This window comes from Rhizobium anhuiense bv. trifolii (genome assembly GCF_024346605.1).
Lineage (GTDB): Bacteria > Pseudomonadota > Alphaproteobacteria > Rhizobiales > Rhizobiaceae > Rhizobium > Rhizobium anhuiense.
Map to the genome: position 1 here is coordinate 3,522,119 of NZ_CP098803.1, position 56,596 is coordinate 3,578,714.

Consider the following 56,596-nt stretch of genomic DNA (forward strand, 5'->3'; position numbering starts at 1 on the left):
ATATGGTGAAAAGAGGGTTATTCCTCTGCCGACTCGTCTTTTTCGAAGGTCAGGCTGTGGGGCAAAGAGATCATTCGAGTTACGACGGGACGCCCATGCGCCGGCTTTTGTTTTGCGTTTTGCCCCTGGCTATCATGCTGGCCGGCTGCACCTCTTCCGGTTACGACTATCTCGAAACGGCTTCGATCAAGCCGAAGACGCGTTTCAAGGACACCGATCCGCAGGATTTCGGCCCGAAGCATCCGCAGCAGAACCAGATCCACGGCATCGACATCTCCAAATGGCAGGGCGATATCGATTGGGGCACGGTCAAGAATTCCGGCGTCGCCTTCGCCTTCATCAAGGCGACCGAAGGCAAGGACAGGGTCGATCCGCGCTTCGACGAATATTGGCGTGAGGCCCGCGCCGCCGGCATCCCGCACGCTCCCTATCATTTCTATTATTTCTGCTCTTCGGCCGATCAGCAGGCAGACTGGTTCATCCGCAACGTGCCGAAGGAGGCCATGCGCCTGCCGCCGGTGCTCGACGTCGAATGGAACGCCGAATCGAAGACCTGCCGCTACCGTCCCGATCCGGAAACCGTACGCGCCGAAATGCAGCGTTTCATGGACCGGCTGGAGGCCTATTACGGCAAACGCCCGATCATCTACACCTCGGTCGATTTCCACCGCGACAATCTCGCCGGCTACTTCCAGGATTATCATTTCTGGGTCCGTTCGGTGGCAAAACACCCTGAGGTGACCTATACAGACCGCCGCTGGGCCTTCTGGCAATATACCTCTACCGGCGTTATCCCCGGCATCAGCGGTCCCACAGATATCAATGTCTTTGCCGGCAGCGCAAAGAACTGGAACAACTGGGTCGCGGCCGTTTCCAAGGATAGAAATTCTTAGTAACGTCCTGCGATGTTTCTTGCTTCCGTCACATTCATCTGTGAAAGCGACGGCAATATTTTTGATATAAGGACCGTATCCATGCACCGCTCGCTCGCAAGCCGCTCTGCACTCGCCCTTCTGTTTGCCCTCGCCCTCGCAGGCGGCGCGGCGGCCCAGCAGGCCACGGACGCAGCCCCGGCAGCGCCCTGCGGCGGCGATCTCTCCGCCTTCCTCGAAGGTGTCAAGAAAGATGCGGTCGCAGCCGGCGCCAGCGCGGCGGCCGCCGACGAGGCTTTTGCCGGCGCCGAGATCGACCCCAAGGTGCTGAGCCGGGATCGCGCCCAGGGCGTCTTCAAGCAGACCTTCCTCGAATTCTCCCAGCGCACCGTCAGCCAGGGCCGCCTCGACATCGGCCGCCAGAAGATGAAGCAATATGCCGACGTCTTTGCCCGCGCCGAGCAGGAATTCGGCGTTCCACCGGGCGTCATCACCGCTTTCTGGGCGATGGAGACCGATTTCGGTGCCGTCCAAGGCGATTTCAACACCCGCAACGCCCTGGTGACGCTGGCGCATGACTGCCGCCGCCCGGAACTCTTTCGCCCGCAGCTGATCGCCCTGGTCGAGATGGTTCAACACGGCGACCTCGACCCCGCCACCAATACCGGCGCTTGGGCCGGCGAGATCGGCCAGGTGCAGATGCTGCCGCGCGACATCATCGCCTATGGCATGGACGGCGATGGTGATGGCCATATCCGCCTGAAGCAGAGCAGCCCGGACGCCATTCTGACGGCGGCCAAATTCATCCAGCATCTCGGCTTCGAGCGCGGCCAGCCCTGGCTGCAGGAAGTGACCCTGCCCGATAACCTGCCCTGGGAGAAATCCGGCCTCGGCGGCACGATGAAAGCGGGAGAATGGTTTGCGCTCGGCGTCAAGCCGCGTGACGGCAATACCGCCTTCGGCAACCTCGAAGGCGACCTCGTCCTGCCGCAGGGCCGCATGGGGCCGGCCTTCATCGCCTATCCGAATTTCAAAATCTATCTCGAATGGAACAAGTCGTTTATCTACACGACGTCTGCCGCCTATTTCGGCACGCGTCTTTCCGGCGCCGAGCCCTATCTCAAGGGCGTGCCGGAACAGGGGCTCGCCAGCGACCAGATGAAGGCGCTGCAGACCAAGCTGCAGTCGCTCGGCCATGATGTCGGCGAGATCGACGGCATCCTCGGCTCCGGCACGCGTGTCGCGATCCAGAAGGAACAGCAGCGCCTCGGCATGCCGGCCGACGGCTGGGCGACGCCTGCCCTTCTCAACGCCCTCTGATCCCCGCTGACACCTTGCCGCCCGTTTCGCAAGAAACGGGTGGCGCGATCCGCCTGCTGCGCTAAAGCTTCACGCCGAAAACCGGTGCCGGTTTTCGGCGAAACGAACGGCTTGCGGTGGAGGAACCGGCGTGGACAGCAGAATGAATGCCTGGACCTGGGGCCTGCTGGTCCTGCTCGGCCTGATCTGGGGCGCCTCCTTTTTCTTCGCCCGCATCGCCGTCCAGCACGTGCCGCCGCTGACCCTCGTCTTCCTCAGGCTGCTGCTGGCAGCGCTGGCGCTGCATGTCTATGTCGCCGGCCGTTTCGACCTCTATGCGATCCTGAAGGCCCGATGGCGCGAGTTCCTGATCCTCGGGCTCATCAACAATGCTCTGCCGCACGCGCTGATCTTCTTCGGCCAGACCCGCATCGGCGCCGGCCTTGCGGCGATCCTGAATGCGACGACGCCGATCTGGACCGTGCTCATCGCCAACCACTTCACCTCGGACGAGAAACTGTCCCCGGCAAAGATCGTCGGCTGCCTCGTCGGCCTCCTCGGCACGATCGTGCTGATCGGCCCCGGCATCTCGGCTGGTGGCGAAGCGCCGCTCTGGGCGCTGATGCTTCCCGTGCTTGCCGCCATCTCCTATGGCTTCGCCGCCACCTATGGCAAACGCTTCAGGGATGTTCCAGCCCCTGTCACCGCAGCCGGCCAGTTGACCGCGTCCTCGCTGATTGCACTGCCGCTGTCGCTGCTCACCGATCGCCCCTGGGCGCTGGCCGCACCGCCGCTTGAAGCGCTGCTTGCCATCCTGGCGCTGGCACTGCTGTCGACCGCCTTCGGCTATATCCTCTATTTCCGGATCATGGCGGCGGCCGGCGCCACCAATGCCTCGCTTGTCACCCTGCTGGTGCCGCCGAGCGCCATCTTGCTCGGCGTGCTTTTCCTTGGCGAAAGGCTTGAAGTTGGCGAACTTGCCGGTATGGCGCTGATCGGTTTCGGTCTCGTCATTCTCGACGGCCGCGCCTATCGCCTGCTGCTGAGAACCGCCTGAACCGGTTGCGAATTCCGCATGTTTTCAACCGGTTGCCGGTCCGCCATGTTTTTGGCGCATAAGTAAATCCGAAATCGCCTGATTTAACGGCATGTTAAAATCTGTGAACAAAAATTAATCGAAAATTATCGATTTATTTCAAAGGCTTACCGAAACTGCATTCGACTTATCCACTGATCCCTTCTGCAGCGCAGCATAAAATCCGCTTTCCAACCGACATATTTCAGACATATTATTGGCCGGTTAACGCGAGGAGACAGACATGGGACTCACGCAATCCTTGAATGTTCTGTTGGTCAGTGCAGCGTTTGCTTTCGTTTTGTCCATGCTCTTCATCTGAGCCGGCCGACGAAAGCGTAACGACTGATAGTGCCTAAACTCCCCAGTAGCTGATCAATCCGCCAACGAAAAAGCGCATGTCCCGCCCGACATGCGCTTTTACTTTTGAACATCCCGAAAGGATCAGGCGGCTGCGCCCGCACTTTTTGTTTCCCGGCGCGACAGGCCGAGATTGTCGAGCACGGCGGAAACCAGCGGCGCACGGTTCATCGTATAGAGATGGAAATCATGGATGCCACGCCGCACCAGATCCTCGATCTGCTCGGCAGCGACATCGGCTGCCACCTTCGCCCGCTCCTCGGGCTTGTCGTCGAAGCCGGCGAAGCGCTCGTCGAGAAAGGCGGGGATGATCGTGCCGCAGGCCCCGGCAAAACGCTTCAACTGCGTCAGGTTCTGGATCGGCATGATGCCGGGCACAACAGGGATCGAGATGCCGGCGCCGCGCACCCGCTCCAGGTAACGCTCGAAATTGTCGTTGTCGAAGAAGAACTGCGTCAGCGCCCGGTTGGCGCCATTGTCGGCCTTGCGCTTCAGCATGTCGATATCGGCGGCCGTATCGCGGCTTTCCGGGTGTTTTTCCGGATAGGCGGAGACCGAAATCTCGAAATCGCCGATTTCCCTCAGGCCGGCGACCAGCTCCGCCGCATTGGCGTAACCGCCGGGATGCGGCTGGTAGGGCGCGCCGGCGCCGCCGGGCGCATCGCCGCGCAGCGCCACAAAATGCGTCACGCCGACTTTGCGGAAGGTGTCGACCACCTGATGCGTCTCCTCCTTCGTCGCGCCGACGCAGGTGAGATGAGAGGCGGTGGCAAACGGCGTCTGCGACAGGAAACGCGTGACGGTCGACAGCGTCGGCGCCTTGGTGGTGCCGCCGGCGCCGTAGGTCACCGACACGAAATCCGCGTCCCAATCCTGCAACTGGCTGACGGTATGCCAGAGCTGCCCTTCCATCTCTTCCGATTTCGGCGGGAAGAATTCGAACGAGATCCTGATGTTGCGGCCGCGTGCTTCGTTTTTCAAAGCCATGTCATACCCTCCCGGCAAATGTAGGTTCGGCGCCTTCGTTCGTCTGCGAAGCCATGAGACGCCTCGGATCGCGCGCGAGCCAGACGGTGACCGTCAAGCCCTGCCCGCTTTGCTGACCCGGATGAAGATCGACGGCCTGCTCGACGTCGAGCCCGGCCTTGCGCAGCCAGTCGGACATCGTCTGGTGCGAAAAGCCGAGACGGACATGCGCATGCTCGTCGCGGAGATATTCGAGCGTGTGCGGCGCCAGGTCGATGACCACCAGCCGGCCGCCCGGCCGAAGCATGCGCGCCGCTTCCGCGATGGCAATTTCCGGCTGATCGAAGAAATGCAGCACCTGGTGAATCGTCACCAGGTCGAAATCCTGCCCCTCGAACGGCAGGTTCAGGATATCGGCATGGCGCACGGTGGCCTTGGTGATGCGGGACTTGTCGAGATTGGCGCGCGCCACGCTCAGCATGTCGCGGCTGGCATCGACACCGATGGCGCGGCGGTAAAGCCCGGACAGCAGTTCGAGGATGCGGCCGGTGCCGGTGCCGAGATCGAGCAGCGAATCGATCGGCTGGTTGCCGAGCAGCCGGATGACGGCGGCGTCGACTTCCTCATCGGCGGCATGCAGGCGGCGAAGCTCGTCCCATTCGGCCGCGTTGCGACTGAAATAGGCCTGCGCCCGCTCGGCCCGCTGGCGCTTGACCTGCGACAGCCGCTCGCCGTCGCGAAGGATGGTCGGATCGTTCTCGGAGACATGCTTCAGCAGCGCCCGCACCAGCAAGGCCGCCTTGCCGTCCTGCTTGAGACGGAAATAGGCCCAGGCACCCTCCTGGTATCGTTCGATCAGTTCGGCCTCGCCGAGCAGCTTCAGGTGACGGGAGATGCGCGGTTGGGATTGGCCGAGAATTTCGGTAAGATCGGTCACCGTCAGATCGCCAGCGTCAAGAAGCGCCAGAAGACGCAGGCGCGTGGGTTCGCCGGCCGCCTTCAAGACGTCCACCAGCGCATCCAGTCCAAGCTTCAGGGGTTCGCTCATCTTCGATCCAATCAAGATATAAAGATATCTTTATGTGATTTGAAATGCCGTGGCAAGCGACAATTCGCACTCTCCGCGAAATTGCCTGCTCAAATTGCGACAGAGATCGACATGAAAAAGCCCCGGCCGAACCGGGGCTTTCGCAAGGAAAAAAGATGGATCAGCGCGTCAGGCGCTTATGGGCCTGGCTGCCCGGGTTGAGGGCATCGGGACCAAGGCGGCGCACCTTGTCCTGTTCATAATCTTCGAAGTTGCCTTCGAACCATTCGACATGGCCATCGCCTTCGAAAGCGAGAATATGCGTCGCCAGACGGTCGAGGAACATGCGATCGTGGCTGATGATGATGGCGCAGCCGGCGAAATTCTCCAGCGCGTTTTCCAACGCACCCAGCGTTTCGGTATCGAGGTCGTTGGTCGGTTCGTCGAGCAGCAGAACGTTGCCGCCGGCCTTCAGCATCTTGGCGAGGTGAACGCGGTTGCGCTGACCACCGGAGAGATTGCCGACCTTCTGCTGCTGATCGCCACCCTTGAAGTTGAACGCGCCGCAATAGGCGCGGGAGTTCATGTCGAACTTGCCGAGCTTGATGATTTCGGCGCCACCGGAGATTTCCTCCCAGACCGTCTTGTCGGCCGCGAGCGCGTCGCGGCTCTGGTCGACATAGCCGAGATGCACGGTCTCGCCGATGCGGATCGAGCCGCCATCCGGCTTTTCCTGGCCGGTGATCATCCTGAACAGCGTCGTCTTGCCGGCGCCGTTCGGGCCGATGATGCCGACGATGCCGCCCGGCGGCAGCTTGATCGACAGGTCATTGATCAGCGTCCGGCCCTCGAAGCCCTTGGTGATGCCTTCCATCTCGATGACCACCTGGCCGAGGCGCTCGCTGACCGGGATGATGATCTGTGCATCGCCGGGACGCTGTTTTTCGGCGGCATCCACCAGCTGCTCGTAGGACTTGATACGCGCCTTGGACTTGGCCTGGCGGGCCTTCGGGCTGGAAGCGATCCATTCCTGCTCGCGGCTGATCGCCTTCTGGCGCGATGCTTCTTCGCGATTTTCCTGCAGCATGCGCTTAGCTTTCGCCTGCAGATAGGCCGAGTAGTTGCCTTCGTAGGGAATGCCGCGGCCACGGTCGAGTTCGAGGATCCAGCCGGTGACGTTGTCCAGGAAGTAGCGATCGTGGGTAATCATCATCACGGCGCCCGGATAGTCGCGCAGATGCTTTTCGAGCCAGGCGATGGTTTCGGCGTCGAGATGGTTGGTCGGTTCGTCGAGCAGCAGCAGATCCGGCTGCGACAGCAGCAGGCGGCAGAGCGCGACGCGGCGGCGCTCACCACCGGAAAGGCTGGTGACATCGGAATCGCGCGGCGGGCAGCGCAGCGCTTCCATCGCCATTTCGACCTGGCTTTCCAGGTCCCAGAGGTTCTGGCTGTCGATGACGTCCTGAAGCTTGGCGCCCTCTTCCGCCGTCTCGTCGGAATAGTTCATCATCAATTCATTGTAGCGATCCACGATCGCCGTCTTCGAGGCAACGCCCTCCATGACGTTCTCGAACACCGTCTTGTTGGGATCGAGGTGCGGCTCCTGCTCGAGGTAGCCGACCGTCGCACCTTCGGCGAGCCAGGCTTCGCCGGTATACTCCTTGTCCTGGCCCGCGATGATGCGCAACACGGTGGATTTACCCGCGCCGTTCGGTCCGAGGATACCGATCTTGGCATCGGGGTAGAAAGAAAGATGGATGTTCTCCAGGATCTTCTTGTTGCCATAGGCCTTGTTGAGGCCGGACATATGATAGATGAACTGACGTGCCATACTGCGCTGCTCCGGGCGGGAAACTTCGATTGTGCCGCTATGTAGGCGAAACAGCGCCTGCGGGCAACGCCGAAACCCGGTTTACTCCGGATTTCCGGTCAAAAGCCCGCAGCGTCGACCACACCTTCGTCGCAGCCGAACGAGGTTTTTCCCGCGCCCTGGATCAGATCGGCAAGCCCGGCACTTTTCGCGGATGCCGCCCCGGCGGCTTCCGAAAGCCCGATCGTCAGCTCGCTGATCATCCGGATATTGCCGGCCCGCCGGCAGCTCATCTTGACGCGGTCGCCGGCGCCAGGCCCGAAGCTCTTGTCGAAAGCCGCCTTGATCGCGTCGGCCTTGACAGGCTTGCCGATATTGGCGGCGAAGAGCTCGCGCACCGCCGAGGCATTGAGCGCGCCGACCAGATGCACGCCGACGCCGAAATAGTCGTCCGCGCTCATTTTCGTGCAGGTGCCGTGCTTCGTCCATTCATGCCGTTCCAGGCCGGATTGCGTGCCGGGCATCGCTTTTGCCAGCGCCGTCTTCGTCTCGGCCGAAAGCACGACCTCCGGCAATGTGTTCCAGTTGCCATCCTTATCGGCGGCCTTCTGGTCGGCGCTGACACCGCAATAATCCTGGCGCATCGGCCAGAGCCCGTGCAACGAGAAGTTCGTCGCGTCATGGCGCTCCACGGCCTGGGTCGCGCATTCGGCCTTTTTCTGGTTCGTCTGGCAGAAGGCGGGCTGCCAGCTCGCCGCCAGAATGAAACGGGTGCGCCCACCGCCCTCCTGGGCCGTAGCGGCGCCGGAAACAACCATCGACAAGGCAAACGCCAGGGTACGCAATTGCATGCTGCTCATTTCAACCCCCAAAAGAACAATACGGGAACAAATAAGCACGAAGCTCAAACGGGCGCAACCCTGAATCGCAGCAACGGCGTATTTTGTTATCGGATAAACCAAACCCCCATGTTGCTTTTATCAGGCAATCTGGTCTGTTGCCGCAGGGAGGATCCATATGTTTGCTGAAACGCAGAAGCTCGCCGTAGTGGGGGCGTCGCTGGCTTATCACCATGCTGAAGCTACTGGTCCGGCCCGCGGCATCCTGTTGATATCGCATGGCCTCGCCGAACATTCGAAACGCTATCGCGCCTTTGCCGAGACGATGGCGGCGCGCCGCTATCATGTCTATGCCCATGATCACCGCGGCCACGGCGAAACGACGGCGCCCGATGCGCCGATCGGCCGCTTCGCCCGACGAGGTGGCGTCGAAAGGGTGATCGGCGACCTCATCGCCATGCGCGGCCATGCGGCATCCCGCCATCCCGGCCTGCCGATCATCCTCTTCGGCCATTCGATGGGCGGCCTCATCGCCCTCAATGCAGCCGTCACCGCTCCGGCCGACTTCGACGCCGTCGCCGTCTGGAATTCGAATTTCGCCGTCGGCCTCGCCGGCCGCGCCGCCCAGGCGATCCTGCTGGCCGAGCGCATGCTGAAGGGCTCCGACGTGCCGAGCGGCCTGCTGCCGAAGCTCACCTTCGGCGCCTGGGGCAAATCCATTCCCGGCCGCCGCACCGAGTTCGACTGGCTGTCGCACAGACCCGATGAAGTCGACAAATATGTCGCCGATCCGCTTTGCGGCTTCGACGCCTCGGTCTCTCTCTGGCTCGATCTCTTCGAGCTGACCTTCCGCGGACCGCAGAAAATCCATCTCGACCGGCTGCCGCGCGATATGCCGGTTCATCTGGTCGGCGGCGGAGAAGACCCGGCGACGGAGCGGGGAAAAGCCGTGCTCTGGCTGTCAAACCATTTGAAAGGCCTGGGCTTCTCCCGTATCAGCACTCAGATATATCAGGACTTGCGACACGAGACGCTGAATGAGATCGGCGCGGATGCGGCGATCGCAGCTTTCGCCGACTGGTGCGACGAGGTGGTCGCAAGATCCTGAGCGACCAATATGCTGGTACGGGGATTTCATCATGAGCAGCACCTCCGCCCGCCCCGTTTCGTCCGCCTCCGACGTGACGACGGGGCTTGCGCTGATGGTTCTTTCGGTGATGGTCTCGCCGCTCATCGATATCTTCGCCAAGCTTGCCATCACCACCGTGCCATCCGGGGAGATCACCGCCGGCCGTTTCGTCGTCCAGGCGCTCTGCATGCTGCCGCTTGTGATATGGCGGCGCAGCTTCGCCGATTTCTCCTGGCGCCAGAGCCTCTTCCATGCCATCCGCGGCGCGATCATCACCATCTCGATGATCTCCTTCGTCACCACGCTGAAATATATGGCGGTCGCCGACGCGATCGCGATCTTCTTCGTCGAGCCGATCATGGTGACGATCCTCGGCGGCATCTTCCTGAAGGAGACGATTGGCTGGCGACGTTATACCGCCTGCGGCGTCGGCTTCTTCGGGGCGATGCTGATCATTCAGCCAAGTTTCGAAGAGGTCGGCTACATCGCGCTTCTGCCTGTCGTCAGCGCGCTCTGCATCGCCATCTTCGTACTGATGACCCGCGCCCTCTCGCGCAGGGAAGACCCCTGGTCGATGCAGTTCCAGATGAGCATCTGGGGCCTGCTCTTCTGTGTCCTCCTGCTTTTCCTCGGTCAGGGAACCGGTTCCGACCTCTTCGATCCCGTCATGCCGGAAGGCCGCGCCTGGTTCTATGTCGCCGGCGTCGGCGCCATGGCCGCAATCACCGGCATCGTCGGCGTCTACGCCTATCGCGCAGCACCGGCCTCGACGCTAGCGCCGCTGCAATATTTCGAGATCGTCTCGGCGACGATCTTCGCCTGGCTGGTCTTCGGCGACTTTCCGGATGCCGTCAAATGGCTCGGCATTGCCATCATCGTGGCATCGGGCATCTACATCCTCTGGCGCGAGCGCCGCTTTGCTTCAAAGCCTGTATCCGATACATCTGAGGTGACGATGGCGCCGTAGACATTGCCGGGAGGAACATGACAGAGACCGTGACGAAGAAGCCGCCGCTTGCCGGAATCCGGGTGATCGAGCTTGCCCGCGTGCTCGCCGGCCCTTGGGCGGGACAGATGCTCGCCGATCTCGGCGCCGACGTTATCAAGGTCGAAAATCCCGAGGGCGGCGACGACACGCGCCAATGGGGGCCGCCCTTCGTCGAGGGCGCCGATGGCGAGAACCTCTCGGCCGCCTATTACCACGCCGCCAATCGCGGCAAGCGCTCCGTCACCGCCGACCTGAAAAGCCCCGAAGGCCAGGATCTCGTCCGCCGCCTCGTTTCCACCGCCGATGTGTTGATCGAGAATTTCAAGCTCGGCGGCCTCGTCAAATACGGGCTCGATTACGACAGCCTGCGCAAGATCAACCCGAAGCTCGTCTATTGTTCGATCACCGGCTTCGGCCAGACCGGCCCCTATGCCAGCCTCGCCGGCTATGACTACATCGTCCAGGGCATGTCGGGCTTCATGTCGATCACCGGCGAACCGGGCGGCCAGCCGATGAAGGCGGGTGTCGCCATCGCCGATATCTTCACCGGCATCTATGCCGTCTCGGCAATCGAAGCCGCCCTGATCCATGCCCTCAAATCGGGCGAAGGCCAATTGATCGACATGGCCCTGCTCGATGTGCAATCGGCCGTGCTCGCCAATCAGAACATGAATTACCTCGTCTCCGGCGCCGCACCGACCCGCCTTGGCAATGCCCATCCCAATATCTCGCCCTATGAGGTCGTGCCGACGGCGGACGGTTATCTCATCCTCGCGGTCGGCAATGACGGCCAGTTCCGTCGCCTCTGCACCCTCCTCGGCCTGGAGACCGTGGCCTGCGACGAGCGTTTCGCCACCAACAAGGCTCGGGTCGGCAATCGCGGCGAGGTGCGCCGCCTCATCTCCACCGAAACGCTGAAATGGCAGAAGGCGGATCTCTTGAAGGCCTGCGAGGAGAATGCCGTTCCATCAGGCGCAATCAACACGATCGAGGAAATGTTCGCCGATCCGCAGGTGCAGGCCCGCGGCCTGCGCATCGATCTTGCGGACGCCGCCGGCACCGTGATCCCCGGAGTGAGGACGCCTGTCGTGCTGTCGGAGACGCCGCTGCGTTATGACAGGCCGAGCCCGCGCCTCGGCGAACACCAGGCGGAAATTCTGGCGGAACTCGCTGAGCGTGATGGGGAGAGATCATCATGAAGAAGGCATTGTCATGAAGAAGACCGGCGGAGAACTGATCGTCGAGGCGCTGAAGGCGAATGGCGTCAAGCGGCTTTCCTGCGTTCCCGGCGAGAGCTTCCTCGCCGTTCTCGATGCGCTGCGTGACAGCGATATCGACGTTCTCGTCTGCCGCCAGGAGGGGGGCGCGGCGATGATGGCGGATTGCTGGGGCAGGCTGACCGGCGAACCCGGCATCTGCATGGTGACTCGCGGCCCCGGCGCCACCAACGCTTCCGCCGGCCTGCACATCGCCAAGCAGGACTCGATCCCGATGATCTTGTTCATCGGCCAGGTGCAGCGGGAAGCACGCGAGCGCGAGGCCTTCCAGGAGGTCGAGTTCCGCCGCGCCTTCACCGAATTCGCCAAGTGGGTGGGCGAGATCGACGATGCCGCCCGTATTCCCGAATTCGTCACCCGCGCCTTTGCGGTCGCCACCTCCGGCCGTCCCGGCCCGGTCGTGCTGACGCTGCCGGAAGACATGCTGCGCGACGAGGTCGAGGCACCCCGCGCCAGGCACTATGCCAATGTCGAGGCCCATCCCGGCCGCCGGCAGATCGACGATTTCTATATAAGGCTGCTGAAGGCCGAGCGGCCGATGGTGATCCTTGGCGGCACGCGCTGGGATGCCGATGCCGTCGCCGATTTTCAGAGCTTCGCCGAGCGTTTCCAGCTCCCCGTCGGCTGCTCCTTCCGCCGGCAGATGCTGTTCGATCACCTCCATCCCTCTTATGCCGGCGATGTCGGCATCGGCATCAATCCGGCATTGGCAAAGGAGATTAAGGAGAGCGACCTGCTGATCCTCCTCGGCGGCCGCATGTCGGAAATGCCGTCCTCGTCCTATACGCTGATCGATATCCCCTACCCCCAGCAATCGCTGGTGCACATCCATCCCGACGCTTCCGAGCTTGGCCGCATCTACCGCCCGGATCTTGCCATCTGCGCCGCGCCGGCCGATTTCATCGCAGCACTCGCCGACCTGGAAGCGCCGGCCGAACCGCACTGGACCGAGCGCACCGCGCGCCTGCACCAGGCCTATCTCACCTGGTCGACCCCGCCGGCGACCGGGCCAGGTGCCGTCCACATGGGGCCGATCATGGAATGGCTGGAGGCCAATACGAAGCCGGAGACGATTTTCACCAATGGTGCGGGCAACTACGCCACCTGGGTGCACCGCTTCCATCGTTTCCGGCGCTTCAACACTCAAGCCGCCCCCACCTCCGGCTCGATGGGGTACGGCCTGCCGGCCGCCGTTGCCGCCAAGCGTCTCTTTCCCGAGCGCGAGGTCATCTGCTTTGCCGGCGACGGCTGCTTCCTGATGCACGGCCAGGAATTCGCCACCGCCATCCGCCACGATCTGCCGATCATCGCGGTGGTCGTCAACAACGGCATCTACGGCACCATCCGCATGCACCAGGAGCGTGAATATCCGGGTCGTGTCAGCAGCACCGATCTGACCAATCCCGACTTCGCAGCCCTTGCCCGCGCCTATGGCGGCCATGGCGAGACGGTGGAAAGGACGGACGAATTCGCCCCGGCCTTCGAGCGGGCGCGCGCCAGCGGCAAACCCTCGATCATCGAAGTCAAGCTCGATCCTGAGGCGATCACGCCGACGCGTACGCTCTCGGAAATCGCGCAAACAAAAAGCCGGTGAGAAAACTCACCGGCCTTGAAGGATAGGGACGCTGCGACTTCAGTCGATGGCCGCCGTGACGATGAACTCGACCTTGTATTTCGGCGCAGCGAGCTTGGCTTCGCTGGTGGCGCGGGCCGGCGGATTGGCAGGATCGATCCAGCCTTCCCAGACGGCGTTCATCTCGGCGAAATCGGCGATGTCGGCAAGGTAGATGATCGTCTGCAGGATTTTCGACTTGTTGCTGCCTGATGCAGCCAGCAGGCGGTCGACTTCGGCAAGCGAGGACTTGCACTGATCGGTGACGCTTTCGCCCTCGCCGACCTGGCCCGCGAGATAGACCGTGTTGCCGTGAATGACGGCGCCGCTCATGCGCGCGCCGACGTCGATACGCTTAATGCTCATCATAGTCTCCTGAGTGAATGGAAGGTGGCGGCGCTGAAGGTCAGCGCCGGAAAATCTGCGCCCGGGAATGGGGCTCAGTTACGGATATGGTGGGTCTTCTGGTAAATCGCCGTCGAGCGTGCGCCGGAACGGCAATAGCCCAACATCGGCCGCGGGAATTCGTCGAGCGCGTCGACCATGCCCTGCACGGCTTCTTCGGTCACGCCCATCGGCCCGACAGGCACATGGGCGATCTCGAGGCCGATCTCCTTGGCGCGCGCCTCGATGACGGAAAACGACGTCTGGTCGGGACTTTCGTGGTCGGGACGGTGGCAGACGATCGATTTGAACCCCAGCGCCTTGATCTCGTCGAGTTCCTCGAGCGTGATCTGGCCCGAAACCGAATATTCATCGTCGATCTGGCGAATATCCATCGTCTTGTCTCCTCAAAAATCGTGGGGTGAAGGTCTACGACGGAGGTCTGCCAGCGTCAACAACACTTCGCTCACAGAAAGGTAAAGGTCAGCGCATAGCTGCGGCTCTCGCCTGGCGCCAGCATGTTGAACTCACCGGCTGCCTCGAGCTCGTCGCGCAGCACCCAGCGATGCGACACCGGCTCGATGCCGATGATATGGGCCGGCGGCTTCTGGTTCCGCCAGACCTGAAGATAGGGCAGCGTGTCGGCGCGGAAACGCACGCTGAGCGTCCTGCCGCCGATTGCGGCGATCGGCCCGAGGCGGACCTCCGCGAAACCTTCCTCCACCGCCGGCGCCGCGACGCAGAAGATGCCGCCCGGCTCCTCGCCGAATGCCCAGGGGAAACCACCATTCTCCAGCATCCGGCCTTCGAGCCGCGTGCCGTCGTCCAGCCATTTGCCGCCAACGTTCATGTGATACATCAGGAAGGTCGGCACCGTCCGATCGCTGGTATTGACGACCCGGTCCTCGAGCAGCACCTCGCCCGTCGCCCCGTCGATCCGCCACAGCCGTTCGATGCGCTGCGGCAGTCCTTCGACAGTGGTGATGTCGATATCGGCGCGACATTCGGCATTGCCGTTCTCGAATTTCGTCCACAGCACCTTTGCCGCATGGCCAGAGGCCGATCCGTGCAGCGGATAGACTTTGCCGTCGCCGCGGTCGGGAATCGGCTGACGGTGGCGGATGTGATCCGGCCCGCAGGTAAAGAGGAAGCCTTCGAGCGAGTGATCGATTCGCGGATCGCCGTCGTCGGGAATGGCGCGTTTCGGCGCGATATCGACGCCGTCGACGATGCATCCGCCGATATCGAGCACCGATGTTTCGTCCAGCATCAGGCGCGGCCCGCTTGCGGCGGCAAATTCGATCATCACGGTCTCCTTGAGGAATTATCGGCCCGTAGCGTTAGGTTTCACGCCTCCATTCGTCAATCGCCGCCGCTCTCATCTTGTGTTTTTGCAGCAACCGTGGATTTTGCGGAACGGACACAAGGGCGCAAACGTTTATGAGTAAAAGGAAATCTTAGTGATTTTCATATTTTGTTCAGTACGCTTTCATAAATTCCACACTAGCGTCAAAATTCGCAGGTGTGTGTCTGCCAGTCACTGTTCGAGGTGTGAGACGTGAATCGCTTTTTGAAGTCGGCATTTTCGCTTGCGGCCGTGCTGGCAGCCATTGCGGCTGCAGCGCCGGAAGCAGGCGCGCAGCAATTCCGCGACCGCCGCCAGAGCGATGTCGTGCTCGTGACGCCGAGCGGCGAAATCCTCGATTATGTCCCGCGCGGCTATATCTACGCCCGCGACCGCAGCGGCAATCGTGTGTTGATCGACGACTACGGCAACGTCGTTGCCACCGAGATGCGCGCCCGCGGCTATTATCCGCCGCGACCCGGCCCGCGCGAAGTCTATAACGACCAGGGCGGCAACGACCCCTATTATTCCGACAACAATCCCTATGGCGATACGCGTTATTCCGAGCGCGGCGCCGTGACCGGCGGCGTTCCACGCGATGCCGCGATCGAACGGCAGCCGCTCGACGACCAGCCCTATCCTGATGACAACAGCATCGGCAATCCGCAGCCCGGCGACGACTACGCCTCGATCGACCCCGACCAGCAGATCCCGCCTGCCGATCAGCCGAAGGCCGCACCCGAAGAGCCCGTCATCACGCTGAAGAACAAGTCGAAGCCGGAGATCGTCGCGCTGCAGGTCTTCCTCGATCGCGCCGGCATCTCCCCCGGCGTCATCGACGGCCATATGGGCTCGAACGTCACCAAGGGCATCTATGCCTATGACCAGATGACCGGGTCGAAGCTCGATCCCAACGACACCGATGCCATTCTCGAAGAGCTGCGCTTGAACGGCGGCCTGCCCGTCGTCAGCTACACGATCACGCCGGCCGATGCCGCCGGTCCCTTCGTCGCCCAGATCCCGGAAGATTATTCGCAGAAGGCGCTGCTGCCGTCGCTTGCCTATACCTCGACCACCGAAATGCTGGCCGAGCGCTTCCATATGGATGAAGCCTTCCTCAAGGAGATGAACCCCGGCGCCGATTTCAGCGTTCCAGGCACGGTGATCAAGGTCGTCAATCCCGGCGAGCCGAAGACCGGTGAAGTCGCTCGCATCATCGCCGACAAGGGCCGCAAGCAGGTCTTCGCCTATGACGGCGCCGGCAATCTCCTCGCCGCCTATCCGGCATCGATCGGCTCCACCGACACTCCCTCTCCGTCGGGCTTGGTAAATGTCGAGCGTGTCGCCCTCAATCCCGGTTACACCTATAATCCGAAGATCAATTTCCAACAGGGCGCAAACGACAAGATCCTCAACATCCCGCCCGGCCCGAACGGCCCCGTCGGCACCGTCTGGATGGCGCTTTCCAAGCCCACCTACGGCATCCACGGCACGCCCGAGCCTTCGAAGATCGGCCGCACCCAGAGCCACGGCTGCATCCGACTGACCAACTGGGATGCCACCGAGCTGGCCAAGATGGTCAAGCCGGGCGTCACGGTCGAATTCGTCGATTGAGCCGCTTCATTTCGCTGATAGAAAAGGCCGCCGGATCGCTCCGGCGGCCTTTTCGTTTCATCACGGGGAAATCAGGCCGCCGAGCGGACCAGCGGGTTTCCCATGCGGGCGGAGGCGGTCAGCCTGACCGGCAGCTTGCGCATCATTTCCTCGGCAAAACAGGTGGCGTTTTCACGCGCCTTGTCGAGATTGCTGACGCGCGTGGGGTCGATCGTGTGCAGCGTGCCGCCACAGTCGAAGATGTCGCGGAAGGCGGAGCGTTCGATAATTGCGGTGTCCAGCACCGGCACATGCCGTTCGCTGAGTAGCGACTTGACGAGTTGCAGCGCCCGCGTCGTCACCATCGAGTTGACGCGGGTGAGCACCACCGAATGGCCGATCTTGATGCCGGCCTTCTCGTCCAGATATTGCAGCAGCTCGAGCACCTGCGCGCCGCCGCGTGCATCCATCGCACAGCCCTGGATCGGGATCAGCACATGGTCGGAAAGGCCGACGGCTGTCGCAAGCAGCGGATTGCGCGCACCCGGCAGGTCGACGATGAAATAGTCGGTATTGTGCTTGTTCTCGCTGATATGCTGCGGCAGCGAGGCGGTGGTCACGAAATCGATCACCGAAAGATTGGGAACATGACCCGATATTTCGTGCCAGCGCGAAATCCAGTGCTGCGGATCGGCGTCGAGAATGGTGACGCGATAGCCTTTGCGGGCAAGCTCGGTGGCGAGCAGGAGAACAGCGGTCGTCTTGCCGGCGCCGCCCTTGGTATTTGCGAATGTGATGACAGGCATGTTCGGTCCTCGGAAGGAGATGGTGCGAGCCGGAATCGCTCTTTTACGCACCCTCGGGAGCATCGTGCGGTTAATCCATCCTTTCTAATCATGGTTAACAAATTCCAAACACGCGCGGCGAAATTGCAGCCGGTATTTTTCACATCCCTAAAATTGGGGATGCCGCCGGAATGAAAAAAGGCCGGAAAACCAAGGTTTTCCGGCCAGTCAGTTGGTCCGCTCGTATTGTCAGAAGCAGTCCTTGAACAGAGTTTTGGTATTTTCGAGCGTCATTGCGACCGGGTTGCCGCCGGCGCTCGGATCTTCGATCGCCATGGCCGACAATTCATCGATACGATCAGGCGCGATTCCCATCGCCGACAGCGTCTCCGGCACCCCGAGTTCGGAGCGGAGCTTCAGCACATAGTCGTAAAAGCCGTCGAAACCGCCCGAAATGCCGAGATAGGCGGCGGCGCGGCCGATCTTCTCCTCGATCGCCTTGCGATTGAAGCGCAGCACTGCCGGCATCACGACTGCATTGGTCATGCCGTGATGGGTGTTGTAGACGGCGCCGATCGGGTGCGACAGCGCGTGGATGGCGCCGAGCCCCTTCTGGAAGGCAACCGCGCCCATGGCGGCCGCAGACATCATATTGGCACGGGCTTCGAGGTCTGTGCCTTCCCTATAGGCGCGCGGCAGGAACTCCTTGACGAGCCGCATGCCTTCGAGCGCGATGCCGGCCGACATCGGGTGATAGAAGGGCGAGGAATAAGCCTCCAGGCAATGGGCAAAGGCGTCCATGCCCGTGCCGGCCGTGATGATCTTCGGCATGCCGACCGTCAGTTCCGGATCGGAGATGACGACGCCAGGCAGGAACTTCGGATGGAAGATGATCTTCTTCACATGGGTTTCGGAATTGGTGATGACGCTGGCACGCCCGACTTCCGAACCGGTGCCGGCCGTTGTCGGCACCGCGACGATCGGGGCGATGCCCTCGAGGCTCGCACGCGTCCACCAGTCGCCAATATCTTCGAAGTCCCAGACCGGCCGCGTCTGACCGGCCATGAAGGCGACGCACTTGCCGAGATCGAGGCCGGAGCCGCCGCCGAAGGCGACAACACCGTCATGTCCGCCGTCCTTGAAAGCCTTGACGCCGGCGTCGAGGTTCTTCTCATTGGGGTTCGGATCGACATCGGCGAAGATCGCCCGGCCGAGACCGGCATCTTCGAGGATATCGAGCGCAGTCTTGGTGATCGCCATCGAGGCGAGGCCGCGGTCGGTGACGAGCAGTGGCTTCTTGATGCCGAGGCTCTTGCAGGCGTCGGCCAGTTCCGTGATGCGGCCCCGGCCGAGCTTGACCGATGTCGGATAGCTCCAGTTTGCGGTGATGTTGCTGCTCATGCTGTGACCTTCTTCAGATGGAAAGATTTCGGACGCGTCAGATTTTGGAAGCCGATGATCGACAGCGAGCCACCGCGGCCGGTCTCCTTGACGCCGGTCCAGCAAAGCGCCGGGTCGAGATAATCCGCGCGGTTCATGAAAACGGTGCCGGTTTCGATTTCGCGGCCGAGCCGCGCTGCCCGCTCGACATCCCTGGTCCAGAGCGAGGCCGTCAGCCCGTACTGGCTGTCGTTCATTAAAGCGAGTGCCTCCTCGTCGCTCTTCACCTTCATGATGCCGACTGCCGGACCGAACGTCTCTTCGCGCATGAAGGCCATGGAGTGGTCGACATTGACGAGGATCTGCGGTGCGAGATAGGCGCCGCCGTCATCCTGAGGGAAAAGCTTGGAATCGACAAGCGCCTTGGCGCCCTTGGAAACCGCGTCAGCAATCTGCTCGCGCACCACCTTGGCGAAGCGCTTATTTGCCATCGGCCCGAGCGACGTATCGGGATCGAGCGGATTGCCGAGCTTGTAGTTCGACACCCAGGCAACCGATTTCTCGACGAAAGCGTCATAGAGCGATTCATGCACATAGATACGCTCGATGCCGCAGCAGCACTGGCCGGAATTGTAGGTCGCGCCGTCCATCAGTGTATCGACGGCCGCCTCGAGATCGGCGTCTTCCATGACATAACCCGGATCCTTGCCGCCGAGTTCGAGACCGAGGCCGGTGAAGGTGCCGGCGGCGGCCCGCTCCATCGACCGCCCGCCTTCGACCGATCCGGTGAAATTGACGAAATTGAAGCTGCCGGCGGCAATTAGCGCCGATGTGGTCTCATGGTCGAGAAAGACGTTCTGGAACACATCCTCGGGAACGCCGGCCTCGATGAAAGCCTGCACCAGCCGTTCACCGACAAGAAGCGTCTGCGAGGCATGTTTCAGCACCACGGTATTGCCGGCCATCAACGCCGGCGCGATCGTGTTGATCGCCGTCATATAGGGATAGTTCCATGGCGCGACGACGAAGACGACGCCATGTGCTTCGCGCTCGATGCGGCGCTCGAAACGCTCGCTCTCCTCGACCACGAGAGGCGCCAGCGCATCCGCCGCGATGGAGGCGACATAATTGGAGCGCTCGTTAAAGCCTTTGTATTCGCCGCCATACTTGACCGGCCGGCCCATCTGCCAGGCAAGCTCCGGGACGACGACATCAGACATCTCATTCAGCCGCGCAGCACCCTTCAGCACCAGCTGCACGCGCTCTTCGAGCGGCCGTTTCGCCCAGGCTTTCTGCGCCTTGCGGGCGCGCGCCACCACATCCTTGGCGGCATCGAGAGAAAGTGCGGCGCGTTCGGCATAGACCGACCCGTCAACCGGTGAAATGCATTGGATCATTGCCATGATCGATTTCCGTCCTCGTATTGATCAAAAATTTCGTCGAGGGCCATAGCCCCTCATCCGCCTGCCGGCAACTTCTCCCCGCTCGCGGGGAGAAGGGAATACACAGCACCGTTTTCCCCAACCGCAAACCCCGCACAGGGCACGTCCCCTCTCCCCGCAAGCGGGGGTCCGAAGGACGGGTCGAGACCAGTGGCTCGACCCCGGCAAGGGTTAGGGTGAGGGGCAAGCCGCCTCTGATTGCCTATTAAGCTCTTTCGAAACCGCGCGCCACTTCCCAGTCGGTGATACGACGATCGTATTCTTCCTGCTCCCATTCGGCAGTACGGGTGTAATGGTCGATCACGTCGTCGCCGAAGGCTTTGCGCAGCATTGCCGATTCCGTCATCTCAATCGTGGCTGCGCGCAGCGTGCGCGGGATTTCGCGGACACCCTTGCCGCCATAGGCGTCGCCGACGAAGGGGGCTTCGAGCTCCAGCTTGTTCTCGATGCCGTCAATGCCGGCCGCAAGCAGCGCGGCGAAGGCGAGATAGGGATTGAGATCGGAGCCGCCGACGCGGCACTCGATACGGATTCCCTTGGTCTCCTCGCCGCAGAGCCGATAGCCGGCGGTACGGTTGTCCTTGCTCCAGATCGCCTTGGTCGGCGCAAAGGTACCGGCCATGAAGCGCTTGTAGGAGTTGATGTAGGGCGCCAGGAAATAGGTGATCTCGCTCGCATGGGCGAGAAGCCCGGCGACGTAATTGTGCATCAGCGGCGACATGCCATATTTGCCGGTATGGTCGAAGAAAAGCGGCTTCTCCTCCAGGCTCCAGAGCGACTGGTGGATGTGCGAGGAACTGCCGGCGGCGTTGTAGTTCCACTTGGCGAGGAATGTGATGGCCTTGCCCTTCGACCAGGCGATCTCCTTGCAGCCGTTCTTGATGATCGCGTGCCGGTCGGCCATGGCGAGCGCATCGGCGTAGCGCACGTTGATCTCTTCCTGGCCGGCCGAAGCCTCGCCCTTGGAGTTCTCGACCGGGATGCCGGCGCCTTGCAGCCCGGTGCGGATCGCCCGCATCACCTCTTCCTCCTTGGTGGTCTGGAAGATGTGGTAGTCCTCGTTATAGGCGCTGGCGAGCTTGAGGTTGCGGTAGCCCGAGGCCTGTGCCGCCTCATAGGTCTGGTCGAACAGGAAAAACTCGAGTTCGGAGGCCATATAGGCCTTCATGCCCATATCTTCGAGGCGCTTCACCTGCTTCTTCAGGATCGCGCGCGGCGAGTGGGCGACCTCCTCATGCGTATGATGGTCGAGCACGTCGCAGAGCACCAGCGCGGTGCCTTCGAGCCAGGGAATGCGGCGCAGCGTCGCCAGATCCGGCTTCATGGTGTAGTCGCCGTAACCCTTCTCCCAACTCGTCGCCTTGTAGCCGGAGACCGTCTCCATCTCCATGTCCGTGGCAATCAGGTAGTTGCAGCTGTGCGTTTCCTTCCAGGCGCTCTCGATGAAATACTCCGCCTGGAACCGCTTGCCCATCAGCCGGCCCTGCATGTCCACCTGGCAGGCCAGAACCGTGTCGATGCGCCCTTCGGCAACATCCTTCCTGAGATCGTCGATCGTGTAGCTGCTCATGATTGATCCGCCTGAATTGGGATTGAGAAAATCGGGGCAACGAAATCGCATACGCTCGGCCGGACCTCCCAGCCCGATGCCTTTTCGTTGAACCGGTGATGGGGCCGCAGGATGCGGCCCCGCCATTTGAGAGGGAAGCCTCGATGCTTACTTTTCGCCGCTCTCGCCGACCGCCGCTTCGGCGGCCGCGATCTCGGCCTGACGCTTTGCCACTTCGGCGCCGATCGGCGGCCCCTTGAAGCGCCGGCTTTCGAAGCCGAACCAGACGATCCCGGTGACCACGAGGAAGCCGACGGTGATATAGAGCGCCCATTCATTCGGAGGTTGAATGCCGAGAATGAAGATCAGGATCATCGCGATGATCGTCAGCACGGCAAAGAGCTTGAAGACGCCTTCGCCGAGATTCCACGGACCCATCTTGTCCCACTTCGATGTACCCCAGGCGAAGAGGCCGAGCGTGATCGGAATCGCGAAGGAGAAGAACAGGAAGATGACGGTGCACGAGACGACGATCGTGTAGACCGGCGTGTCGCCGATCGAAACGAGCGAAGAGCCCCAGACGAACAGGACCGATAAGATCGAGCCTGTCCAGATCGCAGCTACCGGCGTGCGGTACTGCGGGCTGACCTTCGACAATGCCTTCGATGCCGGCAGACCGCCGTCACGCGAGAAGGCGAAGATCATGCGAGAGACCGAGGTGACGGTCGCAAGACCGCACAGCCACTGGCTGACCAGGATGGCGAGGTAGAGAATGTCCTTGACGATCGGGTTGACCTGGCTGTCCATCGCCCAGAAGAACACGTTCCAGCCCTGCTTTGCCGCATCGTCCATGTTCGGCAGCATCAGGACGAAGGCGCACAGCATGATATAACCGAAAAGCGCCGACCACAGCACCGACGCGACCATGCCGCGCGGGACCGATTCAGCAGCCTTGACGGTCTCTTCCGACGTATGCGCGGAGGCGTCATAGCCGGTGATGGTGTAGATCGGCAGCAGCAGACCGAGCAGGAAGACCCAGGTACCCGAGGTGGAGGGCCAGACGTTACCGCCGACTTCGCCGGAATAATTGGCGAAGGTGAAGAGACGGCCGAATTCATACGAGGGTGCCGCGAGAAGGCAGACGACTGCCAGCGCAATCGAGCTCGCGAAGATGAGATAGCCCGAAAAGTCGGTCAGCTTCGCTGTCAGCCCGATGCCCATGTGGTTCACGAGCGCCTGCGCACCGGTGATGATGACGAGGAAGACGATGCGTACTACCGTCGAATCCGTCAGCCCGAGATAGGTGGTGCCGAAGGAGCCCATGAAGAAATAGTAGGTGCCGACATTGATGGCGCCGAGCACGGTGACGAGCCCGAGCAGGTTGAACCATGCGGTCAGCCAGCCGGTGAAGCGGTTGCCGAGGATCGAACCCCAGTGATAGAGCCCACCGGCCGTCGGATAGGCGGAGCTGATCTGCGCCATGGCAACGGCGAAGACCAGCGAGATGAAGCACCCGACCGGCCAGCCGATGCCGATGGCCGCTCCGCCGGCACCGGAGGTCGCCTGTGCCAGCGAATTGATGCCGCCGGACAGAATGCAGATGATGGAGAATGATACGGCAAAATTCGAGAACGAGCTCATGCGTCGTTCGAGTTCCTGGGCATAGCCCATGGAATGCAGGATGTGCACATCCTGCTTCTTGTCCAGTTCGGTATAATCCGACATGACTTCCCCCTGTTCACGATCGGCCGCGGGATTGCGGGCCGGTTCAGTGCCAATTGTCCGCGGCATTTGCGCCGTACAGACGTTCGCAGTTAGACTGCTCCCTCGGGTCTTTTTATTGGGCGTCCAGGCTTTGCTGGAGCAGCCCCTTTAGATAGTCGGCCATGACCCTTTGGCCGGCATCGTTTGCGATGAGATCGTTTCGGACCTCGATCATAACATTGCGAATCCCGTTCGAAAGCCCGTGCAGGATCAGCGTGTGGGTTACGCCATCCTCGGGTCCGTAAGGCTCGTTGCGTTCCGTCCTGAAGAGCGGTGCCTCAGCGGCAGCTTTCAGCATGCCGTCGGCCAGCCGACTGTCCTTGTCGTGCAATATGCCGAGTTCGACGGCCCGCTCGCGGCCGTGATAGACCGGCGTGAAACTGTGCATCGTCACGATGATGCTGTCTTGGCCCCGCGCCCGACGGTCACGGATCAATCCACGAACGGCATCGTGAAAAGGCACGTAGAGCGCCTCGGTGCGCGCCAGCCGCTCTTCCGCGGTCAAATCCTTGTTACCGGGAATGGCATAGATCTCGCTTGTCTCGGGCATCGCCCCCGGCGAGCTGGGTGGGCGGTTGCAATCATAGATCAACCGTGAAAACCGCTGATAGATGAGCGTCGCGTCAAGGGCGTCGGATAGGATGCGGGCAACCGCAAGTGCGCCTGGATCCCAAGCAATATGGCTGGAGAGCGCTTCACGCGAAAGACCGAGATCACCGAAACGTTCAGGAAGAGTGCTGGAGGCATGCTCACAGACGAAGAGCACCGGGCTCCCGCCACGGATGCGCTCGATCCCGACGCAGTCGCCGTCCGCTTCGCTGAGGATGTTCGGTCGAGCCAGCACCAAAAGCGCCACTCCTTATCCATTAATAAATTCTTATAAGAAAAGAATTCTTCAGGTTTCGATGACTGTCAAGCATCGACTGAAAATTTCTTTTCATGACAGTAGTTGACATGGATTATGACAGCGTTGTTAACTTTGAGTGGGAAAGTGGCGCCAGACCATCCCGGGGAGCATAGTTACGTGACAGTTGCGTCGAAGACGGTTTCGGACGTCATACATTCGCATTTGGGGGTGCTGACGCGCGCCGAGAAGCAGTTGGCCGAAAGCCTTCTCGACAATTATCCGGTTTCCGGTCTCGGCAGCATCACCACGATCGCCGAGAATGCCGGCGTCTCGACGCCGACCGTCGTGCGCATGGTGCAGAAACTCGGCTTCAAGGGCTATCCGGACTTTCAGGCGCATCTGCATCAGGAGGTCGAGGCGACGATCTCGAACCCCATCGCCAAGCACGATCGCTGGGCGCAGAACGCGCCGGGCACCCATATCCTCAATCGCTTTGCCGATGCCATCATGAGCAATCTGCGCCAGACGCTGACCGATCTCGACACCGCGACTTTCGACAGCGTCGCCTCGCTGCTCTCCGACCGCAAACGCGGCCTCTATTTCGTCGGCGGCCGCATCACCGGCGCGCTTGCCGAGTATTTCTTCACCCACATGCAGGTGATCCGGCCAGCAACGACGCTGCTGTCGTCGAATTCCAGCAGCTGGCCGCAATATGTCCTCAACATGAATGCCGGCGACATCCTGATCATCTTCGACATCCGCCGCTACGAGCAGGAAATGGTGAGCCTTGCCACCGCCGCCCGCAAACGCGGCGCCGAGATCGTCGTCTTCACCGACCAGTGGGGCTCGCCCGCGGCCAAGCTCGCCAGACATACCTTCCGCGTCCGGATCGAAGCGCCATCGGCCTGGGATTCCTCCGTCGTCACCCTGTTCATCGTCGAAGCGCTGATCGAGGCCGTTCAGAATTCGACCTGGGACGAGACGAAGGAGCGCATGAAGACGCTGGAAGGCCTGTTTGAGCAGACCAGGCTTTTCCGTAAACCGGGTTAGGAGGACAAGACTAAACAGAAGAAAGACAATGACGGATTTTCACGGAAACAGACCGCGCTGTCGCAAATAGAATATTTGTCGCAAAGGCCTGATATTCAGGGTGAAATGAACGTCATCCAAACGTCATACAAGCTTCATGTAAGCTCATTAACAGCATCGCCAGACACTGAAAACCCGAAGGAGAACAACAGTGATCTCTAACATTTCTCGACTGCTGTCGCTTTCTACTGCGATGATCGTGGCTTCGACCGCGATTGCCGCCGCTGAGCCGAGCGCTGAACTCATCGCCGCCGCCAAGAAGGAAGGCACCCTGACGACCATCGCACTTCCGCACGACTGGTGCGGCTACGGCGACGTCATTGCCGGCTTCAAGGCCAAATACGGTCTTGAGGTCAACGAACTGAACCCGGATGCCGGCTCCGGCGACGAAATCGAAGCGATCAAGGCCAACAAGGGCAATACCGGCCCGCAGGCTCCTGACGTCATCGACGTCGGCCTCTCCTTTGGCCCGTCCGCTAAGAAAGACGGCCTGATCCAGCCTTATAAGGTCTCTACCTGGGATTCCATCCCGGATACCGCCAAGGACGCCGAAGGCTATTGGTATGGCGACTATTACGGCGTTCTCTCGTTCCTCGTGAACAAGGATCTCGTCAAGGAATCGCCGGCCGATTGGCCCGATCTGAAAAAGAGCGACTACGCAAACAGCGTCGCGCTGGCAGGCGACCCGCGCACGGCCAACCAGGCTGTCCAGGGCGTCTATGCCGCCGGTCTTTCCGCATCTGGCGGTGACGCAGCCAAGGCAGGTGAAGAAGGTCTGAAGTTCTTCGCCGAGCTCAACAAGAACGGCAATTTCGTGCCGGTCGTCGGCAAGGCTGCTCCCTTCGCGCAGGGCTCCACGCCGATCATCGTCGCCTGGGACTACAACGCGATGTCCTGGGGCGAAGGCCTGAAGGGCAATCCTCCGTTCGAGGTTGTCGTTCCCAAGACCGGCGTCGTTGCCGGCGTTTACGTTCAGGCGATTTCTGCCTTCGCTCCGCACCCGAACGCTGCCAAGCTCTGGATGGAATACCTCTATTCCGACGAAGGTCAGCTCGGCTGGCTGAAGGGCTATTGCCACCCGATCCGCTTCAACGATCTTGCCAAGAACAACAAGATCCCGAAGGAATTGCTCGACAAGCTGCCGCCGGCAGCGGCCTACGAAAAGGCCGTCTTCCCGACGCTCGAAGAGCAGGCCGCCGGCAAGGAAGCCATCACCAAGAACTGGGATTCCGTCGTCGGCGCCAACGTCAAGTAATCTCTGCTCCTGCCTCCCCGCCGCAAGGCGGGGAGGTTTTGTTACTCCGACGCCCCAGGATGAGCTTTTCCATGAGCACCGTTTCTACGCCGATGGCGAGCAGTGCCCCCTTGATCAACAAAGACCGTGTGATCGACTGGCTGGGCATTGCACCCTTCATCATTTTCTCCCTGCTATTCCTGATCATCCCCACGCTCTATCTTGTGGCGGGCGCATTCCTGACGCCCGAGGGCGATTTCACGCTGAAGAATATCGGCGATCTCTTTACGCCATCGATCATGAGCGCTTACTGGATCAGTATCCGCGTCTCGGTCGCCTCCGCTCTCGGCGGCGCGCTGATCGGCTTCTTCCTCGCCTGGGCCGTCGTGCTCGGCGGCCTGCCCGCCTCCGTGCGCTCGACGCTGCTGACCTTCTCCGGCGTCGCCTCGAATTTCGCCGGCGTGCCGCTCGCCTTCGCCTTTCTCGCAACGCTCGGCCGTACCGGCCTTGTGACGATCTTCCTGCGCGAATGGTTCGGCTTCAATCTCTACGGCACCGGTTTCAACCTGCTGTCCTTCTTTGGCCTCACCATCACCTACATGTATTTCCAGATCCCGCTGATGGTGCTGATCCTGACGCCGGCCCTCGACGGCATGAAGAAGGAATGGCGCGAGGCATCGCAGATCCTCGGCGCCACCAACCGCCAATATTGGACGATGGTTGCCCTTCCGATCCTCTGGCCGAGCCTGCTTGGCACGACGCTGCTGCTTTTCGCCAATGCCTTCGGCGCCATCGCCACCGCCTTTGCGCTGACCGGCAGCTCGCTGAACATCGTGCCGATCCTGCTTTATGCGCAGATCCGCGGCGACGTTCTGCACAATGCCAACCTCGGCTACGCCATCGCGCTCGGCATGATCGTCATTACAGGCGTCTCCAACGTCCTTTATCTCATGCTGCGCATGCGCGCCGAACGGTGGCAGAAATGAAAGCTCAACGTCTTGGGGCCTGGATCGCCGTCATCCTGGGCGCATCCTATTTCGTCATTCCGTTGATCGGCACGATCGAATTTTCGCTGCGCATGCGCCGCGGCGAATACAGCCTCGATGCCTATGAGTCGGTCTTCTCAGACATTCAGTTCCGCGAGACCTTCGGCTATTCCATGCTGATGGCGTTATTCACCATCGTCTTCGGCATGCTGCTCGTCGTGCCGACGGCCTATTGGGTGCGGCTGCGCCTGCCGCAGATGCGTCCCGTCGTCGAATTCATCACGCTGCTGCCGCTTGTCATTCCGGCGATCGTCATCGTCTTCGGTTACCTCAGGATGTATAATTCGTCGTCCTACCTGCCCCTGACGGGTTCGACGACCGGCACCAACGCCCTGCTGGTCTTCTCCTATATCACGCTGTCCCTGCCCTACATGTACCGCGCCGTCGATACCGCCATGCGCGCCATCGACGTCCGCACGCTGACGGAAGCGGCCGAAAGTCTCGGCGCCCGCTGGACGACCATCATGTTCAGGTGCATTTTCCCCAACGTCATGAGCGGCGTGCTCTCCGGCGCCTTCATCACGCTGGCAATCGTCATGGGCGAATTCACCTTCGCCGCGCTGCTCAACCGTCCGGCTTTCGGTCCCTATCTGCAGCTCGTCGGTGCAAACAAGGCCTATGAGCCTTCGGCGCTCGCCGTCATCGCCTTCTCGATCACCTGGCTCAGCATGGGCCTGCTCAACCTCGTTTCCCGCTTCGGTAAAGCCCGCCCGGCAAAGGCTTAAGGTAACTGGCTCATGTCCTTTCTCACACTGACCAACATTCAGAAATCCTTCGGCCCGGTTCAGGTCGTCAAGAACTTCAACATGAACATCGAGAAGGGTGAGTTCATCTCCTTCCTCGGCCCGTCAGGCTGCGGCAAGACGACTGTTCTGCGCATGATCGCCGGCTTCGAGACACCGACCGGCGGCACGCTGACCATCAACGGCAAGGACCAGAGCGCCCTGAAGCCGAACCAGCGCAATATCGGTATGGTCTTCCAGGCCTATGCATTGTTCCCCAACATGACCGTGCACGACAATGTCGCCTTCGGCCTCAAGGTCGCCGGCGCGCCGAAGCCTGAGATTGACGCCCGCGTCAAGGAAATGCTCGGCCTGATCAAACTCGATCACCTGGCCGACCGCTTCCCCTATCAGCTATCGGGCGGCCAGCAGCAGCGTGTCGCCCTTGCCCGCGCGCTTGCCGTCAAGCCGCAGGTGCTGCTGCTCGACGAGCCGCTCTCCGCGCTCGACGCCAAGATCCGCGTGTCGCTGCGCGAGGAAATCCGCCAGATCCAGCAGCAGCTCGGCATCACCACGGTCTTCGTCACCCACGACCAGGAAGAAGCTCTGTCGATCTCCGACCGCATTGTCGTCATGAATGCCGGCAAGGCTGACCAGATCGGTTCGCCCTTCGAGATCTACAACACGCCGGCGACACGCTTCGTCGCCTCCTTCGTCGGCACGTTGAACCTCATCGAGGCCAAGGTCATCGACCCCGGCGCCAACCGCATCCAGATCGGCGATCAGGGCGTGACGCTCAAGCAGTCGGTCGCCGCCCACAAGGCTGGCGAAACCATTTCGCTGGCGCTGCGTCCGGAAGCCGGTTCCCTCTCTGACAACGTCAAAAGCGATACGGCGCTAACCGGCCAGGTCGTCTCGGCCCACTTCCTGGGATCGGTCATCCGCACCCGTATGAATGTCGGCGGCAACGTCATCTCCTTCGACATGTTCAACAGCCCGGGCATCACCCCGCCGCAGGCCGGCGAAACGGTGACGCTGCGCTTCATGGCGGCCGACCTGCTGATCATCCGCGACTGATTTCGCCGATACCGTTCACGCAAAAGGCGCCGCGAAACGGCGCCTTTTTCATTTCAGGCTGGCCGACACGTCAGCAATCGTGATGCTGTCATCACTGCAAAGCACTTGAACTCTCTCAACGCGATGCCAGAAGGTGAGCAAACCAAATGAGCCGCACCCCTCCGCTCGGTGTTTTACGCAATGGGATATGTCAATGATTACCTGCCACCTGCGTTATGTGATCGATCCGTACAAGCTTGCCGAATTCGAGGAATATGCCCGGCTCTGGATTCCGATCGTCAACAGGATGGGCGGCACCCATCACGGTTATTTCCTGCCATCCGAAGGCGCCAACGACATTGCCGTTGCCTTGTTTTCCTTCCCGAGCCTTGCCGCCTATGAGGACTATCGCACGCGCATGGCGAGTGATCCGGAATGTCAGGCCGCTTTCGAACTCGACAAACGCAACCGCAGTATCGTCAGCTATGAACGTAGCTTCATGCGGCCCGTGCTTGGCTGATCGAACTCTTGCACGCCAACGGGAAGTGAAAAGCCTCGCAACACGGGGCTTTTTCGTTCTATCATGCCCTCAGCGGATCGCCTGGTCGTCGACATCGAAGCGGTGGACACGCGCCTGATCCGGCGTCGCATAGAGGATCTCGTCGGGCTCGTACTGATGCTCGCCGAACAGGCGTGCCGTCAGCAGACCGCACTGGTCGGACTCCAGATAGATGATCGTATCGGCGCCGAGATGCTCGACATGCACGACCTTCGCCGCCCAACTCCCCTGCTCACGCGACAGCGTCATGTGTTCGGGCCGCACGCCGATCGTCTTGGCGCTGTGATCGCCGACCTTCTCGGCCGCGATGAAATTCATCTGCGGCGAGCCGATGAAGCCGGCGACGAAGACATTGGCCGGACGGTTGTAAAGCTCCATCGGCGAACCGATCTGTTCGATCGCGCCGGCATTCAACACGACGATCTTGTCGGCAAGCGTCATCGCCTCGACCTGGTCGTGGGTCACATAGATCATCGTCGCCTTCAGGCTGCGGTGCAGCCGGGCGATTTCGAGGCGGGTCTGGACGCGTAGCGCCGCATCGAGGTTCGACAACGGTTCGTCGAATAGGAAGAGTTCCGGTTCGCGCACGATGGCGCGGCCGATCGCGACACGCTGGCGCTGGCCGCCGGAGAGCTCGGCCGGCCGCCGCGCCAGATATGGCTCCAGCGACAGCATGCCGGATGCCTTGCTGACACGCTTTTCGATCTCGTCCTTTGCGGTGCCGGCCTGCTTGAGGCCGAGCCCCATATTGTCCTTGACCGTCAGATGCGGATAGAGCGCGTAGGACTGGAACACCATGGCGATTCCGCGCCTGGCCGGCGGCGTCAGCGTCTCGTCGCGGCCATTGATGACGACGGCGCCCGACGTGACGTCCTCGAGACCGGCAATGCTGCGCAGCAGCGTCGACTTCCCGCAGCCCGACGGACCGACGAAGATGACGAATTCACCGTCCTTGACTTCGAGGTCGATGCCTTTCAGCACTTCATGCGTGCCGTAGGTCTTGCGGATGGATTTGAGTTGAAGCGATCCCACTGTCTTTCCCTTACAATCTGACCGGCTGGCCGGTACGCACGCTCTCGTCGGCGGCAAGGCAGATGCGCAGCGATGCCACCGCATCCGCCATGTGGCGGTCGAGGTTCAGATCCTCGCGGATCGCCCTCAGCATGAAGGCCTGTTCCAGGTCACAGAGCGCCTGATGGCCGGGCTCGCCGGTCATCCTCATATCCTGGTCTGGCCGGATGAACTTGCCGTCCGCGCCGGTTTCGGCCGTGTGCAGACGGATCACGGAGATCTTGGTGTGCGTGTCGATATCGTCGGACTTGGCGTTCGGATCCATGACAATGGAAACCGCGCCCTTCGGCGACATCACGTCCTTCACGAAGAAGGCGGTCTCCGAGATCATCGGTCCCCAACCGGCTTCGTACCAGCCGACCGAACCGTCCTCGAACAGCACCTGCAGGTGACCGTAATTATACATGTCGGCGGCAATCTCGTCGGACATGCGCAGCCCCATGCCGCGCACCTCGACAGCCCTGGCATCAGTGATCTGGCACATGACGTCGACATAATGCACGCCGCAATCGACGATCGGCGAGGTGGTGCGCATCAGCGACTTGTGCGTCGCCCAGGTCGGGCCGCTGGACTGTTGATTGAGGTTCATGCGGAAGACGTAAGGCGGGCCGAGCTTGCGCGCCTCCTCGATCAGCTTCATCCAGGAAGGGTGATGGCGAAGAATATAACCGATCACCAGCTTGCGCCCGGCCTTCCCAGCCGCCGCGACCACGCGCTCGGCATCGGCGACGGTGGTCGCCAGCGGTTTTTCGACGAAGACGTCGCAGCCGGCCTCGAAGGCGGCGACGGCATAATCGGCATGGCTGTCGGAATAGGTGTTGATCGAGCAGAGGTCCGGCTTCAGCTCGGCGAGCGCCGTCATGAAGTCGGGATGGATCGTATAGCCCTGCAGCTCGGGCTCCAGCTTCGGCGTCGAGCGGTTGACGAGACCGACGATCTCGAAGCCTGGATTGTTGTGATAGGCGAGCGCATGGCTGCGGCCCATATTGCCGAGGCCGGCAACGAGGACGCGGATCGGTTTTACGGTCACTTGACGGCTCCTGACGTGATGCCGCGGATCAGCTGCCGCGAGAAGATGACGTAGAGGACGAGGATCGGCAGGATCGCCAGCGACAGCGCCGCCAGCACCGCATTCCAGTTGGTGACGAACTGGCCGATGAAGATCTGCGAGCCGAGCGTCACCGTCTTGGTGGCCTCCGACGGCGCCAGGATCAGCGGGAACCAGAGGTCGTTCCAGATCGGGATCATCGTGAAGACGGCGACCGTCGCCATGGCCGGGCGCACCAGCGGCAGCACCAGCCGGAAGAAGATCGCATATTCGGAAAGCCCATCGATGCGCCCGGCATTCTTGAGGTCATCCGAAACCGTGCGCATGAATTCCGACAGGATGAAAATCGCCAGCGGTATGCCCTGCGCGGTATAGACGAGGATCAGCGCCGTCAGCGTGTTGACGAGGCCGGCCGCCACCATGCCCTGCAGGATCGCCACCGTGCCGAGACGGATCGGGATCATGATGCCGATCGCCATATAGAGCCCGAGCAGCGTATTGCCGCGGAAACGATATTCCGACAGGGCGAAGGCCGCCATGGCGCCGAAGAGCAGCACCAGCAGGATCGAGACGATCGTGACGATGAAGCTGTTCTGGAAATAGGTGGCGAAATCGCCCTGCCCCAGCACCGTCTGATAGCCGACAAGGCTGAAGGTCGACGGCGTCGGGATCATCAGCGGCTCGCGGAAGATCGAAGCGCGATCCTTGAACGAGTTGACGATGGTCAGAAACACCGGAAACAACGCGACCAGCGTATAGGCGCTCAGCGCCAGATGCACGAGGCCGGTGCGGATGGGAGATGTGCGTGCCTTGGACATGCGCGCTCCTCAGAACTGGTAGCGACGCATGCGCCGCTGGATGACGAAGAGATAAAGCGAGACGCCGGCGAGAATGATGAGGAACATCACCGTAGCGATCGTCGCGCCCATCGAGCGGTCGCCGAGCTGAAGCTGGAAACCGAAAAAGGTGCGGTAGAGCAAGGTGCCGAGAATGTCGGTCGACATGTCGGGCCCGGCGAGCGCCCCCTGCACGGTGTAGATCAGATCGAAGGCGTTGAAATTGCCGACGAAGGTCAGGATCGAGATGATGCCGATCGCCGGTAGGATGAGCGGCAGCTTGATCTTCCAGAATTGCGCCCAGCCGGTAATGCCGTCGCATTCGGCCGCCTCGATCACCTCTTCAGGGATGCTGAGAAGCGCGGCATAGATCAGCATCATCGGAATGCCGATATATTGCCAGTTCGAGATCAGCGACACCGCGATCAGCGCTGGGCCGGACTGGCCGAGCCAAGGCGCGAACAGGAATTTCAAGCCGATGAGATCGAGCATCCAGGGCGCCACGCCCCAGATCGGCGAAAGGATGAGCTTCCAGATGAAACCGACGATGACGAAGGACAAGAGCGTCGGCAGGAACATCGCCGTGCGGTAGAAGGCAACGCCGCGCAGTTTCGGCACCGAAAGCAGGGCGGCAAGCGCCACGCCGATCGGGTTCTGCACGCACATGTGGATGGCAAAGAAGATCAGGTTATTGACAAGGGCATTCCAGAAATCGCGCGCCCAGCGCGCATCGCCGAACAGCACCTTGAAATTCGCCAGTCCGACGAAGGCCGGCTGCCCGTCGACCGTATTGTAGAGCGACAGCCGGAGGGTTTCGATGAGCGGCAGCACCATGACGGCGGAATAGACGATCAGGGCCGGCAGCATGAAGACGAAAATGTGCCAGCGCACCGGGCGCTTGAGCGGGACGATATCCGCCGCGTTGTTGCTTTCGCTCATGGCTTTTGCCTGTTCTTGTCGACTGGCCGCAAGGGCAGCACAGGTGGAAAACGTTGCGCCTCACCCGAACTCTCCACCACCTGGGAAGAAAGGAACGCCCTGCTGGGATGCTATGTCGGGCTGGGAGGTCGCTGCGAATCTCCTTCTCCCCGCACGCGGGGAGAAGGTGGCCGGCAGGCTGGATGAGGGGCAGCAAACGCCGCCCCTGATCACATCACTTGGCCGGCTTGTACCAGCTGTCGAGGCCCTTCTGGAGCTTTTCGGCAGCAACCGCCGGCGTATCCGTGCCGTTGATGACGTTGGCCGATTCGACCCAGGTCTCGTTTTCGAGGTTCGGCGTGCCGCGCGACAGGATCTGATAGGTCGAGCGCACCGTCGACTTGTACGGGCCGCGCCAGGAAACGAATTCCTGAGCGAGCGGATCGGACATCTTGACCGGGTTGGAGTTCAGGCTGAAGAAGCCCGGCAGCGCGTTGGCGTAGATATCGGCGAACTCAGGCGAAGCGACCCAAGTGAGGAACTTCTTGGCTTCCTCAGCATGCGCGCTCTTCGCGTTCAGGCCGACCGCAATGTCAGGATGGTCGGAGATGTAGCCAGTGTCGCCAGCCTTTGGAACCGGCGGCGGGAAGGCGCCCATCTTGAACTGTGCCTGGCTGTTGAACAGCGCGATTTCCCACGAGCCGGCCGGGTAGATCGCTGCACGGCCGAGCGTGAAGAGGTTCTGGCTGTCGGAGTAGGTCTGAGCTTCGAAGCCGTCGCCGAGATAGGGCTTCCACTTGGCAAGCTCTTCATAGGGCTTGACCCAGTCAGCGTCGGTCAGCTTCTGCTTGCCGGCGATCAGGGCGGCGCGGCCGTCCTCACCCTTCCAGTAGTTCGGGCCGATGTTCTGGTAGCCCATGGTGGCGGCTTCCCAGAGGTCCTTCGTGCCCATGGCGAGCGGGATGTAGGTGCCGTCGGCCTTGATCTTGTCGAGCGCTGCGTAGAACTCGTCCTGCGTCTTCGGCACCGAGATGCCGAGCTTGTCGAAGGCATCCTTGTTGTAGATGAAGCCGTGGATGACCGAAGCCATCGGCACGCAGAAGGTCGACTTGCCGTCGTCGGTCGTCCAGGCGGCCTTTGCGACCGGCGAGAAGTTCTCCATACCCGGCAGATCATTCAGGCTCGTCAAGTTGCCGCTCTTGAACAGGGCCAGCGACTTGTCGAAGGGACGGCAGGTGATGATGTCGCCGGCGCTGCCGGCATCGATCTTGGCAGACGTTGCAGCATCGTATTCGGTCGGTGCTGTCGGCGAGAAGACGAGTTTGATTCCCGGGTTCTTGGCTTCGAAGGCCGGGATGATCTTCTCCTGCCAGATCTGCAGGTCGTCATTGCGCCAGCTTTCGATCGTCAGCGTGACGTCGGCGGCATGGACGAGGCCTGCTGACGTCAGCAGGCTGGATGCAAGCAGGAAGCTTTTCAGAGCAGTGTTTTTCATTTCCCTCTCCTGTTTAAGCGCCGCGAGGCGCTGTTTTCGATCTGAAACAAGCAATTGGCGTGCATGAGGCAACACCCAACGCCCCTTGGAGGACCGCCAGCAATGCCGGTCCCGAAAGCTCGACGGACACGAAGGCGGATCGCCTGCGGCCGGACTGCGCACCTTCCCAGCGACTACACCGGGGCGGCGAAATGATGGGGAAAGCCGATGAATGCCGAATTCGCCACAAGCCCGATAGGCCAGTGGGTCGTCATCTCGATCACCTTCGTAGCGGTTCCGGCTTGGCTTAACTGCCGGTTTTCGCGGGCTTCGAAGTGCTGTTCCCTTTTGCGGAATTAATGCCAAAAAAATACCAATTGTCCAGCCGAATTTAACTTTTCGGCCTGAGAAAATTCGTTAAAAAATTAAATCCAGTAAAATCAATGAGATAAAAAGATTGATTTTCTCCCTCATTCCCACTTGGTAAATGGTATTTTTTTGGTATTGTATTAAAAAACATAGGGAACGGTATATTCGGAGGCCCGATGACGGAGCTTGCAATCGGCATAGACGGCGGCGGAACGAGCTGCCGGGCCGCAGTCGCGGACGGAAACGGCAATGTCATCGGCCGCGGCAAATCAGGCCCTGCCAACATTCTGTCGGATCTCGAAAACTCTCTTCTCAATATCGTCGAATCCGCCCGGCAGGCGCTGTGCGATGCCGGGCTTGCTGCTGAAACCATCTCGTCCGTCGCAGCCGTCGTCGGCGTCGCCGGTGCCAATGTCGGGGATTACGGCGGGCGAATCGAAAAGGCCCTGCCATTTGCCGAAGGCCGCGTCGTCACCGATGCGCTGATTGCCCTTCAGGGCGCACTCGGCGATGCCGACGGTATCGTTGGCGCCTTCGGCACCGGCTCGGTCTATAATGCCCGTAGGGATGGCCGGCTGAACGGCATCGGCGGCTGGGGTTTCGTCGTTGGGGACCAGGCAAGCGGCGCCCGCCTCGGCCGCGACCTGATGGAACGATCGCTGCTCGCCCATGACGGGGTGCGGCCGGCATCGCCGATCACCGAAGCGGTCATGGCCGAATACGGCAACGATCCCGAGCGCATCGTCGAATTCGCGCATTCGGCAAGACCGAAGGACTTTGCCCGCTACGCACCTGTTGTCTTCGAACATGCGGCCAAGGGCGATACTGTTGCGGTTGGCATCGTCACCGATGCCGCGACCGCGATCGGCGAAAGCCTCGAGGCGCTGCTCTGGCCCGAATGCCCGTCGATCTGCCTGCTCGGCGGCCTTGCCGAAGCCTATGAACCCTGGCTTGCCGAACGTTACAGGCTGCTGCTCGCCAAACCGAAGGGCGATGCCCTGCAGGGCGCGGCGGGACTTGCGGTGAAGCTCCTGAACAACAGGCAGAGAGGTGCGGCATGAGCGACGACCTCGCTACCATCCTATCCCTGGAGCGCCTGCAGGCTGCCGGTACCGGCCCGCTCTACGTCAAGCTGCGCCGCATGCTCGAAGAGGCCGTGCGCACCGGCACGCTCGGCCACGGCGATGCGCTGCCGCCGGAACGCGACATCGCCGAATTCGCCGCCGTCAGCCGCGTCACCGTCCGCAAGGCGATCGACGAATTGGTCGCCGACGGCCTGCTGGTGCGCCGCCACGGCTCGGGCACCTTCGTCGCCAAGCCGGTCTCCAAGGTCGAGCAACGCCTGTCGCAGTTGACCTCCTTCACCGAGGATATGGCGCGCCGCGGCATGTCCTCCCGCTCCGAATGGCTGCACAAGGGCATCCACACCCCCTCGCCCGACGAGATGATGATTCTCGGCCTCGGCACCGACGTCAAGGTTTCGCGCCTCTCCCGCCTGCGCATCGCCGACGACCAGCCGCTGGCGATCGAGAATGCCAGCGTTTCCGGCGAGTTCCTGCCCGATCCCTCGGCCGTCACCAATTCGCTCTATGCTGAACTCGAACGCCTCCAGGTCCGCCCGGTACGCGCGGTGCAGCGCATCTCGGCAACCAATATGAAGGAAGCCGACGCCCAGCTTCTCGGCGTCTCGGTCGGTGCGGCCGGCCTGTCGATCGAGCGCATCTCCTATCTTGGCTCCGGCCGCGCCGTGGAATTCACCCGCTCGCTCTATCGCGGCGACGCCTATGATTTCGTCGCGGAGCTGACGATCGCGGTGACTTGAACCGCAAGGCCGACATCATCGGCTCAAAAGAAAAATCTTCTTGATTTTCAAAAGCATGGAGCCGGAAAGTGATTCACTTCCGGCTCCCTCCTTTCTTGAATTATTTTATCAGCGGAAGACGCCAAACGGCTGGTTACGCCGCGTCGTCGATCTCCTCATCCGCCTTGCGCGGCACGTAGTTCAGCACCGGTCCGAGCCAGCGCTCGACTTCGGAAACCTCCATGCCCTTGCGCCTGGCATAATCTTCCACCTGATCGCGCTCGATTTTGGCGACACCGAAATAATAGGAGTCAGGGTGGCCGATATAGAGGCCGGAGACCGAGGAACCCGGCCACATCGCATAACTTTCCGTCAGCTTCACGCCGGCCGCTTTTTCAGCGTCGAGCAGCTTGAAGAGCGTTGCCTTTTCGGTGTGGTCAGGCTGGGCGGGATAACCGGGCGCGGGGCGGATGCCGGCATAAGCTTCGGTGATGAGATCCTCTTTGCTGAGCGTCTCGTTCTTGGCATAGCCCCAATATTCTCGACGCACCTGCTCATGCATACGCTCGGCAAAAGCTTCGGCGAAACGGTCGGCCAGCGCCTTGACCAGGATCGAAGAATAATCATCGTTCGCCCGTTCGAAACGCTCGGCAATGGCGATTTCCTCAATACCGGCCGTCACCACGAAGCCGCCGACATAATCCTGAACCCCGCTTGTGACAGGCGCGACGAAGTCGGAGAGCGCCACGTTTGGCCGCCCGTCCCGCTTCGAAAGCTGCTGGCGCAGGGTATAGAAGGTCTCAAGCTCCTGCGTCCTGCTCTCGTCGGTGAACAACCGGATATCGTCGCCGACGGCGCCGGCCGGCCAGAAGCCGATGACGGCGCGCGGGCGGAACCACTTCTCGTCGATGATCTTCTTGAGCATGGCTTGCGCATCGGTCCAGAGCGCGCGCGCTGCCTCGCCCTGCTTCTCGTCTTCGAGAATGGCGGGGTAACGGCCGCGCAGTTCCCAGGTCTGGAAGAACGGCGTCCAGTCGATATATTTGGCAAGTTCGGCCAGATCGTAATCCTCGAACACCCGCGTGCCGAAGAATTGCGGCTTCACCGGCTGGTAGGCAGACCAGTCGATCTTGTGAGCATTCTCGCGAGCCCGGGGCAACGGCAGGCGCACCTTCTCGGCCTCGCTGCGCGCATGGGCGGCCGCCACCTTGGCATATTCGGCTCTTATATCGTCGACATAGCCCTGGCGGGTCTCCGGCGAGAGCAGCGCCGAGACGACGCCAACAGCGCGGCTGGCATCGGTCACATAGATCGTCTGCCCGTTGTTGTAGCCGGGATGAATCTTCACGGCCGTATGCACGCGGCTGGTCGTCGCCCCGCCGATCAAGAGCGGGATCTTGAAACCCTGCCGCTCCATCTCGGCCGCAACGTGCACCATCTCGTCGAGCGACGGCGTGATCAGGCCCGAAAGGCCGATGACGTCGACCTTCTCGGCGATCGCCGTTTCGAGGATCTTCGTCGCCGGCACCATGACGCCGAGGTCGACGATCTCGTAATTGTTGCAGGCCAGCACGACGCCGACGATGTTCTTGCCGATATCGTGCACGTCGCCCTTGACCGTCGCCATCAGGATCTTGCCGGCCGACTGGCGCTCTTCGCCGCCGTTGAGGCGCTTTTCCTCTTCCATGTAGGGCAGCAGCACGGCGACCGCCTGCTTCATGACACGCGCCGACTTGACCACCTGCGGCAGGAACATCTTGCCCGAACCGAAGAGATCGCCGACGACGTTCATGCCGGCCATCAGCGGGCCCTCGATGACATGCAGCGGCCGGGCGGCCTGCTGGCGCGCCTCCTCGGTATCGGCCTCGATATATTCGGTAATGCCGTTGACCAGCGCATGTTCGAGACGCTTCTCGACACTCCATTCGCGCCAGGAGAGATCCTGGACCCGGCCTTCCCGGGCGCCGGCGCCGCGGAAGCGCTCGGCCACTTCGAGCAGCCGTTCGGTGCCGTCGGGGCGGCGGTTCAGCACCACGTCCTCGCAGGCCTCGCGCAGCTCGGGATCGATGTTGTCGTAGACCGCCAGCTGGCCGGCATTGACGATGCCCATGTCCATGCCCGCCTGGATGGCGTGGTAGAGGAACACGGCGTGCATCGCCTCGCGCACCGGCTCGTTGCCGCGGAACGAGAAGGACAGGTTCGAAACGCCGCCGGAAATATGCACCAGCGGCATGCGCTCACGGATCGTCCGCGTCGCCTCGATGAAATCGACGCCGTAATTATTGTGCTCTTCGATGCCGGTCGCGACCGCGAAAATGTTCGGATCGAAGATGATATCCTCGGGCGGGAAGCCGATCTTCTCGGTCAGCAGCTTGTAGGCGCGCGTGCAGATTTCCACCTTGCGCTCATAGCTGTCGGCCTGTCCGGTCTCGTCGAAGGCCATGACGACGACGGCCGCGCCGTAATTGTGCAACAGCCGCGCCTGGGCGAGGAAATTCTCCTCGCCTTCCTTCAGCGAGATCGAGTTGACGATCGGCTTGCCCTGGACGCGCTTCAGGCCGGATTCGATGATCGAGAACTTCGACGAATCGATCATCACGGGCACGCGGGCGATGTCAGGCTCGGCGGCGATCAGGTTGAGGAACTCGACCATCGCCTTTTCGGAATCGATCAGGCCCTCGTCCATGTTGATGTCGATCACCTGCGCGCCGTTCTCGACCTGGTCGCGGGCGACGTCGAGCGCTGCCGTATAATCGGCATTGGTGATCAGCTTGCGGAACTTCGCCGAGCCGGTGACGTTGGTACGCTCGCCGACATTGACGAAGGGAATGTCCTTGGTCAGCTCGAAAGGTTCGAGGCCTGACAGCGACATGAAGGGACGATGCTCGGGGATCGGCCGCGGCTTGTACTTGGCGACGGTCTCGGCGATCGCCCTGATATGTTCCGGCGTCGAACCGCAGCAGCCACCGACGATATTGACGAGGCCTTCGCGGGCGAAGCTGTCGATCTGCGCGGCCATCAGCTCCGGCGTTTCGTCATACTGGCCGAATTCGTTCGGCAGGCCGGCATTCGGATAGGCGCAGATGAAGGTGTCGGCGACGCCCGAAAGTTCCTGCAGATGCGGGCGCATGGCGTTGGCGCCGAGCGCGCAGTTGAGACCGATCGTAAAGGGATTGGCATGGCGCACCGAGTTCCAGAAGGCCGACGGCGTCTGGCCGGACAGGGTGCGGCCGGACAGATCGGTAATCGTGCCGGAGATCATCACCGGCAGGCGCACGCCCTTGGCCGCGAAGCGCTCCTCGCAGGCGAAGATCGCCGCCTTGGCGTTCAGCGTGTCGAAGATCGTCTCGATGAGGATGATGTCGGCGCCGCCGTCGATCAAGCCGTCGATCTGCTCGCCATAGGCGGAACGCAGATCGTCGAAGGTGACGGCGCGAAAGCCGGGATTGTTGACGTCGGGCGAGATCGAGGCGGTGCGGTTGGTCGGGCCGATGGCGCCGGCGACGAAGCGGCGGCGGCCGTCCTCGCGTTCAGCGCGCTGTGCCGCCCGGCGCACGATCTCGGCACCTTCCTTGTTGAGGTCGTAGACCGCACCTTCCATCTCGTAATCGGCCTGCGCGATGCGGGTCGAGGAGAAGGTGTTGGTCTCGAGAATGTCGGCGCCGGCCTTGGCATATTTGTAATGGATCTCTTCGATCGCGTCCGGCTGGGTCAGGATCAGAAGGTCGTTATTGCCCTTCTGGTGACAGGCGCAGCCGATGAAGCGTGTCCCGCGGAACTGGTCTTCGTCATAGCCGAGCCCCTGGATCTGTGTGCCCATGGCTCCGTCGAGGACAAGGATGCGCTCGCTCGCGGCTTGTTTCAAAGCCGCGAAAACTTCACTGCCGTCACGCTTGCCCGTTTCCGGACCAAAGAGATTGTCAAACACGGGAGGGCTCCTTGACGTCATAAGACTAGACTTCCAAATCACATAAAGATATCTTTATGTCAATATATGCCTATCGATTTCGTGCTTTGCAAGGCTACAGCACCGCGCGCCTTTTTCAGACGCGCAAAGGACGGCCGATGCGATAGACCGATGACAGGCTTGCTCGACCTCTATATAGGCGTTTGCAACGCTTGTGCACGAAATCGGAGGAGCATCATGGCACCCGCAACCGGCAACGCCGTGCTTGGAAACTGGACGACCCGCGCCTATCATCGAGACTGGCTGCTCAACCAGGCGAACGGCCTCTTCGATTTCTTCCAGCACAATTCGGTCAACCCCAAGGGCGGCTTCTACGATCTCGACGACCAAGGCAGGCCTCTCGACGCCGAGGGCCAGGTTCGCGGCATCCATATTGCCGCGCGCGCCGTGCATTGCTTCTCGATCGGCGCCCTGCTCGGCCGTCCGGGCGCTGCCGACGTCGCCGACCACGGCATGAACTATATCTGGAACCATCATCGCGACCGGAAAAACGGCGGCTATTTCTGGTCGCTTAACAATGACGGTCCGGTCGATTCCAACAAGCAGGGCTATGGCCATGCTTTCGTGCTGCTGGCCGCCTCCTCCGCAAAGACCATCGGCCATCCGCTTGCCGACGGCATGCTCAATGATATCACCGAGATCCTCAACACGAAGTTCTGGGAAGCCAAGCACGGCGCGATCGCCGAGGAATTCACCGCCGACTGGCAGCCGCTCGACGGCGGCGCCTATCGCGGCCAGAACTCCAACATGCACCTGACCGAAGCGCTGATGGCGGCCTTCGAAGCGACCGGCGACAGGCAATATCTGACCAAGGCCGAAAGCATCGCCGACCTCGTCATCCGCCGCGCGGCCGGTTCGGTCGACTGGCGCGTCGCCGAGCATTTCGACGCCGAATGGAAGCTCGACAAGACCTATTATCATCCGAACGAAATGTTCCGCCCGGGCGGCACGACGCCCGGCCATTGGCTGGAATGGGCTCGACTGATCCTGCAGCTCTGGGCGCTCGGCGGCAAACGCATCGAATGGATGCCGGATGCGGCCAAGGCGCTGTTTGACCAATCCATGGCGCTCGGCTGGGACAACGACAAGGGCGGCTTCTTCTATACGCTCGACTGGGACGACAAGCCCGCCAAGCGCAACAAGCTCTGGTGGCCGGCCTGCGAAGGTGCGGCTGCCGCCCATTTCCTCAACGAACATCTGCCGAGCGATTTCCACGAGGAGAGCTACCGCAAGATCTGGAACGTGATCGAGCGCGCCTTCATCGACCACAAGAACGGCGGCTGGCATGAGGAACTGACGGAAGATCTCGTGCCCTCGCACTCGCTCTTCCCCGGCAAGGGCGATATCTACCACGCGCTGCAGGCCTGCCTCATCCCGCTCTTCCCGGCAACCGGCAGCCTGACGAAGGGCATCGCCGAGGCCAACGGCAAGCTCTGAGCTTCAGTAACCCGGCGCCGGCAGTTCGGCGCTCGGGTTGCGCTGGAACCATTCGACATCCTCGTTGACGCGGTCGAGATCGTCCTGCACGTCGCGCTGGTCGCGGCGGATGTCGTGCATGTCGTCTTCCAGATCCTCGATCCGCCGGCGCAGTTCCGAGCGGTCGCCATCCTTGGCGTCCTTCAGTTTGTCGGAAAGCTCGTCAATGCTCATCTCCTTGGAGCTATAGTCGTTCTGCATCGAGTTGAGGCGTTCCTGCAGCCCGTGCTGCTTGCTGCCGAGGTTGAAGCCGCGCAGGAACCCCGGCGCGGCTTCCGGTGGGCAGACATTGGCATAGCCGCTGCCCGCCTGGCCGCGTGAAAGCCCGCTGAGCGGCGTGCAGTAGCGCACCAGGCCCGCTTGATAGCCCTGGAACCAGATCGACTGATCGGGGATGATCTTGACCCGTTCGCAGGATTTCGCATGGGCGGCGAAACGCTGCTGCGGCTCGTAGCCCGCCGCCCCGTCACTCTCACCGATCACCCGCCAGTCGGCGGCGACGCATTCCTCCTTGGACAGCGTGTTGCAGGAGGCAAGGAAAAGGCCGAAGCCGACAATGGCGGCAAGCGCAAGAAACAAGCGGATCATGGCGTCCCGGGGTAAAATAGGAGTGCGATGCCGCAGCTTAGCCGCAGGATAGGGCCGCGTCACCGGAGCGGCGACACGATTTTGCAGTTTTCATGGCTTTTTTCTGTCAAAATTACGGCGGGAAAGGCCGCATCAGAGCGGCGGGTCGAGCCGCAGCGTATCCAGATCCTTCGCCAGCATCAGCGCCAGTGCCTCGACCGCGAGATTGTGGTCGTCGCGCTGCGGCAGGCCGGAGACAGTGACGGCGCCGATGCAACCGGTGCCCTTGACGTTGATCGGAAAACTGCCGCCATGCGGCGCATAGTCGGCGCCATCAAGCCCATTGTCTTCGACCGTCTTGCCGTCCTTCTGCAACTTCAGGCCGGAGGCATAGCTGCTGCGGAAATAGCGCAACACCATGTTGCGCTTGCGGCGGACCCAATTGACGTTATCGGGCGTCACGCCAGGGAGTGCCGCGTAAAACACCGGCATCGAATGCAAGGTCACATCGATCGCGATGCCGAGGCCGCGCTCGGTGGCGAGTTCCTGCAGGAGCTTGCCGAGCTGCCATGCCGTCGTCAGGTCGAAAGCGTCGAAGCTCAGCGCTTTCTCCTGCTCCGCGATCCGGCTGAGATCGTTCTCGATTGTCATGGGTAAGCGCTCCTCTGCCGCGATAATCCGTGCAGACCATTCGCGCGGGAGCCGAAAAAGTAAAGCAAAACTTGGGCCTATGGCCTATCGCACCCGTCAGAGCTTCGGCGTCAGCATCTCGAAACGGTCGCGGATGGTGGCGCAGGTATCGCCGCCGAGCCTTGCAATCGCATCGACCGCTGCCGGATCGACATGCAGCCTTTGCGGATCGACGACCCCGTCGCGGTAATGCGCATAGACGATCTCACCCATGACGATCTGCCGCGAGCGGCCGAGTTCCAGCGTCACATGCCGCCGGCATTCGAAGGCGGCCGGCGCCTCGGCGATGAAGGGCGAAGCGACCTTCTCGCCCGGCATCGCCGTCAGCCCCGCCTGCTTCAGCTCGTCGACGCCGCGCGGATATTTGGCGCCGCAGACATGCATCGCCTCGGCGATGGCGAAGGAGACGATATTGACCGTGAACACCTCGGTCATGCGGATATTGTGGCCCGTGTCCTTGAACGACATGTCGGCATTGTTCTCGACCCCGATCGCAAGGATCGGCGGATCGGCAGAAAGGCAGTTGAAGAAGCTGAAGGGCGCGGCGTTGATCCGGCCGTCCTCATCCACCGTCGTCACCAGCGCGATCGGCCGCGGGATGATCGTGCCGATCATCAGCTTGTAGCGTTCGCGCTCGCTGAGCTGTTTGAAATCGAAGGAAACGGACATGGCTCAGCCGGCTTTCCGGACTGGCGCAAAACCGCTCATCGCCCCGCTGAAGGGTTTCGGCAGCGGCGAGGCATAGGAGCCGCGCTTGCTGGTGGAAAGCCCGAGCGACACCAGCGCCTCGGCCTGCTTGACGGCGGCCGCAACGCCGTCGACGACCGGCACGCCGTAGATCTCCTGCAGCTCGCGCGCCAGATCGGTCATGCCGGCGCAGCCGAGCACGATCGCCTCGGCGCCGTCCTCTGAAAGCGCCCGCTCGATCTCGGCCCTGAGCTTGCCGATTGCGCCCGAGGCCGCATCTTCCAGCTCCAGCACCGGGATGTCGGAGGCCCGCACCTTGGCGCGCTCGCCCATGCCGTAGCGGCGCACGAGATTGTCGATCAGCACCCGCGAGCGCTCCAGCGTCGTCACCACGGTGAAGCGCTGCGCCAGGAATCCTGCCGTCACCACGGCGGATTCGCAAAGCCCGAGGATCGGCACATCGGCAAAGCTCCGTGCCGCTTCGAGCCCGGTATCGTCGAAGCAGGCGATCACAGCCGCGTCATAGCCGACCGCCTGCCGCTCCTGGAGTTCAGAGAGCAGACCGGGGATCGCCAGCGCGCCGTCGTAATGTCCCTCGATGGAAACCGGCCCCATGCGCGACGTCGCGGCGATGATCTCCGTGCCGGAGGCTGCCACCGCACGCGCGGCGGTCGCGGCCTTCTCGGTCATGGAGGCCGTTGTGTTCGGATTGACGATGAGGATGCGCATATCAGTTTATCTTTGCCTGCCGCCGGCTGAGCATCATCATGATGCCGAGGGCGATGAGAATGATGGTGAAGGAAAACAGCGTCGTCACCGTGCCGAGCGCATAGAGCACCGGCGTCGTGACGTTGGTCGTCATGCCGTAGATTTCGAGCGGCAAGGTGTTGTAGCTGCCTGAGGTCATCAGCGTGCGGGCAAATTCGTCATAGGAGAGCGTGAAGCCGAACAAGCCGACGCCGATCAGGCTTGGCGCGATCATCGGCAGCACGACATGGCGGAACGTCTGCCAGGAGCTGGCGCCGAGATCGCGCGCCGCCTCTTCGTAAGCCGGCGAGAAACGGTTGAAGACGGCAAACATGATCAGCACGCCGAAGGGCAGCGTCCAGGTGAGATGCGCGCCGAAGGCCGATGAATACCAGGCGGGCTTCAGCCCTCCCTGCTGGAAGACCACGCCGATGCCGAGCGAGATGATGATCGACGGCACGACGAGGCTTGCGACCGTGGCGTAAAACAGCGCGGTCGAACCGCGGAAGCGGCGGCGGAAGGCAAGCCCGGCAAGCAGCGACACGACGACCGTCACCGCCATCACCATCAGCCCGAGGGTGAAGGAACGGCGGAACGAGGCGCCGAAATCGCCGACCGCCTGCTTCTCGAACAGGTTGAAGAACCAATGGGTGGAAACGCCGTTCATCGGGAAGGTCAGGCCGCCGTCCGGTCCCTGGAAGGAGAGGATCAGGATCGCCGAAAGCGGGCCGTAGAGAAACAGTACGAAGATGATGAAGAAGATCGCCAGCAGATAGAATTGCAGGCCGCGTTTTTCGTGGTTCATCTCAAAGCTCCTTGCGGATGTCGACGACGCGCAGGATGGCCGCGACCATCAGGAGCACGACGGCGAGCAGCACCACGGCATTGGCGGCCGCTGCCGGATATTGCAGCAGCGACATCTGGTTCTTCATCATCAGCGCCACCGAGGCGCTCTGGCCGCCGGACATCACCTGCACCGTCGAAAAGTCGGCCATGACGAGCGTCACGACGAAGATCGTGCCGATCGCCATGCCGGGCTTGGCGAGCGGAATGACGACGTTCCATAATATCTGCCAGCCCGACGCACCGGCATCGCGCGCCGCCTCGAACAGCGACCGGTCGATGCGCATCAGCGTGTTGAAGATCGGCGTCACCATGAACAGCGTATAGAGATGCACCATGGCGAGCACGACGGCGAAATCGGAATAGAGCAGCCATTCGATCGGCTGCGGAATGATGCCCATTTTGATCAGCGCCGAATTGACCAGGCCGTTGCGCCCGAGCACCGGGATCCACGAGATCATCCGGATGATGTTCGACGTCATGAACGGCACGGTGCAGACGAGGAAGAGGATCATCTGCGTTGAGGTCTTGCGGATGTGGAAGGCCAGGAAATATGCGACCCAGAAGCCGATGACGAGCGTCAGCGACCAGACGATCGCGGTGAATTTCAACGTGTTGAGATAGGTCTTCCACGTCACCCACGAACCGAGCGTGTCGGTATAGTTCATGGTGAGGAAATCGGGGTAGAGACCGGCGAAATCGTAGTCCCAGAAGCTGACGACCGCGATCATGGCGATCGGCAGCAGGAAGAAGAAGCCGAGAATGGCGAACAGCGGCGTCGCCTGGAGATAGGATATCGCCGATGGGGAGAGCCTCAGTCCACGCCCGCCGCGCGCGCCCTGGCCGTCCTCCTCCGTTTCCGCTGCGATGGTCGCCATATCCGGTTCTCCGTTCTGATTACGTCAAGTGGAACGAAGGTGCGTGCCGCCCCCTCCATCCGCCTGCCGGCACCTTCTCCCCGCTGGGGAGAAGAGAATCGCGGCGGCGTCCGGGCCACCGGCTTTCCGACAGGGAGGGCTCAAAAAAGACCCCTCCCCAACCCTCCCCACAAGGGGGAGGGAGTTCTCTGCCGCACCGCCTCCGGACTCCCTCGCCCTTGTGGCGAGGGTTGGGGAGGGGAAAACGGCAATCGCATTACGCAGCGATGAACTCGTTCCAGCGGCGGACCATGTAGCGGTCCTCGTCCATGACGGAGTTCCAGCAGGCGACCGCGCCCATGCGGGCTTCGAAGGCTCCGCCGTCGCGAACGGCGCCGGCCTTTTCCATGACCTTGCCTTCAGGCGACAGGATATCGCCCTGTGCCGGCTTGCCCTCGATCCAGTAGCCCCATTCGTCGGCTGTCATGAAGTTCTTGGCCGTTTCCATGCAGGCGGAATAGTAGCCCTGGCGGTTGAGGTAGCCGCCGACCCAGCCCGACGTGTACCAGTTGATATATTCGTAAGCCGCATCGAGCTGCGCGCCCTTGAGGTGCGAGGCAAGGCCGAGGCCGCCGCCCCATGCGCGGTAGCCTTCCTTGAGCGGCTGATACTTGCAGGCGATACCCTTGGAGCGGACGGCGGCGACGGCCGGCGACCACATGGACTGGATGACCACTTCACCCGATGCCATCAGGTTGACCGATTCGTCGAAGCTCTTCCAGAAGGCGCGGAACTGGCCGTCGCCCTTAGCCTTGATGAGGAATTCGATCGTCTTGTCGATCTCTTCCTTGGTCATGTTGCCCTTGTCGGCATACTTGATGTTGCCCATAGCCTCCATGATCATCGCAGCATCCATGATGCCGATCGACGGGATGTTGAGGATCGAAGTCTTGCCCTTGAACTTCGGATCCATGATGTCGGCCCAGCTCGAAATATCGCGGCCGACGAGATCGGGGCGGATGCCGAGCGTATCGGCATTGTAGATGGTCGGAACCATCGTCATCCACTGCGTCGGTTCCTTGGCAAAGGTCTTGGCGCCCGGAGCCTCGACGAAGCCGACCGTGTGCGGCGCCGTGCCCTGGGCGATGACGCTTTCCGGCTTCAGCTTGCCGTTGATGAACAGCGGCACGATCTTGTCGTAATATTTCAGCTTCTTGACGTCCATCGGCTGCAGGACGCCTGTCGGGAACACCTTCTTGGCGATCCAGTATTCGATATCGGCAATGTCGTAGCTGTCGGGCTGGGTGACGGCGCGCTGGGCGGCGGCGTCGGAATCGGTCGCCGTCATCTCCAGCGTGATGCCGAGATCGGCTTTGCACTTCTCGGCGATGGCGTTGATGTTGGAAACACCGGTGCCGAACTGGCGAAGCGTGATGTTCGTCTGCGCCCAGATTGTCGGAAAGCCGGTGATAGCGCCGGAGCCGGCGATGGCGCCGACGGCGGCAGCGCCGGTCTTCAGCAGTGTGCGGCGGGACAGACCCTTCTCCGCCTTGGTCGATGTCGTTTCAGTCGTCATGTCAGTTCCCCTTTTCTTGATATGGAAGGTTCATGGTTCTTGATGGTGATGGCTCACGCCGAGGAGCGGCCGAGAAGCACGGCATCCTCGAGCGCCCAGCTGAGCGCGACGGTGTCGCCGACGGCGACCGGCCGGGCGAAATAGTCGCCGTCGTCTGATATGACGGTGAAATCGTCGCTGCCGGCGCCGATAACGGTGATCTTCACGGAAGAGCCGCGATATTCGATGTTGGAGACGATGCCGTTGAAGCCGAGCGTCCATTCGGTCGCCACCTGCAGGCGCACGCGATCGGTGCGGATGCCGATATCGACGCGCTCGCCGACCTCCCTGCCCGTCCCGCGCACGGAAAAGCTCTGCCCCTCCGGCACCGTCATGACCAGCACCCCGTTTTCGCTCGATGTCACCTGGCCGGACAGCACATTGTGATCGCCCATGAAGCGCGCGACGAAGGCCGTCGCCGGCCGTTCGAAGACCTCGCGGGGTGCTGCGGCCTGCTCGATCCGGCCGTCATTCATGATGACGATGACATCGGCGAGCGCCATCGCCTCTTCCTGGCTGTGGGTGACGTGCACGAAGGTGATGCCGAGCGACTTCTGCAGCTTCTTCAGTTCGGCGCGCATGCGGATCTTCAGGAACGGATCGAGCGCCGACAACGGCTCATCGAGCAGCAGCGCTTCCGGATCGGTAATCAGCGCGCGCGCCAGCGCCACGCGCTGTTGCTGGCCGCCGGAAAGCTGGGCCGGACGCCTGCTGGCATAGGCCTCCATCTGCATCAGTTTGAGCATCTCGCGCGCCTTCGCCCGCCGCTCCTGCTTGTCGACGCCTTTCATCTTCAGGCTGAAGGCGACGTTGTCGATCAGGTCGAGATGCGGGAACAGCGCGTAGGACTGGAACATCATCGCCGTGCCACGCCTGGCCGGCGGAAAGTCGGTGACGACGACATTGCCGAGCCGAATATCGCCCGACGAAATGCTCTCGTGGCCGGCGATCATGCGCAGCGTCGAGGTCTTGCCGCAGCCCGACGGGCCGAGGAAGCAGCAATAGGAGCCGGCCGGAATTTTCAGGCTGATCGCATGGACGGCCGTCGTCGCGCCATAGACCTTCGAAACGGATACTATATCGATCTCTGCCGCTTTCGACATCATGCCTTCCCCTGTTCGAAAAAGACGATGCATCTGCCGTGCCAAATGCAGTTTTCTGCATCAAACCGTTGCGAAATAAGGATTTTATATCAACAGAAGTTTCAAGGGCGAATTATAGGCAGAACCGCATCTGCTCACGATTTAGGCTATCGTGCGCGATTTGTGCAAAAGATCGTATACAATTTCAGCGTCACTTCGGGCACAAATTCTATTTAACTTTTGCCGCGAACACGGATATGGTTTGCCGACCATCAGGAAATCGATTTCATGAAATCCGCTGCCAAGGCTCAGCAGGCCGACGACTCCGCCGAGACCGGCGCGCAACAGATCCGCGATGCCATTCGCGAAGCGATCGTCGAGCGCAGGCTCTCGCCCGGTACCAAGCTTTCGGAAAGCGATGTCGGCAATCTCTTCAATGTCAGCCGCACGCTTGCCCGCGCCGCCCTGCAGGCACTCTCCTATGAAGGCCTCGTCAGCGTCGAGAAGAACCGCGGCGCTTTCGTCGCTTATCCCTCGCCGGATGAGGCGCGCCAGATCTTTTCCGCCCGCCGGCTCGTCGAACCCGGCATATTGCGCGAGGCAGCCGCCCGGATCACGCCGGATGACATCGCCCATCTGAGACAGCTGCTGCTGGAAGAAGGCCGCCTGATGAGCGAGCGCGGCCAGACGGCGCGCCGAGCCGAGATCAAGGCATCGGGCGATTTTCACCTGACGCTGGCGGCGATATCCGGCAATGCGATCATGCAGCGCTTCATGGAGGAACTCGTTGCCCGCTCATCCCTCGTCATTGCGCTCTATGGCCAGTCGACCGCATCGAGCTGCGGCCACTCCGAACATGGCGACATCATTTCGGCGATCGAAGTCAAGGAACTCGACCGCGCCTGCCAGCTGATGCTGCATCATATCGCCCATATCGAGGCCGACCTCGATCTGCGCGAACGCAAGAGCCTCGGCCTCAAGGAAGCCTTCGAGCTCTGAACACGCAAAGGGGGAGCGCAGCTTTCGCCACCCCCGCTTTCGTTTCAGACCGAAGGCTGAAGCCTTACCAGGGTGTCTCCTTCGGCAGCGTCTCGAAGGCCGCGAAAATTTCCTCCGCGGTTTGCGGCTCGCTCGACCGCAGTCGGACGGTTCCGTCGCGCCCAATCAGGATCAGGCCGAACTCACCGGCCGGCGGTCCCTGCAGCCGCGCGCGAATATCGTCGGCATCGAGCTCCCAGTCATCATCGAACAGCGCGAACGCGCCGCCGCCGGCAATGGTGAATACCTCGACGTCTTCCTCGATGAGGCGCATTTGCGCCTTGCGCAGCCATTCGTCCTGAATGATTGGACGGTCGTCTTGCGCGTCGGCGAAGATGATCAATACCCGCTTCCTGTCGCGAAACTGCTCCAGCGATTGCGGAAGCTCCGGCTCATGCCTGGATGCGCCGATGATTTCATGAACGATGGATTTCAGCATGATGCTCGTTCCTCGGCCGTCATCACTACAGAATTGCGCGTACAGAATTGCGCGTCCGAAGACGCGAGGCGCCGTAGTGGCGGGCTGTGCGGACTAAACGACTGGGGATGAGCGAGGTTCCGCCGAAAAGCGGAAAAGGATCGCAGCCATGGCCGCGATCCTCGTCCTGTCAGTCGCGGCTCTGGTCTTCGGCCGCGTGGGCCGAAACGGCGACGAGATCCGCCGTGCCGTTGGCGAGAAGGCGCTTGCGCACCAGCACGCGCATGACGCGTGCCGCCGTCGAGAAGGTCATCTGGTCGAGCGGGCCTTCGCCCTCCCACGGCTTGGTCAGCCGTTCGGTGACGGCGCCGACGATATTCATCGGCACGATGTCGGTGCATTCGCGCATGGCTTCGAAAACGAAGCTGATGGGGATGATCCGTCCTTCGTGGGTCACGATCGGCTCGGTCAATTCGCTATCCCATTCCTCGAAGGCATAGAGCGCTTCGCGGAACAATTGCTGGAGGGTAAACGGCGCGTGGCCGTTATGAAGTGGCGGCAGTGCATTCATCATGTCTGTCTCCTCTTGTTGGATTGAAGCCAAGTCCTCCGGTATCGGTCGGCATCAACGCGGGAACGGAAAATATTGCCCCTGCGGACCGAATAACACGATTGATTCTATAGAGTAACGTGCCGGGGATAAAGCCATTTATCGGCCTCCGCGAAAGCCAATTTCATAACCGGCTGAAATTCTTGCATTTTTTAGGCGAAATTTTCTCAGGCGACACCCTTTTGGAAAATTCATGCCACCCGCATTCAGGCGCCCCAAAACGGTACGACGAGGCGAAAAAACCCTGAAAAATCACGGAACCTTTGTCGTTGTAATTTGTTTTGTTCTCATAATTCGCAAAACAGTCTGGGGTTATCACCAATGACGCAAATCCGTGAGCCGGAGCGCCGAAGCAGAATCCTGCGCGGCCGCCCCTATAGCCTTGATGAATTCGCTTCCAAATATGGCCTGCTGAGCGATCAGGCCGAAAGCCTGTTCACCCGTTTCGGGCCCTCCTCTATCGAACTCGACCTGCTGATGGCAGCCAAACGCCGGTCGCCGGTTCTGCCGGACAGAATTGCCGAATAACACTTTGACGAGTGGAATGGATAGATGAGCGACAGACGCCACGAATGGATCAGCAAAAGAGCTTACGCGATCTGGGAAGAACAGGGCCGGCCCATTGGCCGCGACGACGAACACTGGCGCCAGGCGGTTGCCGAACGCGATGCGCTTGAGCGCACGAAGGCCTCTTCCGATGGCCGCGAGGTGCTGGTGAAGTTTCGCCCGAGATCGCAGCAGCCCGAAATGCCGCGTCAAGACTGGGTCAATCCTTCCACAATGGTCGGCTGACCCCCAATCCCAAGCCGGCTTCAGCCGTTCGGCAGCGCTCGTCCATTGCCGGAGCCCCCCGTGGTGGCCTCGTCCTTAGAGGCCCCTGCGGCGCGCATCAGGATGAGGGGGAGAGGCGTCGCCGCTTGCCTCCCCGGAGAGCAGAACGGCAAGCCAGACTCTGCACGGCACCACTCAGCACCACACGGCATACCGATCGCCCGCCTGCCACACGGCCGCCGATCAGCCGCTAGCCACGCTACACACCAATCAACCCTCATCCTGAGATGCGCAGGCCGAAGGCCGGAGCCTCGAAGGACGGGGGATGGGTGCTGCGGCCGCTCCATTGCCGGAGCGGGACCCCGGTAGCCGGCCTTGCTTCTCTCGAGGCCCTGGCGCTTCAGGATGGAAAGAGGGCTCGGCTTGCCTTTCGCAAGAGAGCGTCAGCGACGGCACAGCGCAACCGTTTCCACAAACATCATCGCTCCCTCCGCAAAGTCTCCATCAATCGTTTCGAAACAAGTCGATGAAATAATGCGGATTTCTTAACCATAGATCCAGAACGCAAAGTCCGATCCTTTCACCGCCAAATCGAATCACGACATGAATGAAGACGTATTCATCGGCAGTTTTGCAGAGCAGAAATGCTGTGGGATTTGCCTGCCGGCCGGCGTGGGTGTCATGCCTGAATTGCGGAGAAAAGGCTGAGCCGTTCGGGAAGGCCGATCGTCAGAAAGCGTTGGTTTCCTGGCAGAGCGCCCGGTGAACCTCGGTCCAGAACAGTGCCAGCGGCCTGTCGCCGTTGCGTTCGGCAACGAGGGCGCGGATCAGCGCTTCGGAGCCTGCCATGTCCTGCCAGCTGGATTTCAGGCCCTTGGCGGCCTGTTGGCATTCGGCAATCTCGAATGGTCTCTTGCTGTCCATATGAGGTCTCCTCATGACAGGCGCTAGCAGATGGGACCCGAATTGTCATTCCCCGCATATGTGGGGATGCCTTGTATTTATGACGGCCCTCGCGGTAGGATTGAGGGAATTGGGGCAGTGGAAATGATTGAGAATACCTATAGCGAAAAGTTCGAGTCCGCTTTCGAACAGATCAAGGCCGCGGCCAATGTGGATGCCGCCATCCGCATTCTGCAGGCGGAATATGGCCTCGATTTCGTCACATACCATCTCGCCCAGACGATCGCCAGCAAGATCGATTCGCCCTTCGTGCGCACCACCTATCCGGATGCCTGGGTCTCCCGCTACCTCCTGAACAGCTATGTGAAGGTCGATCCGATCGTCAAAGAGGGCTTCGAACGGCAACTGCCCTTCGACTGGAGCGAGGTCGAGCCGACGCCGGAGGCCTATGCCATGCTGGTCGACGCCCAGAAGCACGGCATCAGCGGCAACGGCTACTCCATTCCCGTCGCCGACAAGGCGCAGCGCCGCGCCCTCCTGTCGATGAATGCCCGCATACCGGCTGACCAATGGGCCGAACTCGTCCGCCGCTGCCGCAACGAATGGCTCGAGATCGCTCATCTGATCCACCGCAAGGCCGTCTACGAGCTGCATGGCGAGAACGATCCGGTGCCGGCACTGTCGCCGCGCGAAATCGAGTGCCTGCACTGGACGGCGCTCGGCAAGGACTACAAGGATATTTCGGTCATCCTGGGCATATCCGAGCACACCACGCGCGATTATCTGAAGACCGCCCGCTTCAAGCTCGGCTGCGCGACGATCTCGGCCGCCGCCTCGCGGGCCGTGCAATTGCGCATCATCAATCCCTAGAGCCTTTCCTGGTCAGATTGCAGCATTCTGTTGGCTCAAACGGAGTCGGATGGTCGACCGGCCGGCGCGCGGCGTAGCCCGGCTCTACGGCCAAGCCGGCCGGTCGGTCAGCTGGCCCGTTTCAGCCAACCCTCCGGCAGAATGCTTCAAGCTGACCAGGAAAAGCTCAAGCTCGTTTGTCGTCGCATGTCGTGATCGCAAGATCTCAATTTTGCGCGGCAGGCTCTGCCCCCCTCATCTGAGGGGGCCCATCTGAGGGAATTTCCGATCCGGCCCGCCTGAACCATTCTGCCTTCCACGAACTTGAAAACGCTGGAGGGCAAAATGTTCGTTATCATTCAGGCACATGAGTATCAGAAATACGCTGCCGTACTCGACCAGATGTTTCGCCTGCGCAAGAAGGTGTTCGCCGATACGCTCGGCTGGGACGTGCCCGTCATCGGCCCTTACGAACGCGACAGCTACGATTCGCTGGCTCCCGCCTATCTCGTCTGGTGCAACGACAACCGCACCCGTCTTTATGGCGGCATGCGCCTGATGCCGACGACGGGCCCGACTCTTCTCTACGACGTGTTCCGCGAGACCTTTCCCGATGCCGCCGATCTCATCGCCCCCGGCATCTGGGAAGGCACGCGGATGTGCATCGATGAAGAGGCGATCGCCCGGGATTTCCCCGGCATCGATGCCGGCCGCGCCTTCTCCATGATGCTGCTTGCGCTTTGCGAATGCGCGCTCGATCACGGCATCCATACGATGATTTCCAACTACGAGCCCTACCTCAAGCGCGTTTACAAGCGCGCCGGCGCCGAAGTGGACGAACTCGGCCGCGCCGACGGCTACGGCAAATATCCCGTCTGCTGCGGCGCCTTCGAAGTTTCGGACCGCGTGCTGCGCAAGATGCGCGCCGCCCTCGGCCTCACCCTACCCCTTTATGTCAGGCACGTGCCGGCTCGCTCGGTCGTGACCCAATTCCTGGAGATGGCAGCATGAACCGCCTCGCTGAAACCGCCACGCAGAAGGATATCGGCGCGCTGGAACGCCATGTCCTTGCATCCCGCGACCTCGCCACGCAGATAGGGGATCCCTTCCTCTCCTATCTCCTCTCGATGGCGCTGTTCACGATCTACGAGAAGAAAGCCCATCATGAGAACGAGGCGCTGAAGAGCAGCTTCAGCTGAGGGCGCTGTTCCCCTCCGCCGTGCCTGAAGACGAGCCATGTCTCCCGGCGCCTCGCGCGCAGCCGCAAAACCAGTCCCCGTTTTGCGGCTGCGCGGTGTTACTACGTCATCAGGGAATTGATCGTCGAAATCAGCGTGTCGTGCATATAGGGCTTCGGCAGGAAAGCGGTATTGGCGGGTAGCGCCATCGGATCGAGCCGCACCATGCCAGAGGTGATGATGATGCCGATGTTCGGCCGCATCGCCCTCACCCGATTGGCAAGCTGGAGGCCGTCCATCGAGCCGGCCATGTTGACGTCGGTGAACAGGATATCGACATCCTGCCTGCCCTTCAGCACCACCAGCGCCTCATCGGCATTCGCCGCCTCCAGCGCCACATGGCCGACATCCTCCAGCACATCGAGGATATTGAACCGGATCAGCGGCTCATCCTCCACGATGAGCACCACGGCACTGTTCAAAGCCACCATCTGCGATCGCCCTTTTCATGCGGAACGTCACTTGAATAACTGTGGTCCGCGCGGGAAGCTTCCAGTGGCTGCCCACGAAATATGCATCGTCCACAGATGCGTGCGCTCTCCGCTTGTGGCTCTTCCCGATTTGCGTTAGAGCGGAACCCGTGCCGCGGGAACCATTGCCCCGGCATCCAAGCGCCGGACACCCGGCGCCAAGGGCCTGTAGCTCAATGGTTAGAGCCGGCGGCTCATAACC

At 61.5% G+C, this 56,596-nt stretch carries 54 protein-coding genes and 1 tRNA gene (1 of these 55 only partly in view); 24 read left to right on the top strand and 31 right to left on the bottom strand.

What is annotated here, in order from left to right; all coding sequences use genetic code 11:
- Window positions 1–95: 95 nt before the first annotated feature.
- The 3 genes from NE851_RS26120 to NE851_RS26130 all read left to right on the top strand — a co-directional run bounded on the left by NE851_RS26120 (window position 96) and on the right by NE851_RS26130 (window position 3,228).
- Window positions 96–893 (top strand): glycoside hydrolase family 25 protein, encoded by a 798-nt coding sequence (locus tag NE851_RS26120; protein ID WP_047610975.1) that lies wholly within the window; start codon window positions 96–98, stop codon window positions 891–893.
- 81 nt (window positions 894–974) lie between these two features.
- On the top strand, window positions 975–2,192 hold the full coding sequence (locus NE851_RS26125) for a lytic murein transglycosylase (RefSeq protein ID WP_028756316.1): 1,218 nt from the start codon (window positions 975–977) through the stop codon (window positions 2,190–2,192).
- A gap of 130 nt (window positions 2,193–2,322) precedes the next feature.
- Entirely contained in the window at window positions 2,323–3,228 is a 906-nt protein-coding gene (locus NE851_RS26130; protein ID WP_097542138.1) for a DMT family transporter, read from the top strand.
- Between the two features lie 462 nt (window positions 3,229–3,690).
- On the opposite strand, the gene metF is transcribed toward NE851_RS26130, so the two are convergent.
- The 4 genes from metF to NE851_RS26150 form a co-directional block, all read right to left on the bottom strand.
- Window positions 3,691–4,593 (bottom strand): methylenetetrahydrofolate reductase [NAD(P)H], encoded by a 903-nt coding sequence (metF, locus tag NE851_RS26135; protein ID WP_097542137.1) that lies wholly within the window; start codon window positions 4,591–4,593, stop codon window positions 3,691–3,693.
- A gap of 1 nt (window position 4,594) precedes the next feature.
- Window positions 4,595–5,620, bottom strand: a complete 1,026-nt coding sequence (locus NE851_RS26140; RefSeq protein WP_029867944.1) for an ArsR/SmtB family transcription factor — start codon at window positions 5,618–5,620, stop codon at window positions 4,595–4,597.
- 160 nt (window positions 5,621–5,780) lie between these two features.
- Window positions 5,781–7,430, bottom strand: a complete 1,650-nt coding sequence (gene ettA / locus NE851_RS26145; RefSeq protein ID WP_028755828.1) for an energy-dependent translational throttle protein EttA — start codon at window positions 7,428–7,430, stop codon at window positions 5,781–5,783.
- 98 nt (window positions 7,431–7,528) lie between these two features.
- The gene (locus NE851_RS26150; RefSeq protein WP_028755827.1) at window positions 7,529–8,269 is read right to left on the bottom strand and encodes a ribonuclease T2 family protein; all 741 of its coding nucleotides are present in this window, start codon (window positions 8,267–8,269) and stop codon (window positions 7,529–7,531) included.
- 157 nt (window positions 8,270–8,426) lie between these two features.
- On the opposite strand from NE851_RS26150, the gene NE851_RS26155 reads away from it, so the two are divergent.
- The 4 genes from NE851_RS26155 to NE851_RS26170 are packed head-to-tail and all read left to right on the top strand — an operon-like array spanning window position 8,427 to window position 13,236.
- Window positions 8,427–9,356, top strand: a complete 930-nt coding sequence (locus NE851_RS26155) for an alpha/beta fold hydrolase (RefSeq protein ID WP_028755826.1) — start codon at window positions 8,427–8,429, stop codon at window positions 9,354–9,356.
- Between the two features lie 31 nt (window positions 9,357–9,387).
- Window positions 9,388–10,344: a DMT family transporter gene (locus tag NE851_RS26160; protein ID WP_028755825.1), complete on the top strand. Its 957-nt coding sequence runs from the start codon at window positions 9,388–9,390 to the stop codon at window positions 10,342–10,344.
- A gap of 17 nt (window positions 10,345–10,361) precedes the next feature.
- Window positions 10,362–11,564 (top strand): succinate--glutarate CoA-transferase, encoded by a 1,203-nt coding sequence (gene caiB / locus NE851_RS26165; RefSeq protein WP_097542134.1) that lies wholly within the window; start codon window positions 10,362–10,364, stop codon window positions 11,562–11,564.
- Between the two features lie 13 nt (window positions 11,565–11,577).
- Window positions 11,578–13,236, top strand: coding sequence for a thiamine pyrophosphate-binding protein (locus tag NE851_RS26170; RefSeq protein ID WP_254958754.1), 1,659 nt, complete (start codon window positions 11,578–11,580; stop codon window positions 13,234–13,236).
- Between the two features lie 39 nt (window positions 13,237–13,275).
- Here the strand turns inward: NE851_RS26170 and NE851_RS26175 are convergent, their stop codons facing one another.
- From NE851_RS26175 to NE851_RS26185, 3 genes are all read right to left on the bottom strand, one after another.
- Window positions 13,276–13,620 (bottom strand): RidA family protein, encoded by a 345-nt coding sequence (locus tag NE851_RS26175; RefSeq protein ID WP_028755822.1) that lies wholly within the window; start codon window positions 13,618–13,620, stop codon window positions 13,276–13,278.
- 74 nt (window positions 13,621–13,694) lie between these two features.
- A complete protein-coding gene (locus tag NE851_RS26180; RefSeq protein ID WP_047610991.1) occupies window positions 13,695–14,033 on the bottom strand; it encodes a protein tyrosine phosphatase family protein in 339 nt (112 codons plus the stop codon).
- A gap of 71 nt (window positions 14,034–14,104) precedes the next feature.
- Window positions 14,105–14,944 carry an aldose 1-epimerase family protein gene (locus NE851_RS26185; RefSeq protein WP_127430209.1) on the bottom strand — a complete coding sequence of 280 codons (840 nt, stop codon included), beginning with the start codon at window positions 14,942–14,944 and terminating at the stop codon, window positions 14,105–14,107.
- Window positions 14,945–15,196: 252 nt separating this feature from the next.
- Here NE851_RS26185 and NE851_RS26190 point away from each other — a divergent pair, with 252 nt between their 5' ends.
- Window positions 15,197–16,597, top strand: a complete 1,401-nt coding sequence (locus tag NE851_RS26190; protein WP_029867942.1) for a L,D-transpeptidase — start codon at window positions 15,197–15,199, stop codon at window positions 16,595–16,597.
- A 71-nt stretch (window positions 16,598–16,668) separates the two neighbouring features.
- On the opposite strand, the gene NE851_RS26195 is transcribed toward NE851_RS26190, so the two are convergent.
- From NE851_RS26195 to NE851_RS26220, 6 genes are all read right to left on the bottom strand, one after another.
- Window positions 16,669–17,382 carry an AAA family ATPase gene (locus NE851_RS26195; RefSeq protein ID WP_028755818.1) on the bottom strand — a complete coding sequence of 238 codons (714 nt, stop codon included), beginning with the start codon at window positions 17,380–17,382 and terminating at the stop codon, window positions 16,669–16,671.
- 228 nt (window positions 17,383–17,610) lie between these two features.
- Window positions 17,611–18,762, bottom strand: coding sequence for an iron-containing alcohol dehydrogenase (locus NE851_RS26200; protein WP_029867941.1), 1,152 nt, complete (start codon window positions 18,760–18,762; stop codon window positions 17,611–17,613).
- A complete protein-coding gene (locus NE851_RS26205; RefSeq protein ID WP_097630467.1) occupies window positions 18,759–20,144 on the bottom strand; it encodes an aldehyde dehydrogenase family protein in 1,386 nt (461 codons plus the stop codon). The genes NE851_RS26200 and NE851_RS26205 overlap by 4 nt, the downstream gene beginning before the upstream one ends.
- A 244-nt stretch (window positions 20,145–20,388) precedes the next feature.
- Window positions 20,389–21,753: a glutamine synthetase family protein gene (locus tag NE851_RS26210; protein ID WP_028755815.1), complete on the bottom strand. Its 1,365-nt coding sequence runs from the start codon at window positions 21,751–21,753 to the stop codon at window positions 20,389–20,391.
- A gap of 147 nt (window positions 21,754–21,900) precedes the next feature.
- Window positions 21,901–23,457, bottom strand: a complete 1,557-nt coding sequence (locus tag NE851_RS26215; RefSeq protein WP_028755814.1) for an amino acid permease — start codon at window positions 23,455–23,457, stop codon at window positions 21,901–21,903.
- 112 nt (window positions 23,458–23,569) lie between these two features.
- A complete protein-coding gene (locus NE851_RS26220; protein WP_028755813.1) occupies window positions 23,570–24,343 on the bottom strand; it encodes an N-formylglutamate amidohydrolase in 774 nt (257 codons plus the stop codon).
- A 177-nt stretch (window positions 24,344–24,520) separates the two neighbouring features.
- On the opposite strand from NE851_RS26220, the gene NE851_RS26225 reads away from it, so the two are divergent.
- The 6 genes from NE851_RS26225 (at window position 24,521) to NE851_RS26250 (ending at window position 30,010) form a co-directional block, all read left to right on the top strand.
- Window positions 24,521–25,393, top strand: coding sequence for a MurR/RpiR family transcriptional regulator (locus tag NE851_RS26225; RefSeq protein WP_097542130.1), 873 nt, complete (start codon window positions 24,521–24,523; stop codon window positions 25,391–25,393).
- A 190-nt stretch (window positions 25,394–25,583) separates the two neighbouring features.
- Window positions 25,584–26,687, top strand: a complete 1,104-nt coding sequence (locus NE851_RS26230) for an ABC transporter substrate-binding protein (protein ID WP_028755811.1) — start codon at window positions 25,584–25,586, stop codon at window positions 26,685–26,687.
- Window positions 26,688–26,758: 71 nt separating this feature from the next.
- A complete protein-coding gene (locus NE851_RS26235; protein WP_028755810.1) occupies window positions 26,759–27,652 on the top strand; it encodes an ABC transporter permease in 894 nt (297 codons plus the stop codon).
- Window positions 27,649–28,437 carry an ABC transporter permease gene (locus NE851_RS26240; protein ID WP_029867940.1) on the top strand — a complete coding sequence of 263 codons (789 nt, stop codon included), beginning with the start codon at window positions 27,649–27,651 and terminating at the stop codon, window positions 28,435–28,437. Before NE851_RS26235 ends, NE851_RS26240 begins: the two co-directional genes overlap by 4 nt.
- A gap of 12 nt (window positions 28,438–28,449) precedes the next feature.
- Complete coding sequence (locus tag NE851_RS26245; protein ID WP_028755809.1) at window positions 28,450–29,511, top strand: ABC transporter ATP-binding protein; 1,062 nt, start codon at window positions 28,450–28,452, stop codon at window positions 29,509–29,511.
- Window positions 29,512–29,704: 193 nt separating this feature from the next.
- Window positions 29,705–30,010 (top strand): NIPSNAP family protein, encoded by a 306-nt coding sequence (locus NE851_RS26250; RefSeq protein ID WP_028755808.1) that lies wholly within the window; start codon window positions 29,705–29,707, stop codon window positions 30,008–30,010.
- Between the two features lie 69 nt (window positions 30,011–30,079).
- On the opposite strand, the gene NE851_RS26255 is transcribed toward NE851_RS26250, so the two are convergent.
- The 5 genes from NE851_RS26255 to NE851_RS26275 form a co-directional block, all read right to left on the bottom strand.
- The gene (locus NE851_RS26255; protein ID WP_127430208.1) at window positions 30,080–31,081 is read right to left on the bottom strand and encodes an ABC transporter ATP-binding protein; all 1,002 of its coding nucleotides are present in this window, start codon (window positions 31,079–31,081) and stop codon (window positions 30,080–30,082) included.
- 10 nt (window positions 31,082–31,091) lie between these two features.
- On the bottom strand, window positions 31,092–32,105 hold the full coding sequence (locus NE851_RS26260) for a Gfo/Idh/MocA family protein (protein ID WP_438270079.1): 1,014 nt from the start codon (window positions 32,103–32,105) through the stop codon (window positions 31,092–31,094).
- 41 nt (window positions 32,106–32,146) lie between these two features.
- Entirely contained in the window at window positions 32,147–32,986 is an 840-nt protein-coding gene (locus tag NE851_RS26265) for a carbohydrate ABC transporter permease (protein ID WP_028755805.1), read from the bottom strand.
- Between the two features lie 9 nt (window positions 32,987–32,995).
- On the bottom strand, window positions 32,996–33,943 hold the full coding sequence (locus NE851_RS26270) for a carbohydrate ABC transporter permease (RefSeq protein WP_254958773.1): 948 nt from the start codon (window positions 33,941–33,943) through the stop codon (window positions 32,996–32,998).
- Window positions 33,944–34,157: 214 nt separating this feature from the next.
- Window positions 34,158–35,417 (bottom strand): ABC transporter substrate-binding protein, encoded by a 1,260-nt coding sequence (locus NE851_RS26275; RefSeq protein ID WP_047611009.1) that lies wholly within the window; start codon window positions 35,415–35,417, stop codon window positions 34,158–34,160.
- 524 nt (window positions 35,418–35,941) lie between these two features.
- Here NE851_RS26275 and NE851_RS26280 point away from each other — a divergent pair.
- Both NE851_RS26280 and NE851_RS26285 read left to right on the top strand, forming a co-directional pair.
- Window positions 35,942–36,826, top strand: a complete 885-nt coding sequence (locus NE851_RS26280; RefSeq protein ID WP_254958776.1) for a glucosamine kinase nucleotide-binding domain-containing protein — start codon at window positions 35,942–35,944, stop codon at window positions 36,824–36,826.
- On the top strand, window positions 36,823–37,587 hold the full coding sequence (locus NE851_RS26285; protein ID WP_011652849.1) for a GntR family transcriptional regulator: 765 nt from the start codon (window positions 36,823–36,825) through the stop codon (window positions 37,585–37,587). Before NE851_RS26280 ends, NE851_RS26285 begins: the two co-directional genes overlap by 4 nt.
- Before the next feature lie 133 nt (window positions 37,588–37,720).
- Here the strand turns inward: NE851_RS26285 and metH are convergent, their stop codons facing one another.
- Entirely contained in the window at window positions 37,721–41,494 is a 3,774-nt protein-coding gene (gene metH / locus NE851_RS26290; protein WP_097542126.1) for a methionine synthase, read from the bottom strand.
- A 216-nt stretch (window positions 41,495–41,710) separates the two neighbouring features.
- Between metH and NE851_RS26295 the strand changes: the two genes are divergently transcribed.
- Window positions 41,711–42,970, top strand: coding sequence for an AGE family epimerase/isomerase (locus NE851_RS26295; RefSeq protein ID WP_254958793.1), 1,260 nt, complete (start codon window positions 41,711–41,713; stop codon window positions 42,968–42,970).
- 3 nt (window positions 42,971–42,973) lie between these two features.
- On the opposite strand, the gene NE851_RS26300 is transcribed toward NE851_RS26295, so the two are convergent.
- From NE851_RS26300 to NE851_RS26335, 8 genes are all read right to left on the bottom strand, one after another.
- Entirely contained in the window at window positions 42,974–43,597 is a 624-nt protein-coding gene (locus tag NE851_RS26300) for a DUF2799 domain-containing protein (protein ID WP_127430206.1), read from the bottom strand.
- A 132-nt stretch (window positions 43,598–43,729) separates the two neighbouring features.
- Window positions 43,730–44,227 (bottom strand): heme-degrading domain-containing protein, encoded by a 498-nt coding sequence (locus NE851_RS26305; RefSeq protein WP_254958795.1) that lies wholly within the window; start codon window positions 44,225–44,227, stop codon window positions 43,730–43,732.
- Window positions 44,228–44,323: 96 nt separating this feature from the next.
- Window positions 44,324–44,935 carry a flavin reductase family protein gene (locus tag NE851_RS26310; protein ID WP_028756353.1) on the bottom strand — a complete coding sequence of 204 codons (612 nt, stop codon included), beginning with the start codon at window positions 44,933–44,935 and terminating at the stop codon, window positions 44,324–44,326.
- Window positions 44,936–44,938: 3 nt separating this feature from the next.
- Complete coding sequence (locus tag NE851_RS26315; RefSeq protein ID WP_028756354.1) at window positions 44,939–45,682, bottom strand: aspartate/glutamate racemase family protein; 744 nt, start codon at window positions 45,680–45,682, stop codon at window positions 44,939–44,941.
- A gap of 1 nt (window position 45,683) precedes the next feature.
- Window positions 45,684–46,505, bottom strand: coding sequence for an ABC transporter permease (locus NE851_RS26320; protein ID WP_047611022.1), 822 nt, complete (start codon window positions 46,503–46,505; stop codon window positions 45,684–45,686).
- 1 nt (window position 46,506) lies between these two features.
- A complete protein-coding gene (locus NE851_RS26325) occupies window positions 46,507–47,421 on the bottom strand; it encodes an ABC transporter permease (RefSeq protein WP_028756356.1) in 915 nt (304 codons plus the stop codon).
- A 256-nt stretch (window positions 47,422–47,677) separates the two neighbouring features.
- Window positions 47,678–48,976 (bottom strand): ABC transporter substrate-binding protein, encoded by a 1,299-nt coding sequence (locus NE851_RS26330; protein ID WP_047611023.1) that lies wholly within the window; start codon window positions 48,974–48,976, stop codon window positions 47,678–47,680.
- A 53-nt stretch (window positions 48,977–49,029) separates the two neighbouring features.
- Window positions 49,030–50,118 (bottom strand): ABC transporter ATP-binding protein, encoded by a 1,089-nt coding sequence (locus NE851_RS26335; protein ID WP_028756346.1) that lies wholly within the window; start codon window positions 50,116–50,118, stop codon window positions 49,030–49,032.
- A 267-nt stretch (window positions 50,119–50,385) separates the two neighbouring features.
- Between NE851_RS26335 and NE851_RS26340 the strand changes: the two genes are divergently transcribed.
- Window positions 50,386–51,096 carry a GntR family transcriptional regulator gene (locus tag NE851_RS26340; RefSeq protein WP_047611771.1) on the top strand — a complete coding sequence of 237 codons (711 nt, stop codon included), beginning with the start codon at window positions 50,386–50,388 and terminating at the stop codon, window positions 51,094–51,096.
- Between the two features lie 64 nt (window positions 51,097–51,160).
- On the opposite strand, the gene NE851_RS26345 is transcribed toward NE851_RS26340, so the two are convergent.
- On the bottom strand, window positions 51,161–51,574 hold the full coding sequence (locus NE851_RS26345; RefSeq protein WP_028756344.1) for a DUF4174 domain-containing protein: 414 nt from the start codon (window positions 51,572–51,574) through the stop codon (window positions 51,161–51,163).
- Window positions 51,575–51,743: 169 nt separating this feature from the next.
- Window positions 51,744–52,127, bottom strand: coding sequence for a BRA0787 family protein (locus tag NE851_RS26350; RefSeq protein WP_028756343.1), 384 nt, complete (start codon window positions 52,125–52,127; stop codon window positions 51,744–51,746).
- Window positions 52,128–52,484: 357 nt separating this feature from the next.
- Between NE851_RS26350 and NE851_RS26355 the strand changes: the two genes are divergently transcribed.
- Together NE851_RS26355 and NE851_RS26360 are read left to right on the top strand one after the other, a co-directional pair.
- Window positions 52,485–52,691, top strand: a complete 207-nt coding sequence (locus tag NE851_RS26355; RefSeq protein WP_028756342.1) for a hypothetical protein — start codon at window positions 52,485–52,487, stop codon at window positions 52,689–52,691.
- Window positions 52,692–52,715: 24 nt separating this feature from the next.
- On the top strand, window positions 52,716–52,955 hold the full coding sequence (locus tag NE851_RS26360) for a DUF2934 domain-containing protein (RefSeq protein ID WP_028755998.1): 240 nt from the start codon (window positions 52,716–52,718) through the stop codon (window positions 52,953–52,955).
- Window positions 52,956–53,663: 708 nt separating this feature from the next.
- Here NE851_RS26360 and NE851_RS26365 read toward each other — a convergent pair.
- Window positions 53,664–53,858, bottom strand: a complete 195-nt coding sequence (locus NE851_RS26365; protein WP_018242928.1) for a hypothetical protein — start codon at window positions 53,856–53,858, stop codon at window positions 53,664–53,666.
- A 123-nt stretch (window positions 53,859–53,981) separates the two neighbouring features.
- On the opposite strand from NE851_RS26365, the gene NE851_RS26370 reads away from it, so the two are divergent.
- The 3 genes from NE851_RS26370 (at window position 53,982) to NE851_RS26380 (ending at window position 55,885) form a co-directional block, all read left to right on the top strand.
- Window positions 53,982–54,707 carry a LuxR family transcriptional regulator gene (locus NE851_RS26370; protein WP_028758644.1) on the top strand — a complete coding sequence of 242 codons (726 nt, stop codon included), beginning with the start codon at window positions 53,982–53,984 and terminating at the stop codon, window positions 54,705–54,707.
- Between the two features lie 324 nt (window positions 54,708–55,031).
- Complete coding sequence (locus tag NE851_RS26375) at window positions 55,032–55,697, top strand: acyl-homoserine-lactone synthase (protein ID WP_063474578.1); 666 nt, start codon at window positions 55,032–55,034, stop codon at window positions 55,695–55,697.
- Window positions 55,694–55,885: a hypothetical protein gene (locus NE851_RS26380; RefSeq protein ID WP_028756001.1), complete on the top strand. Its 192-nt coding sequence runs from the start codon at window positions 55,694–55,696 to the stop codon at window positions 55,883–55,885. Before NE851_RS26375 ends, NE851_RS26380 begins: the two co-directional genes overlap by 4 nt.
- A 101-nt stretch (window positions 55,886–55,986) precedes the next feature.
- Here the strand turns inward: NE851_RS26380 and NE851_RS26385 are convergent, their stop codons facing one another.
- Window positions 55,987–56,355: a response regulator gene (locus tag NE851_RS26385; protein ID WP_047611029.1), complete on the bottom strand. Its 369-nt coding sequence runs from the start codon at window positions 56,353–56,355 to the stop codon at window positions 55,987–55,989.
- Between the two features lie 201 nt (window positions 56,356–56,556).
- Between NE851_RS26385 and NE851_RS26390 the strand changes: the two genes are divergently transcribed.
- Window positions 56,557–56,596, top strand: a tRNA-Ile gene (locus tag NE851_RS26390); it runs 36 nt beyond the window's last position.

Bases quoted from the DNA above. Each gene is read 5' to 3' on its own strand.
- NE851_RS26120 (WP_047610975.1), top strand. From the start codon at position 96: ATGCGCCGGCTTTTGTTTTGCGTTTTGCCCCTGGCTATCATGCTGGCC.
- NE851_RS26125 (WP_028756316.1), top strand. From the start codon at position 975: ATGCACCGCTCGCTCGCAAGCCGCTCTGCACTCGCCCTTCTGTTTGCC.
- metF (WP_097542137.1), bottom strand. From the start codon at position 4,593: ATGGCTTTGAAAAACGAAGCACGCGGCCGCAACATCAGGATCTCGTTC.
- NE851_RS26140 (WP_029867944.1), bottom strand. From the start codon at position 5,620: ATGAGCGAACCCCTGAAGCTTGGACTGGATGCGCTGGTGGACGTCTTG.
- ettA (WP_028755828.1), bottom strand. From the start codon at position 7,430: ATGGCACGTCAGTTCATCTATCATATGTCCGGCCTCAACAAGGCCTAT.
- NE851_RS26150 (WP_028755827.1), bottom strand. From the start codon at position 8,269: ATGAGCAGCATGCAATTGCGTACCCTGGCGTTTGCCTTGTCGATGGTT.
- NE851_RS26155 (WP_028755826.1), top strand. From the start codon at position 8,427: ATGTTTGCTGAAACGCAGAAGCTCGCCGTAGTGGGGGCGTCGCTGGCT.
- NE851_RS26160 (WP_028755825.1), top strand. From the start codon at position 9,388: ATGAGCAGCACCTCCGCCCGCCCCGTTTCGTCCGCCTCCGACGTGACG.
- caiB (WP_097542134.1), top strand. From the start codon at position 10,362: ATGACAGAGACCGTGACGAAGAAGCCGCCGCTTGCCGGAATCCGGGTG.
- NE851_RS26170 (WP_254958754.1), top strand. From the start codon at position 11,578: ATGAAGAAGACCGGCGGAGAACTGATCGTCGAGGCGCTGAAGGCGAAT.
- NE851_RS26175 (WP_028755822.1), bottom strand. From the start codon at position 13,620: ATGAGCATTAAGCGTATCGACGTCGGCGCGCGCATGAGCGGCGCCGTC.
- NE851_RS26180 (WP_047610991.1), bottom strand. From the start codon at position 14,033: ATGGATATTCGCCAGATCGACGATGAATATTCGGTTTCGGGCCAGATC.
- NE851_RS26185 (WP_127430209.1), bottom strand. From the start codon at position 14,944: ATGATCGAATTTGCCGCCGCAAGCGGGCCGCGCCTGATGCTGGACGAA.
- NE851_RS26195 (WP_028755818.1), bottom strand. From the start codon at position 17,382: ATGCCTGTCATCACATTCGCAAATACCAAGGGCGGCGCCGGCAAGACG.
- NE851_RS26200 (WP_029867941.1), bottom strand. From the start codon at position 18,762: ATGAGCAGCAACATCACCGCAAACTGGAGCTATCCGACATCGGTCAAG.
- NE851_RS26205 (WP_097630467.1), bottom strand. From the start codon at position 20,144: ATGGCAATGATCCAATGCATTTCACCGGTTGACGGGTCGGTCTATGCC.
- NE851_RS26210 (WP_028755815.1), bottom strand. From the start codon at position 21,753: ATGAGCAGCTACACGATCGACGATCTCAGGAAGGATGTTGCCGAAGGG.
- NE851_RS26215 (WP_028755814.1), bottom strand. From the start codon at position 23,457: ATGTCGGATTATACCGAACTGGACAAGAAGCAGGATGTGCACATCCTG.
- NE851_RS26235 (WP_028755810.1), top strand. From the start codon at position 26,759: ATGAGCACCGTTTCTACGCCGATGGCGAGCAGTGCCCCCTTGATCAAC.
- NE851_RS26240 (WP_029867940.1), top strand. From the start codon at position 27,649: ATGAAAGCTCAACGTCTTGGGGCCTGGATCGCCGTCATCCTGGGCGCA.
- NE851_RS26245 (WP_028755809.1), top strand. From the start codon at position 28,450: ATGTCCTTTCTCACACTGACCAACATTCAGAAATCCTTCGGCCCGGTT.
- NE851_RS26250 (WP_028755808.1), top strand. From the start codon at position 29,705: ATGATTACCTGCCACCTGCGTTATGTGATCGATCCGTACAAGCTTGCC.
- NE851_RS26260 (WP_438270079.1), bottom strand. From the start codon at position 32,105: ATGGGCCGCAGCCATGCGCTCGCCTATCACAACAATCCAGGCTTCGAG.
- NE851_RS26265 (WP_028755805.1), bottom strand. From the start codon at position 32,986: ATGTCCAAGGCACGCACATCTCCCATCCGCACCGGCCTCGTGCATCTG.
- NE851_RS26270 (WP_254958773.1), bottom strand. From the start codon at position 33,943: ATGAGCGAAAGCAACAACGCGGCGGATATCGTCCCGCTCAAGCGCCCG.
- NE851_RS26275 (WP_047611009.1), bottom strand. From the start codon at position 35,417: ATGAAAAACACTGCTCTGAAAAGCTTCCTGCTTGCATCCAGCCTGCTG.
- NE851_RS26280 (WP_254958776.1), top strand. From the start codon at position 35,942: ATGACGGAGCTTGCAATCGGCATAGACGGCGGCGGAACGAGCTGCCGG.
- NE851_RS26285 (WP_011652849.1), top strand. From the start codon at position 36,823: ATGAGCGACGACCTCGCTACCATCCTATCCCTGGAGCGCCTGCAGGCT.
- NE851_RS26295 (WP_254958793.1), top strand. From the start codon at position 41,711: ATGGCACCCGCAACCGGCAACGCCGTGCTTGGAAACTGGACGACCCGC.
- NE851_RS26300 (WP_127430206.1), bottom strand. From the start codon at position 43,597: ATGATCCGCTTGTTTCTTGCGCTTGCCGCCATTGTCGGCTTCGGCCTT.
- NE851_RS26305 (WP_254958795.1), bottom strand. From the start codon at position 44,227: ATGACAATCGAGAACGATCTCAGCCGGATCGCGGAGCAGGAGAAAGCG.
- NE851_RS26310 (WP_028756353.1), bottom strand. From the start codon at position 44,935: ATGTCCGTTTCCTTCGATTTCAAACAGCTCAGCGAGCGCGAACGCTAC.
- NE851_RS26315 (WP_028756354.1), bottom strand. From the start codon at position 45,682: ATGCGCATCCTCATCGTCAATCCGAACACAACGGCCTCCATGACCGAG.
- NE851_RS26320 (WP_047611022.1), bottom strand. From the start codon at position 46,505: ATGAACCACGAAAAACGCGGCCTGCAATTCTATCTGCTGGCGATCTTC.
- NE851_RS26325 (WP_028756356.1), bottom strand. From the start codon at position 47,421: ATGGCGACCATCGCAGCGGAAACGGAGGAGGACGGCCAGGGCGCGCGC.
- NE851_RS26330 (WP_047611023.1), bottom strand. From the start codon at position 48,976: ATGACGACTGAAACGACATCGACCAAGGCGGAGAAGGGTCTGTCCCGC.
- NE851_RS26335 (WP_028756346.1), bottom strand. From the start codon at position 50,118: ATGTCGAAAGCGGCAGAGATCGATATAGTATCCGTTTCGAAGGTCTAT.
- NE851_RS26340 (WP_047611771.1), top strand. From the start codon at position 50,386: ATGAAATCCGCTGCCAAGGCTCAGCAGGCCGACGACTCCGCCGAGACC.
- NE851_RS26345 (WP_028756344.1), bottom strand. From the start codon at position 51,574: ATGCTGAAATCCATCGTTCATGAAATCATCGGCGCATCCAGGCATGAG.
- NE851_RS26350 (WP_028756343.1), bottom strand. From the start codon at position 52,127: ATGATGAATGCACTGCCGCCACTTCATAACGGCCACGCGCCGTTTACC.
- NE851_RS26355 (WP_028756342.1), top strand. From the start codon at position 52,485: ATGACGCAAATCCGTGAGCCGGAGCGCCGAAGCAGAATCCTGCGCGGC.
- NE851_RS26360 (WP_028755998.1), top strand. From the start codon at position 52,716: ATGAGCGACAGACGCCACGAATGGATCAGCAAAAGAGCTTACGCGATC.
- NE851_RS26365 (WP_018242928.1), bottom strand. From the start codon at position 53,858: ATGGACAGCAAGAGACCATTCGAGATTGCCGAATGCCAACAGGCCGCC.
- NE851_RS26370 (WP_028758644.1), top strand. From the start codon at position 53,982: ATGATTGAGAATACCTATAGCGAAAAGTTCGAGTCCGCTTTCGAACAG.
- NE851_RS26375 (WP_063474578.1), top strand. From the start codon at position 55,032: ATGTTCGTTATCATTCAGGCACATGAGTATCAGAAATACGCTGCCGTA.
- NE851_RS26380 (WP_028756001.1), top strand. From the start codon at position 55,694: ATGAACCGCCTCGCTGAAACCGCCACGCAGAAGGATATCGGCGCGCTG.
- NE851_RS26385 (WP_047611029.1), bottom strand. From the start codon at position 56,355: ATGGTGGCTTTGAACAGTGCCGTGGTGCTCATCGTGGAGGATGAGCCG.